This window comes from Frankia sp. KB5 (genome assembly GCF_002099325.1).
Taxonomy (GTDB): domain Bacteria; phylum Actinomycetota; class Actinomycetes; order Frankiales; family Frankiaceae; genus Frankia; species Frankia casuarinae.
Genome location: NZ_MRUJ01000058.1, coordinates 1 through 57671, shown reverse-complemented (window position 1 = coordinate 57671; position 57671 = coordinate 1). Strand labels below are relative to the sequence as shown.

Annotated in this window: 51 protein-coding genes, 3 pseudogenes and 1 riboswitch (1 of these 55 running past the window's edge); of the genes and pseudogenes, 21 read left to right on the top strand and 33 right to left on the bottom strand. The window is 72.2% G+C overall.

The window, feature by feature from the left end; translation table 11 throughout:
• The 8 genes from KBI5_RS06890 to KBI5_RS06855 all read right to left on the bottom strand — a co-directional run.
• Nucleotides 1–2723: part of an amino acid adenylation domain-containing protein coding region (locus KBI5_RS06890; RefSeq protein ID WP_085014660.1), annotated on the bottom strand (this coding region is incomplete at its 3' end). The annotated region extends 398 nt beyond the left edge of the window; the window shows 2723 of its 3121 annotated nt.
• Nucleotides 2716–3045 (bottom strand): phosphopantetheine-binding protein, encoded by a 330-nt coding sequence (locus KBI5_RS06885; protein ID WP_085014659.1) that lies wholly within the window; start codon nt 3043–3045, stop codon nt 2716–2718. The genes KBI5_RS06890 and KBI5_RS06885, both read right to left, overlap by 8 nt.
• Nucleotides 3045–4718, bottom strand: a complete 1674-nt coding sequence (locus tag KBI5_RS06880) for a long-chain-fatty-acid--CoA ligase (protein WP_198537552.1) — start codon at nt 4716–4718, stop codon at nt 3045–3047. Before KBI5_RS06880 ends, KBI5_RS06885 begins: the two co-directional genes overlap by 1 nt.
• The gene (locus KBI5_RS06875; RefSeq protein WP_085014655.1) at nt 4715–5332 is read right to left on the bottom strand and encodes an FcoT family thioesterase; all 618 of its coding nucleotides are present in this window, start codon (nt 5330–5332) and stop codon (nt 4715–4717) included. The genes KBI5_RS06880 and KBI5_RS06875 overlap by 4 nt, the downstream gene beginning before the upstream one ends.
• On the bottom strand, nt 5329–6228 hold the full coding sequence (locus KBI5_RS06870) for a TauD/TfdA family dioxygenase (RefSeq protein ID WP_198537548.1): 900 nt from the start codon (nt 6226–6228) through the stop codon (nt 5329–5331). Before KBI5_RS06870 ends, KBI5_RS06875 begins: the two co-directional genes overlap by 4 nt.
• Nucleotides 6225–6554, bottom strand: a complete 330-nt coding sequence (locus KBI5_RS06865; protein ID WP_157902446.1) for a phosphopantetheine-binding protein — start codon at nt 6552–6554, stop codon at nt 6225–6227. The genes KBI5_RS06870 and KBI5_RS06865 overlap by 4 nt, the downstream gene beginning before the upstream one ends.
• Nucleotides 6551–7690, bottom strand: a complete 1140-nt coding sequence (locus KBI5_RS06860) for a beta-ketoacyl-ACP synthase III (RefSeq protein ID WP_085014651.1) — start codon at nt 7688–7690, stop codon at nt 6551–6553. The genes KBI5_RS06865 and KBI5_RS06860 overlap by 4 nt, the downstream gene beginning before the upstream one ends.
• Nucleotides 7691–7834: 144 nt before the next feature.
• Nucleotides 7835–8599 carry a zf-HC2 domain-containing protein gene (locus KBI5_RS06855; protein WP_157902444.1) on the bottom strand — a complete coding sequence of 255 codons (765 nt, stop codon included), beginning with the start codon at nt 8597–8599 and terminating at the stop codon, nt 7835–7837.
• 80 nt (nt 8600–8679) lie between these two features.
• Between KBI5_RS06855 and KBI5_RS06850 the strand changes: the two genes are divergently transcribed.
• Entirely contained in the window at nt 8680–9261 is a 582-nt protein-coding gene (locus KBI5_RS06850; RefSeq protein ID WP_206745244.1) for a sigma-70 family RNA polymerase sigma factor, read from the top strand.
• Between the two features lie 40 nt (nt 9262–9301).
• Here KBI5_RS06850 and KBI5_RS06845 read toward each other — a convergent pair whose 3' ends face one another.
• From KBI5_RS06845 to KBI5_RS06830, 4 genes are all read right to left on the bottom strand, one after another.
• Entirely contained in the window at nt 9302–9862 is a 561-nt protein-coding gene (locus KBI5_RS06845) for a hypothetical protein (protein ID WP_085014645.1), read from the bottom strand.
• 10 nt (nt 9863–9872) lie between these two features.
• The gene (locus tag KBI5_RS06840; RefSeq protein WP_085014644.1) at nt 9873–10721 is read right to left on the bottom strand and encodes an ABC transporter ATP-binding protein; all 849 of its coding nucleotides are present in this window, start codon (nt 10719–10721) and stop codon (nt 9873–9875) included.
• Nucleotides 10721–11728, bottom strand: a complete 1008-nt coding sequence (locus tag KBI5_RS06835; RefSeq protein WP_116289859.1) for an iron ABC transporter permease — start codon at nt 11726–11728, stop codon at nt 10721–10723. The genes KBI5_RS06840 and KBI5_RS06835 overlap by 1 nt, the downstream gene beginning before the upstream one ends.
• Before the next feature lie 146 nt (nt 11729–11874).
• A complete protein-coding gene (locus KBI5_RS06830) occupies nt 11875–13071 on the bottom strand; it encodes an ABC transporter substrate-binding protein (RefSeq protein ID WP_085014641.1) in 1197 nt (398 codons plus the stop codon).
• 32 nt (nt 13072–13103) lie between these two features.
• A riboswitch (cobalamin riboswitch) is annotated at nt 13104–13298 on the bottom strand.
• Between the two features lie 146 nt (nt 13299–13444).
• On the opposite strand from KBI5_RS06830, the gene KBI5_RS06825 reads away from it, so the two are divergent.
• Nucleotides 13445–13831 (top strand): metalloregulator ArsR/SmtB family transcription factor, encoded by a 387-nt coding sequence (locus KBI5_RS06825; protein WP_085014639.1) that lies wholly within the window; start codon nt 13445–13447, stop codon nt 13829–13831.
• A 236-nt stretch (nt 13832–14067) separates the two neighbouring features.
• Here KBI5_RS06825 and KBI5_RS06820 read toward each other — a convergent pair whose 3' ends face one another.
• Both KBI5_RS06820 and KBI5_RS06815 read right to left on the bottom strand, forming a co-directional pair.
• Nucleotides 14068–14679 carry a superoxide dismutase gene (locus KBI5_RS06820; RefSeq protein WP_085014673.1) on the bottom strand — a complete coding sequence of 204 codons (612 nt, stop codon included), beginning with the start codon at nt 14677–14679 and terminating at the stop codon, nt 14068–14070.
• An 88-nt stretch (nt 14680–14767) separates the two neighbouring features.
• Nucleotides 14768–15100, bottom strand: a complete 333-nt coding sequence (locus KBI5_RS06815; protein WP_085014637.1) for a hypothetical protein — start codon at nt 15098–15100, stop codon at nt 14768–14770.
• Nucleotides 15101–15709: 609 nt separating this feature from the next.
• Here KBI5_RS06815 and KBI5_RS27685 point away from each other — a divergent pair.
• Nucleotides 15710–16462 (top strand): annotated as a pseudogene (locus KBI5_RS27685) (YibE/F family protein); the annotation flags it as partial.
• A 94-nt stretch (nt 16463–16556) separates the two neighbouring features.
• Nucleotides 16557–16895 (top strand): YibE/F family protein, encoded by a 339-nt coding sequence (locus tag KBI5_RS27680; RefSeq protein WP_241882712.1) that lies wholly within the window; start codon nt 16557–16559, stop codon nt 16893–16895.
• A gap of 133 nt (nt 16896–17028) precedes the next feature.
• Here the strand turns inward: KBI5_RS27680 and KBI5_RS06800 are convergent, their stop codons facing one another.
• Entirely contained in the window at nt 17029–17481 is a 453-nt protein-coding gene (locus KBI5_RS06800) for a transcriptional repressor (RefSeq protein ID WP_085014635.1), read from the bottom strand.
• 425 nt (nt 17482–17906) lie between these two features.
• On the opposite strand from KBI5_RS06800, the gene KBI5_RS06795 reads away from it, so the two are divergent.
• On the top strand, nt 17907–18299 hold the full coding sequence (locus KBI5_RS06795) for an SCO5389 family protein (RefSeq protein ID WP_085014633.1): 393 nt from the start codon (nt 17907–17909) through the stop codon (nt 18297–18299).
• Between the two features lie 185 nt (nt 18300–18484).
• On the opposite strand, the pseudogene KBI5_RS28640 reads toward KBI5_RS06795, so the two are convergent.
• Nucleotides 18485–19515, bottom strand: a pseudogene (locus tag KBI5_RS28640) (LLM class flavin-dependent oxidoreductase).
• Between the two features lie 382 nt (nt 19516–19897).
• Between KBI5_RS28640 and KBI5_RS06785 the strand changes: the two are divergent.
• The 4 genes from KBI5_RS06785 (at nt 19898) to KBI5_RS06770 (ending at nt 22701) form a co-directional block, all read left to right on the top strand.
• Nucleotides 19898–20992: a GTP-binding protein gene (locus KBI5_RS06785; protein ID WP_085014631.1), complete on the top strand. Its 1095-nt coding sequence runs from the start codon at nt 19898–19900 to the stop codon at nt 20990–20992.
• On the top strand, nt 20989–21240 hold the full coding sequence (locus tag KBI5_RS06780; RefSeq protein WP_085014630.1) for a type B 50S ribosomal protein L31: 252 nt from the start codon (nt 20989–20991) through the stop codon (nt 21238–21240). The genes KBI5_RS06785 and KBI5_RS06780 overlap by 4 nt, the downstream gene beginning before the upstream one ends.
• Nucleotide 21241: 1 nt before the next feature.
• Nucleotides 21242–21403 carry a 50S ribosomal protein L32 gene (rpmF, locus tag KBI5_RS06775; protein ID WP_085014629.1) on the top strand — a complete coding sequence of 54 codons (162 nt, stop codon included), beginning with the start codon at nt 21242–21244 and terminating at the stop codon, nt 21401–21403.
• A gap of 302 nt (nt 21404–21705) precedes the next feature.
• Nucleotides 21706–22701, top strand: a complete 996-nt coding sequence (locus KBI5_RS06770; protein ID WP_085014671.1) for an ATP-binding protein — start codon at nt 21706–21708, stop codon at nt 22699–22701.
• Nucleotides 22702–23059: 358 nt separating this feature from the next.
• On the opposite strand, the gene rpsR is transcribed toward KBI5_RS06770, so the two are convergent.
• From rpsR to rpmB, 4 genes are read right to left on the bottom strand one after another with little or no spacing between them, the layout of a single operon-like run.
• The gene (gene rpsR, locus KBI5_RS06765) at nt 23060–23305 is read right to left on the bottom strand and encodes a 30S ribosomal protein S18 (protein WP_085014628.1); all 246 of its coding nucleotides are present in this window, start codon (nt 23303–23305) and stop codon (nt 23060–23062) included.
• Nucleotides 23306–23359: 54 nt separating this feature from the next.
• Entirely contained in the window at nt 23360–23665 is a 306-nt protein-coding gene (gene rpsN, locus KBI5_RS06760; protein WP_085014627.1) for a 30S ribosomal protein S14, read from the bottom strand.
• A gap of 41 nt (nt 23666–23706) precedes the next feature.
• Complete coding sequence (gene rpmG, locus KBI5_RS06755) at nt 23707–23871, bottom strand: 50S ribosomal protein L33 (protein WP_085014626.1); 165 nt, start codon at nt 23869–23871, stop codon at nt 23707–23709.
• Entirely contained in the window at nt 23871–24107 is a 237-nt protein-coding gene (gene rpmB, locus KBI5_RS06750) for a 50S ribosomal protein L28 (protein WP_085014625.1), read from the bottom strand. The genes rpmG and rpmB overlap by 1 nt, the downstream gene beginning before the upstream one ends.
• Nucleotides 24108–24529: 422 nt before the next feature.
• Here rpmB and KBI5_RS06745 point away from each other — a divergent pair.
• From KBI5_RS06745 to KBI5_RS06710, 10 genes and pseudogenes are all read left to right on the top strand, one after another.
• Nucleotides 24530–25651: pseudogene (locus KBI5_RS06745) on the top strand (GTP-binding protein); the annotation flags it as partial.
• A gap of 341 nt (nt 25652–25992) precedes the next feature.
• Complete coding sequence (locus KBI5_RS27675; protein WP_241882707.1) at nt 25993–26100, top strand: streptamidine-related RiPP repeat protein; 108 nt, start codon at nt 25993–25995, stop codon at nt 26098–26100.
• Nucleotides 26101–26175: 75 nt separating this feature from the next.
• Nucleotides 26176–27111: a hypothetical protein gene (locus KBI5_RS26155; RefSeq protein ID WP_157902442.1), complete on the top strand. Its 936-nt coding sequence runs from the start codon at nt 26176–26178 to the stop codon at nt 27109–27111.
• Nucleotides 27108–28781, top strand: coding sequence for a CocE/NonD family hydrolase (locus KBI5_RS06740; protein ID WP_157902440.1), 1674 nt, complete (start codon nt 27108–27110; stop codon nt 28779–28781). Before KBI5_RS26155 ends, KBI5_RS06740 begins: the two co-directional genes overlap by 4 nt.
• A complete protein-coding gene (locus KBI5_RS06735) occupies nt 28778–30148 on the top strand; it encodes a YcaO-like family protein (RefSeq protein WP_085014622.1) in 1371 nt (456 codons plus the stop codon). Before KBI5_RS06740 ends, KBI5_RS06735 begins: the two co-directional genes overlap by 4 nt.
• Before the next feature lie 91 nt (nt 30149–30239).
• Complete coding sequence (locus KBI5_RS06730) at nt 30240–31619, top strand: YcaO-like family protein (RefSeq protein WP_085014620.1); 1380 nt, start codon at nt 30240–30242, stop codon at nt 31617–31619.
• Nucleotides 31620–31744: 125 nt separating this feature from the next.
• Nucleotides 31745–32932, top strand: coding sequence for an iron ABC transporter permease (locus KBI5_RS06725; RefSeq protein WP_198537544.1), 1188 nt, complete (start codon nt 31745–31747; stop codon nt 32930–32932).
• Nucleotides 32929–33789 (top strand): ABC transporter ATP-binding protein, encoded by an 861-nt coding sequence (locus tag KBI5_RS06720; protein WP_085014619.1) that lies wholly within the window; start codon nt 32929–32931, stop codon nt 33787–33789. The genes KBI5_RS06725 and KBI5_RS06720 overlap by 4 nt, the downstream gene beginning before the upstream one ends.
• Complete coding sequence (locus tag KBI5_RS06715) at nt 33786–34784, top strand: ABC transporter substrate-binding protein (protein WP_241882706.1); 999 nt, start codon at nt 33786–33788, stop codon at nt 34782–34784. The genes KBI5_RS06720 and KBI5_RS06715 overlap by 4 nt, the downstream gene beginning before the upstream one ends.
• On the top strand, nt 34781–36121 hold the full coding sequence (locus KBI5_RS06710) for an MFS transporter (protein ID WP_157902438.1): 1341 nt from the start codon (nt 34781–34783) through the stop codon (nt 36119–36121). Before KBI5_RS06715 ends, KBI5_RS06710 begins: the two co-directional genes overlap by 4 nt.
• 54 nt (nt 36122–36175) lie before the next feature.
• On the opposite strand, the gene KBI5_RS06705 is transcribed toward KBI5_RS06710, so the two are convergent.
• Nucleotides 36176–37756, bottom strand: a complete 1581-nt coding sequence (locus tag KBI5_RS06705) for a bifunctional NAD(P)/FAD-dependent oxidoreductase/class I SAM-dependent methyltransferase (protein WP_085014667.1) — start codon at nt 37754–37756, stop codon at nt 36176–36178.
• 77 nt (nt 37757–37833) lie between these two features.
• Between KBI5_RS06705 and KBI5_RS06700 the strand changes: the two genes are divergently transcribed.
• Nucleotides 37834–38391 (top strand): XRE family transcriptional regulator, encoded by a 558-nt coding sequence (locus KBI5_RS06700; protein WP_085014615.1) that lies wholly within the window; start codon nt 37834–37836, stop codon nt 38389–38391.
• 8 nt (nt 38392–38399) lie between these two features.
• Here KBI5_RS06700 and KBI5_RS06695 read toward each other — a convergent pair whose 3' ends face one another.
• From KBI5_RS06695 to KBI5_RS06685, 3 genes are all read right to left on the bottom strand, one after another.
• Complete coding sequence (locus tag KBI5_RS06695) at nt 38400–40172, bottom strand: ABC transporter ATP-binding protein (protein WP_198537541.1); 1773 nt, start codon at nt 40170–40172, stop codon at nt 38400–38402.
• Nucleotides 40169–41989 carry an ABC transporter ATP-binding protein gene (locus KBI5_RS06690; protein WP_116289857.1) on the bottom strand — a complete coding sequence of 607 codons (1821 nt, stop codon included), beginning with the start codon at nt 41987–41989 and terminating at the stop codon, nt 40169–40171. Before KBI5_RS06690 ends, KBI5_RS06695 begins: the two co-directional genes overlap by 4 nt.
• 252 nt (nt 41990–42241) lie before the next feature.
• Nucleotides 42242–43279 carry a methyltransferase gene (locus KBI5_RS06685; RefSeq protein ID WP_198537539.1) on the bottom strand — a complete coding sequence of 346 codons (1038 nt, stop codon included), beginning with the start codon at nt 43277–43279 and terminating at the stop codon, nt 42242–42244.
• Nucleotides 43280–43440: 161 nt separating this feature from the next.
• On the opposite strand from KBI5_RS06685, the gene KBI5_RS06680 reads away from it, so the two are divergent.
• Complete coding sequence (locus KBI5_RS06680) at nt 43441–44046, top strand: isoprenylcysteine carboxylmethyltransferase family protein (RefSeq protein ID WP_085014609.1); 606 nt, start codon at nt 43441–43443, stop codon at nt 44044–44046.
• Between the two features lie 18 nt (nt 44047–44064).
• Here KBI5_RS06680 and KBI5_RS06675 read toward each other — a convergent pair whose 3' ends face one another.
• The 9 genes from KBI5_RS06675 to KBI5_RS06635 form a co-directional block, all read right to left on the bottom strand.
• Nucleotides 44065–44730, bottom strand: a complete 666-nt coding sequence (locus tag KBI5_RS06675) for an isochorismatase family protein (RefSeq protein ID WP_085014607.1) — start codon at nt 44728–44730, stop codon at nt 44065–44067.
• A 30-nt stretch (nt 44731–44760) separates the two neighbouring features.
• Complete coding sequence (locus tag KBI5_RS06670; RefSeq protein WP_085014605.1) at nt 44761–45546, bottom strand: SDR family oxidoreductase; 786 nt, start codon at nt 45544–45546, stop codon at nt 44761–44763.
• 56 nt (nt 45547–45602) lie between these two features.
• The gene (locus tag KBI5_RS06665; protein WP_085014604.1) at nt 45603–47117 is read right to left on the bottom strand and encodes a tryptophan 7-halogenase; all 1515 of its coding nucleotides are present in this window, start codon (nt 47115–47117) and stop codon (nt 45603–45605) included.
• The gene (locus KBI5_RS06660; RefSeq protein ID WP_085014602.1) at nt 47114–47881 is read right to left on the bottom strand and encodes a class I SAM-dependent methyltransferase; all 768 of its coding nucleotides are present in this window, start codon (nt 47879–47881) and stop codon (nt 47114–47116) included. Before KBI5_RS06660 ends, KBI5_RS06665 begins: the two co-directional genes overlap by 4 nt.
• A gap of 66 nt (nt 47882–47947) precedes the next feature.
• A complete protein-coding gene (locus KBI5_RS06655; protein ID WP_085014600.1) occupies nt 47948–48784 on the bottom strand; it encodes an alpha/beta fold hydrolase in 837 nt (278 codons plus the stop codon).
• A complete protein-coding gene (locus KBI5_RS06650; RefSeq protein WP_198537537.1) occupies nt 48781–50097 on the bottom strand; it encodes a cytochrome P450 in 1317 nt (438 codons plus the stop codon). Before KBI5_RS06650 ends, KBI5_RS06655 begins: the two co-directional genes overlap by 4 nt.
• Complete coding sequence (locus tag KBI5_RS06645) at nt 50094–52166, bottom strand: Gfo/Idh/MocA family oxidoreductase (RefSeq protein WP_085014599.1); 2073 nt, start codon at nt 52164–52166, stop codon at nt 50094–50096. The genes KBI5_RS06650 and KBI5_RS06645 overlap by 4 nt, the downstream gene beginning before the upstream one ends.
• A complete protein-coding gene (locus tag KBI5_RS06640) occupies nt 52163–53404 on the bottom strand; it encodes a saccharopine dehydrogenase NADP-binding domain-containing protein (protein WP_085014597.1) in 1242 nt (413 codons plus the stop codon). Before KBI5_RS06640 ends, KBI5_RS06645 begins: the two co-directional genes overlap by 4 nt.
• Nucleotides 53401–57671, bottom strand: a 4271-nt coding sequence (locus KBI5_RS06635; RefSeq protein WP_116289856.1) for an amino acid adenylation domain-containing protein, incomplete at its 5' end; no start/stop codon positions are given. The genes KBI5_RS06635 and KBI5_RS06640, both read right to left, overlap by 4 nt.

Here is a 57671-nt window from a genome sequence, read left to right as displayed (position 1 = left end):
AGGTCGCCGGTGCGGTACATCCGCGTCCCCGCGGGCCCGAACGGGTCGGTCACGAACCGCTCGGCGGTCAGCCGCGGCCGGCGGTGGTAGCCCTCGGCTAGAGGCAGGCCCGCGAGGTACAGCTCCCCGATCTGGCCCGGCGGGACGAGCCGCAGCGCGGTGTCGAGCACGTAGGCGCGGGCGCCGGTCACCGGCCGGCCGATGACCGGGGTCTCGCTGTCCGCGAGCCGGGCCCAGACGGTGTCGACGGTGCACTCGGTGGGCCCGTACAGGTTGTAGGCGTTCAGGCCGGGAACGGTCCGCAGCCGTGACCACAGCACGGGGCCGGCGGCCTCGCCGCCCAGCGCGATCACCGCGGGGACCCGCCGGCCCGGTTCGAGCAGCCCGGCGTTGATCAGTTCCTCGGCGTAGGTGGGGGTGATGTCGAGGAAGTCGATGTCCTGGGCGTCGATGTAGTCCAGCAGCGCGGCGGGCTCCCGGCGCTCGTCGTCACCGATCAGGTGCAGTTCGTGGCCTGCCAGCATCCACAGCAGCCCCTCCCACGAGGTGTCGAAGGACAGCGAGGCGGTGAGCGCGGCGCGCATCCGCCGGCCGGCCACCGCGGCCTCCGGCTCGATCATCGACACCCGGTGGTGGTGGAACAGGTTCACCATCCCACGATGCGTCAGGACGGCGCCCTTGGGCCGCCCCGTCGACCCGGAGGTGTGGACGATGCACAGGGGATGATCGGGCGTCAGGCTCGCCGATTGGTCACTGCCTGTCAGATCACCCGCCGGCGCGTGGTCGAGGGCCGACCGGACGTCGGGGTCGTCCAGTTCGATGATCCGGGTGGCGAGGTCCCGGGTGGCGTCGGTCGCCACGGCGGCGGCGAGTGAGCCGACTGTCACCACGGCGGCCGGGCGGGTGTCGCCGAGCACGAAGGCGATCCGCTCCTCGGGATGGTCCGGGTCGAGCGCAACGTAGGGTGCGCCGGTCTTGAGCGCGGCCAGTAGGGCGACAACGGTGTCCCCGGTGCGGGGGAGCAGCAGGGCCACCGGCCGGTCGGGGCCGGCGCCCACCGTGAGCAGCAGCCGGGCCAGCTGGTTGGCCCGCGCGTTCAGCTCCGCGTAGGAAAGGCTGCCGTACCGTCCCTCGTCACCGGGCGGTTCCACCTCCTCCGGGCCGTCTCCCCCGCCAGGCGGCCGGTTAGCGGCCCAGACGCCTTCGACCGCGGTCAGGGCCGGCAGGTTCGGGGTCGCCGTCGCCGCCGCGGCGAACAGGTCCACGACGGTGGCCCGATACGCCTCGGGGCGTCCGTCGCCGGCCTCCGGTCCGGCCTCGGGTGTSGCCGCGGCGCCCGAGCTGGCGACGAGCAGGGCTTCGCGCTCGCCGTCGAGAAGAAGGTCGACTGCGTCGACCGGGTCGGCCGGTCGGCGGGCGAGGCGGTGCAGGAAGGCCGCGAAGCGGCGGGCGTGTGTGGCCAGCTCGTCGCCGCTGTAGCAGTTCGGGTTGGCGTCGAGGAGGATCCGCAGCCCGTCGCCGTCGGCCCGGTTGTAGACATGGACCGCGAGGTCCTCGACGAGACCGGCGGACACGTTGCGGACGATCGCGGGATGTCCGTCGAACCGCAGTCCGTAGTCGAACGGCATGATGTTCGCGGACGGCCCGAACAGCTTGCGTTCGCCGCCCACCATCCGCAGGTCGCGGCGCAGCTGCTCGTAGCGGTACCGGTGATGACGCCGGCTGCCCCGCAGGTGGGCGGCGACCTGCCCCGCCAGGTCGAGCAGGCTGTCGCCCGGCTCGACGCGGACCCAGGCCTGGACGGCGTTGAGCACCATGCACGGCACCCGCAGGGCGACCGAGCCCGTCCGGCCCATCACGGGTACCGCCAGGGAGATCTGGGCCGGGCCGTCAGGTCGGCGTTGCTCGCTCATCCGGTACAGGTAGGCGGCCAGCGCGGCGACGAGCATGTCGCTCCACTGCGCCTTCGCCGCCCGGCCCGACTCGCGCAGCAGGGCCAGGGTGTCCGCGTCGACGTCCGCGGCCCGGCGCAGCACCTCGCGGGCGAGCGGGGCGGAGCGCCCGGCGAGGGTCACCGGTGCCGGGCGGCCGTCATGGTAGTCGGCCCAGAATCGCTGGTCGCGGGTGAACTGGTCGGACGCGGTGTAGGCGTGGTCCTCGGTGACCACCGACGCGAGCGAGCCGAAGGAGTGGGCCGGTGGCTGCTGGTCCTGTGCGAGTGCCGTGTAGATCTCGGCGACCCGGCGGGCGACGAGCGCCAGCCCGTACCCGTCGAGTGCGATGTGGTGCACGCGGTGGTACCACAGCACGCTGCGGTCACCCAGGCGGAACAGCGCATGGCCGAACAGTGGCCCCGTCCGCAGGTCGACGGGTCGCGCGACGTCCGCGGCCATCCACTCCTCGGCCGCGAGGAGCGGGTCGGGTAGGCCGCGCAGGTCCTGTTGGTGGACGGCGAACTCGACCGGGCCGATCTCCTGCCACGGCTCGTCGGAGCCGGCCTCGTCGCCGGAGCTGTTCTCGGTGGCGGCGCCCGTGCCGAAGCGCACGCGGACGGCCTCGGTCTCGGCCACGGCTCCACGTGCGGCCCGCTCCAGCACGTCGAGGTGGATCTCGCCGTCGATGAGCACGTACTCGGCGGTGTTGTAGGCCGGTGTGCCCGGGTCGAGCTGCTGGCCGGTCCAGATCCCGCGCTGGGCGGCCGACAGCGGCAGCCGCTCACCCATCGGACGGCTCCGACCCGCCCGACGCACCGGGCGGCGGGCCGGACGGCGACTGGGCGGGGGCCGGTGGACCGGACGCCGGTCGGGCCGCGGTCAGGACCCGGTCGAAGCCGGCGAGGGTCGGGTTCTCGGCCAGGTCGACGAAGGCGACGTCCGCACCCTTCTCCCGCCACTGCTCGACCAGGGTGAGCAGGGCGACGGAGTCCAGGCCGGCGTCGAAGAGGTTGTCGTCCTCGCCCAGCTCGTCAGGGGTGACGAACAACAGCTCGGCGACGTCGGCGCGGACGGTCCGCGGGTCGACGGGCAGCTGCTCGGCGGGTCTCATCAGTTGACCCGCCGGTCACGGCCGGCCCAGTAGCGCTCGCGCAGCTCACGCCGCAGGATCTTGCCGCTGGGGTTGCGCGGGATCCGGTCGACGAACTCGAAGCGGGACGGGATCTTGAACGTGGCGATCCGGTCCCTGAGGAACACCACGAGATCACGGGCCCGCACCTCCTGGCCGTCCCGCGGTGCTACGAACGCCTGGACCGCCTCGCCGAACCGGTCGTCGGGCACCCCGATCACGGCCACATCCGCCACGGCGGGATGGTGGGCGAGCGCGTTCTCGATCTCGTTCGGGTAGATGTTCTCGCCCGCGACGATGATCAGATCCTTCACCCGGTCGAGGATGTGGACGTACCCGTCGGCGTCGAGCCGGCCGGCGTCACCGGTGTGCACCCATCCGTCCGCCAGCGTGCTGGCGGTCGCCTCCGGGAGGTTCCAGTAGCCGATCATCCGGGCGGGGGTGAACAGGCAGATCTCGCCGACCTCACCGGCGGGCAGCGTGGCCCCGTCTGGGCCGACGACCTTCGCCTCGATACCCGGGTAGGGGCGGCCCGCCGCGCGCAGCCGCGCGCTGCCCGGCCGGTGGTCCGCCGGTGGCAGGCACACAGCGGTGTTGCCGGTCTCGGTGAGGCCGTAGATCTGGGCGAACTCGCAGTCGAAGGTCTCCAGCGACTCCCGCAACAGGCTCTCGGAGATCGGGGAGCCACCATAGACGATCTTGCGTAGGGTGCGGAACGCGGCGCGATCGGCCTCCGGTTCGGCGAGCATCAGCCGCAGCATCGACGGCACCACACAGGCGGTGGTCACCCCGAGGTCACGAATGAGCCGCACCGCCGTGCGACTGTCGAACGCGGGCAGCACCACGTTCGTCACCCCCGCGGCGAGGTTCTGTGACGCCCACCAGATGCCCCCGACGTGAAAGCCCGGGATGCCGACCAGGGCCCGGTCGCCCGGTCGCCAGTCGATCCAGTCCAGCCCGGCGCCCGCGAGTGCCTCCCGCACGGCGTGCAGGCTGCGCTGCGCCAGCACGACGCCCTTCGGTAGCCCGGTGGTCCCGCTGGTGTACAGCTGCAGGATCGGATCGTCCGGTCCACCGCTGGCTCCACCCGGGCCCATGCCCTCCACGGCGGCGGTGCTGTGGGACTCCTTCCAGACCGCCAGGTGGGGACCTCGGTCCGGGCCTGCGGGTAACCCCGCCGCCGCGCCAGGTGCTGGGCCGTCCACGACGACGATCCACACATCAGCGTGTGGCCCGATCGCCTGTTCGGCGGTGGCGCGCAGGTCAGCGGTGACGAAGAGCAGCTCGGATGCCGAGTCCCGCAGGATGTGCTCGATCTCCGGGGCGGTCAGACGCCAGTTGATGGGGACGAGCACCGTCCCGGCCTTGGCACAGGCGACGAACACCTCGTAGTAGTGCTCGGACTCGCGGCCGAGATAGGCCACCCGGCCGCCGGCCGGGATGCCGGAGCCGAGGATCGCCCAGGCCGTCCGGTTGCTCTCCCGGTCGAGCCGCTCGTAGTCGGTCGTGCGGCCGGCGCAGATGACAGCAGGGGTGTGGGGCTGCCTGGCCGCGTGCCGGGAGACCAGCTCGGCGATTCCAGGTGGCCGCGACGTGACCTGATGCGCGGCGGCCGTGGGTGGGGCCGCCTCCGTGGGCGCTTCGGGGGCCGTCACAGGCCTCGTCCCGTACGAGCCGGGTCCGGCGACGGCGACGTCGCATCCGGGACAGGTGCCTCCGGGGATGTCGTCGCGGGAGGAGCGGAGTCGGGGACGACCGCGACGGCGGCGGTGYCATGGCATCCGTCGCCGACCTGGTCCCAGTAACGGAAGGAGGTGCTCAAGGAGATCAGCGGGTCGCTGCCCGGACGCAGYCGGCGCGCGGTGGCCTGGTCCAGTCGGAACTCGCCGGAGAAGCCCCGCGCGTCCAGCCCGCGGGTGAAGACGCTCTGCATGCGGGCGATGAGCACCGAGGGCAGCTGGCGGCGGAGGAAATCCTCCATCGTCCAGCCCGCGAATACCGGCTCCGCCTTTTCTCTCACACAGGTCGCGATGGCGAGATAGAGCATCTGGTTGTAACAGATGTTGACCTCGACGGCGTTGAGATGCCCGGTGTCGTCGATGTAGCAGGACTCCGGGATCGAGAAGTCTGCCGTCAGTCGGATCCGTCCGTCGTCGAACGTGGCCGTCGCCGAACGCAGGTACCGGCAGTGCGGCTTGTAGCAGCGCAGCACCTGCTCCCGCAGCCGCGGGTCGTCGGCGACGACCCGCGAGGTCGTGAGGGTGGTCATGCCACCCCCGCGCCGGCCAGCTCCAGYGAGCCGTCGGCGTCCACGGCCGGCGGGTCGTACACGGTCACCCGGTAGGACACAGCGGGCTCGTCGGTCGCGGTGTGCAGGGCCCGGTGCACCAGGGAGCGGTTGTCCCACACCAGCAGGTCACCCACGTCGAAGGTCTGCAGGTGAATGGCCGGATGGGTACAGGTGGGGTCGAGCTGCCCGCTGGCGGTCAGGAGCTCGGCGAGCAGACCTGGGCGTTCCTCGCCCTCGGCGTCCTCGATGGCCTGGGTGAAGCCCTCGCTGATGTAGAGGAGCTTTCGTCCGCTGTGCGGGTGGGTCACGACCGTCGGGAAGCGGACCGCGGGGGTGCGCTCGTCGATTTCGGCCAGCACCTCCGAGATCGGCCGGTAGACGTCGCCGGGCCGGATCTTGAAGTAGCGCCGGACGCTGTGGCGGGCGAACGTTCCCTCGACCGCCGCGCGCAGCCGGCCGTCCAGCAGCTCGTAGGCACGGGACATGTCGATGAAGAACGTGCCGCGGTTCCGGCTCGGCACGACCTGCGGAAGAATCAGGGTCAGGTCGAACGGGTCGGGCATGAACTGGTAGTCCGAATGCCAGAACTTCCCGGTTCGGGGTACACCGATCTGTTCTCCGGCCTGCGCGACGTTCGACGAGACGAACACCTCGGGAACGTCCGGGTGATGGTAGATGGGCTCGTAATAGGCCTCGGGTCGCCCCAGCCGCCGCCCGAGGCGCAGGAAAGCCGCCGGATCGAGATCCTGGCCGGTCAGCACGGCGATGCGTTCCCGGTAGACGGTCCGTTTCAGCTCGGCCACCTCGGCGTCCGAGGCCGGGTCGAATCCCTCGACCACCACCCCGAAACCGTTGTCCGCCCGACGGGTTCTCACGACAGCGGGCTCCTCTCGTCGTCACCTCTGCCCGGGCCGTGCGCGCCACCCGGCAGGGACACCGCCACCACCTCGTCGATCAGGTCCGCGACACTGGAGATCCCGGCGATGCGCTCGTCCGGCACCTCCACCCCGAACTCGCGTTCCAACAGGGTCAGCAGGTCCACGAGGCCGAGCGAATCCACATCGAGATCGCTCAGCAGAGCCTCCTGCGGGACACCGCCAGGCGGCACGGTGCCGTACTCGCCGACGAACACGGTCACCACCGCGCGGACATCGGCGGGTTCGATCCGGCTCGCGCCGATCCGACCGGCGTCACCGCTCACGGTGTGATCTCCGGCCACATCAGCGCGACCGAGCCCCAGGTCGTTCCCCCGCCGAAGGCCGTAAGAAGGACCCGATCCCGCGGGCGCAGCCGGCCCGCCGCCCACTCGGCCGACAGCGCCAGCGGGATCGAGGCCGCGGCGGTGTTACCCACGTCAGCCAGCCGCACGGACACGTTCCCGGCCGGGATCCCGAGCCGCGCCCCGACCGCGGTCAGAATGCGCTCGTTCGCCTGGTGCGCCACGAACAGGTCCACGGCGTCCGGCGGCCAGCCGACGGAGGCGAGGACAGCACGCGCCGACGCCGTCATCCGCCCGACGGCATGCCGGTAGACGACCTGCCCCTGCATGGAGAACCAGCGGCCGGATCCAGACCCGTCAGGCGCGGACGGTCCGCCGACCGGCAGCGGTGCCCGGGACCCGCCGGAACGGACCGTGATCAGGTCCTCCTGGGAGCCGTCACTGCCCAGGTCGAAGGCCAGCAACGCGCCGGCCTCGGAGCGCTCACCGGCACGCAGCACGACGGCTCCCGCACCGTCACCGAACACCGCCCTCGTACCGCGGTCCTGCGGGTCCAGGATGGTGGAGAAGGTGTCCGCCCCGATGAGCAGGACACTGTCCACCACGCCGGCGGAGATCAGCCCGTGGGCGGTGGCGAGCCCGTAGACGAAACCCGAGCACACCGCACCCAGGTCGAAAGCGGGCACCTTCCCGAGCCCCAGCCGGTCGGCGACCACGGGAGCGGTCGCCGGACAGGGCCGGTCCGGGGTGGTCGTCGCGACGACGACCGCGCCCACCGCTTTCGTCCCGGCGGACTCCAGCGCCGCGGCGCCCGCCCGCACGGCGAGGTCGGAGGTGGACTCACCCGGTGCGACGACATGCCGGGTGTGGATCCCGGTGCGTTCCCTGATCCAGGAGTCCGAGGTGTCGAACCTGGCCGTCAGGTCGTCATTGGTCACGGTCCCCGCTGGCACATGCCCGCCCACGCCCGCGAGGACCGCCGTCCGCACGCACTGGACCGCCGGCGTGGATACGGCCGCCGGCGTGATCCCGACCCAGCGGCCGATACCGTCATCCAGGCAGAGCCTGCCCGGACCGGTACTCCCGGCCTCGCCATCCCGCGAAGCTGTCGAGTTCATGTTCAGGTAGTCGGCAGCGAGCCCCTTCTGGTTCCCGACATGTCACGCCTGACCGGACAGCGAGCGGAACCCTCGGGGCAGACGGGCCTGGATGAGCCGCCCCACCGCCGGGCTACCCCTGGCAGGCGCAGCGGTTGGCGGACGTCAGGCGGCGTGCCGGTCGCCGCGTCGCAGTCGGCTCGTCGGCCGGGGAACCAGACGCAGTCGTTGCTGAGTCCGCACCCCCGCGGGGGAATCGGCGCCGCGGTCGTCACGTTCGGTGCCGTCACGTGTGGTTTTCGCCCACGGGGCGCCGGGGTCGGTGGTCAGCCGGGTGAGCGTCAGGACCAACAGGTAGCCCGCGAGGAGAACCGTGTGGGTGAGCAGCCGGCTGGCCGAGACCTCGCCGTGGGTGATGTCGTTGATGGACAGCAACCCGAGGATTCCGACGAACGCCGTGAGCAGCGGCACGAGCCCGTCCGCGACGGCGCGGCGTGCCGCGGCGGCCAGGAAACCGACGCCCACCGCGAGGTTCCAGGCGGCGGACTCGTGCGACAGGTGTTCCGCATGCGTCGCGCCGGTCACGCCGTGATGGGTCGAGACCGGGGCGGCATGGAACGGCCCCACCCCGAGAACCTGCAGCAGCCCGAGCACGAGCTGGGCGAGCCCCAGMGCGGCGARCCCCCAGCGCAGACAGACGAACAGGGGCGACACCTTGGCGGGGGTCAGCCCGGACAGGTGAGTGAAGTCCGGCGAAGGAGCGTCGTGAGGTGCCGCGTGGACGGCGGCGCGGAGCAACGCCGCCTCGCGCTGCCAGGCGGCGCAGGCCGGGCACCGTTCCAGGTGCGCGTCGATGAGTGCCGCTGACACTCCGGGCTCCTCCCCGTCGAGCCGAGCGGACAGCGCTTCGCGCCAGGTCTCACACCCCATGGTCTGCATTGTCGTCCTGTGGCGGCGAAAAGTTCCAAAGCCCGGAAACGGCCGCTGTGCCACCGGATAGCCTTCCGGGCGTGTCAGGAGTCGAGCACGATGAGCAGACGGTCACCGCCTGGGCAGTGGCAGGCGGCCGTGGTGACCAGGCCGCCGCGGCGGCGTTCATCCGCGCGACCCAACAGCAGACCCACCGGTTCCTGCTGCACCTGACCGACCCGGGCTGTGCTGAGGACCTGTGCCAGGAGACCTACGCCCGGGCGATCCGGGCCCTGCCCTCGTTCGCCGGCCGCTCCTCGGCCCGGACCTGGCTGCTGGCCATCGCGCGGCGGGTCGCCGCCGACCACATCCGTGCGCTGACCCGCGGCCCGCGGTCCGCCTCGGAAACGGACTGGCGCCGGACCGTCGACACCGAGCCCRCCGCCAACAGTTCCGTCGAGGACGGAGTCATCCTGCGGACGCTGCTGCACGAGCTGCCCGCCGACCGCCGCGAGGCCTTCGTGGCGACACAGCTGCTGGGCCTCACCTACGCCGAGGCCGCGCAGGTCTGTGACTGCCCCATCGGCACCATCCGCTCCCGGGTCGCGCGCGCCCGCGAGGATCTCCTCGCCRCCTACCGCGACAGCGGTGAACCGCCCCGGACGCTCAGAGCAATCAGCTGAGAGAGGCAACTTTCGAAGCACGCTTCCGCATGGTGGGGAGTCAGCCGTGGCGGAAGCCGGTGCCGGTGCGGTCGAGTGGGTCGGGGCCGAGTCCGAGGTAGCGGTGGCGGAGGTGGTCCCAGGCGGCGAGCCGGGAGAAGTCGGGGACGGCGCATAGTTTCTGGGTGTCGGTGAGGAACGGGTTGGGGAGCAGGACGGTCATCATCTGCTCGCCGATCGTGTTGAACATCCGCAGCCCCCAGGAGGCGGGCGCGCCGTCCAGGCCGATGCGGCGGTAGAGCTCGGCGCGGGCGCAGCGGCGGATGCGGCCGAGTTCGGGGCCGCTGGCGGTGTGTTCGCCGATGCAGAGGTGGAAGTGCCAGGCGCCGAAATCCACCGTTACGTATCCGTCGTACATGGCGATCTTCCGGGGCGCGTTCGGTGCGGCGACTTCCCAGGCGGCGCCTTGGACGATGACGCCGAAGCCGATCTGGCGCCAGTGGTCGGTGAAGACGTCCGTGATGATCGACAGCAGGGTGTCGGTGTCGGTGGGCAGGTCCCAGAGGTGCAGGGTGCCGTTGCCCAGTTCGTCGACGGTGCGGTAGTTGGTGTCGGTGGTCATCTCCGGCTCCTTACTGAGGCGTCCCGCGGAGTTCGAAGGTCCGGGTGGCGGGGTCGAAGTGCAGGTCGTCGCCGTCGAAGGTGGCGTTGATCGCCCCTGAGTCGATCACCTCGTCGGGGGTGCCCGTGTGCAGGTTTCCTACCCGGTTGACGAGCCAGACCTGGTCGGCGACCCGGAGGGAGAGCTCCAGGTCGTGGGTGGAGACGACGACGGCGAGGTCACGTTCGCGGGCGAGGCGGCGTAGCAGCGCGGTGATGGTGACCCGGCTGGGAGCGTCGAGGAAGGCGGTCGGCTCGTCGAGGAGCATCAGTGACGGTTCCTGGGCGAGGGCGCGCGCGATCATCGCCCGTTGGCGTTCGCCGTCGGAGAGTTCGTCGGCGTCGCGGGTGRCCAGCCGGGTCGCGCCGACGGCGGCCAGGGCCCAGTCGACGACGGCGTGGTCGGTGGCGTCGAGGCGGCCGGTGGGGCCGGTGTGTGGGTGGCGTCCGAGGCCGACGAGGTCCGCGGTGGTGAGCAGGCCGACCTGGACGCGGTCGGTGAGGACGGTGCTCACCATCCGGGCCCGGTCGGCGCGGCCGAGCCGGGCGAGGTCGGATCCGTCCAGCAGGACCCGCCCGCCCAGCGGTGGTTGCAGGCCGGCGAGGGTGCGCAGCAGGGTGGACTTGCCGACGCCGTTCGGGCCGAGCAGCACGGTCAGTCCGCCGCGCGGTGCGACGGCGGTCAGCGCGGTGAGTACGGGACGGCGTCCGCGCCGGTGGCCGTAGCCGACGGCGAGTCCGTCCAGCCGGAGCCCGGTCTCGGGCTGTGTTCCGGCCTCCTGCGGCACCGCGGCGCGCCGCCACGGCTGCTGACCGGGCATCAGGCGACTCCGGCGACGGCGGCGCGGGCCCGCAGGAGCACCGCGATGACGATGGGGGCGCCGACCAGCGAGGTGATGACGTTGATGGGCAGGACCATGTCGGTGCCGGGCAGCTGGGAGCCGATCGAGCAGGCGAGTGCCAGCCCGGCCCCGGTGAGCATTGTCCCCGGGACGAGCAGCCGATGATCGGCGGTGCCGAGTGCGCGGCGGGCGATGTGCGGCACGGCGATGCCGAGGAAGGCGACAGGGCCGCAGAAGGCGGTCACCGCGCCGGCGAGCAGGGACGCGCCGAGCAGGGTGGCCGCGCGGACGTGGCGTAGCCGCAGGCCGAGGGTGCGGGCGTAGTTCTCGCCGAGCAGCAGGGCGTTGAGCGGCTTGACGGTCAGCAGCGCCAGCAGCAGCCCGGCCCCGACTATCGGCGCGAAGACGGCCAGATCGGCGTTGGACGTCCCGGCGAAACTCCCGAGCGACCACATCCAGTACTGGATGGCCCGTTGCGGCGCTGTCCAGGTCAGCAGGAGGCTGACCAGGGAGCCCACCGCACTGGTGAGGATGACGCCGATGACCAGCAGGGTGACGACGGAGCGTACCCACTGGGCGAGCGCGAGTACCGCGCCGAGGACGACGGCGGCTCCGGCCGCCGACGCCACGACGATGCCGTACCGGCCGCTGCCGGCGACGCTGGCGGTGAAGGTGCCGCCGGAGCCGCCGACACCGGCGACGACGAGGGCGACGCCGAGGCTGGCACCGGAGCTGACCCCCAGCGAGTACGGGTCCGCGAGTGGGTTGCGGAACAGGGTCTGCATCTGCAGGCCGGCGACTCCCAGCGCCGCTCCGGCGAGCACGGCGGTGAGTGCGCGGGGCARCCGGATCTCACGGATGACCACCGTCCAGCGCGGGTCGTGCGGCTCGTGGCCGACGAGCACGCGCAGGGTCTCGTCGAGGGGGATGGAGACTGACCCGATGGCCAGCGCGAGCAGGAACACGCCGAGCAGTCCCGCGGCCAGTGCGGTGAGGACGAGCGGCTCGCGGGCGGATGGCCGGCGCCGGTCTTCCGCGGGTGCGGTGCCCCTCGCGGGTGCCCTGTGGGTAGCGCTGGCGGGGGCCGCCGGGTCAGGGGCGGCCCCCGCCGTGGGGTCGACGGTCGAGGTCACTACTTGATCTGCTGGTAGAAGGCGAAGGTGTGGTTGGGGAAGGCGTCGGGGTGCAGGATGGCGGCGAGGTCACCGAGGACGAGGTCGGGGCGGGTCACGCCGCGTTCCCAGTAGTCGTTGCCGCCGCCGGCGCCGATGACGAGGTTGTTGCTCCAGATCTGGCCGTCGCGGAAGGCCGCGAACTGGCCGTAGCGGGCATCCTCAGCGGTGATGTCCGCCTTCGTCTTCCATTCGCCGTCGGCGAGCCAGATCTTCGCGCTGCCGGCCCTGGTGAAGACGGTCTCGAAGTCGAGTTCGAGGCTGCCGGTTTCCTTCTCGCCGGACCAGGGGTAGCTGGCGCCGGCGTCGGCGAGGAGCTTGCCGACGTAGCTGCCACCGGAGGGCATGTACCAGGTGCCCTGGTACATGGTGCCGATCAGGGCGGGGACCTGTGGGCTGTCGGGCACCTTGTCGACGATGGCGTCGTAGTCGGCCTCGATCTGGTCGAAGACCTTCGTGGCCTTCTCCTCGTCGCCGGTGAGCGCGGCCATGAACTTCACCCATTCGGCGCGGCCGAGCGGGTCGGCCTCCAGCCATTCCGCGTTGGCGACGACCGGGATGCCGGCGTCGCGCAGCTTCTGGTAGGCCGGGTCGTCGGTGCCGCCGGTCATCAGGACGTCCGGCGCGGCGGTGACGACCTTCTCGGTGTCGAGCTGGCCGTTGCTCGCGTACTCGACGACCGTGCCCGTGTCGATGCGGGCGCGGATGTCCTTGTTGACCACGGAGGTCGCGGTCGACACGCCGGTGAGAATGTCGGTGCGGTCGAGGTCGGCCAGCAGCGGCAGGTGGGTGGTCGAGCCGGAGTACAGGCTGTCGATCGGCACCTGGAGGCGCGGTGCGTCGGTGAGGTCGTCGGTCAGCTCCGGCTTCGGGGTGCCRCACCGGTAGAGCACGTAGGACTCGGGTTTCCCGTCCGGGTAGGGCTCCTTCACCGTGAGGATTTGGTAGGCCTTCTCGTAGGTGATCGTGAAGTTCTTCGCGTGCTCCAGGGTGGAGTGCACGGGGAAGTAGTCGGTGCCCTCGTCGAACGAGGTGACGCAGCCATGGGCGTCGGCACTCGGTCCGGCGGCCGGTGACGGGTCGTCGTCGCCGCAGCCCGCCAGCAGGGCCGGGGTGAGCAGGAGGGTGGCCCCCAGGGCCACCAGACGTGCGCGCATACGAAGTAAAGCCGCCTTCCAGCACCTCGTGGACGGATCGCGGGTGCCGTGGCCGGTCTCCTGGCTGACGGGTGGTGCGTCACCGGCCGCCTTCCCAGGCGACGATTTCCGGCGCCCAGTGACTTCCCCGACTCGGCGGGGACTGGCCGGTGACATCCCGATCACAGTGGCGAGGGCCGCTCCGGTTTCACACCGGCTTCCCGAACACCACGGCGGGACGAACTGTACGAGATCACATGCTCATCTGCAAGGAAATGCAGGTTTTTGTGCTGCGCGCACGATGAGCGGTGGAGCATGGTTGCGCCCGCCGGACCGGGAGGGGGTCGCGCATCGGCCGGCATCCGGCTGGCGGCGCGGGTGCGACAATTGGCCGATGCACCGGTTGGACGCCCGGTCCCAGCATCGGATCATCGATCATGACCGGGCGTGTGACGCGGTTGCCGCGATCGGGGACCGGGCCGACGTCGCGCGCTGGGCCGGCCTGTTCGCGATGCTCGGTGAGCCGGGCCGGCTCGCGATCCTGCTGGCGATCCACCATGTCGGCCCGATCTCCGTCTCGGACCTCGCCGTCGCGGTCGAGATGAACGACGCCGCGGTCTCGCAGGCACTGCGGGTTCTGCGTCACCAGCAGGCCGTCGTCGCCGAGCGGGACGGCCGGGTGATCCGCTACCGGCTTGCCGACCCCGTCGTGGGCGAGCTACTGGCCCGGGTCCGACCCGAGCCTCGGCTCCAGCATCATTCCGTGGCGCACGCCCACTGACCCGTCCGCGACCCCAGCCTCGCGGACCGGCATGCCGACGAGCTTTCCGGAGGCCAGGCACAGCGGGTCGTCATCGCCCGCGTGCTCATCGAGGAACGCTGGGGTGCGGGTCGGCCGGCCCTGGAGGCCTCGGCGGAACCGGTCTGACCGTCGACGCCGGGTGCCCTGCCGGCCGGGGTGGTAGGTGCTTTCCCTCCCGGTCGGCAGGGTGACGTGGAGCCTGCGCGCGGGTCGGGTCAGACCGGGGTGATCTGCCTGGCGGCGGTGTAGCGGGCGGCGACGTCGGCCCAGTTGACGATGTCCCACAGGGCGGTCACGTAGTCGGCTTTGACGTTCTTGTACTGCAGGTACCAGGCGTGCTCCCAGGCGTCGAAGACGAGCAGGGCGCTGTTGCCGATGCCGACGTTGCTCTGGTGGTCGTAGACCTGCTCGACGAGGAGGCGCCCGGAGAGCTGGTCGTAGGCCAGGACGCCCCATCCGGAGCCCTGCACCGTGGTGGTGGCCGCGGTGAGCTGTGCCCTGAAGCTGTCGAACGAGCCGAAGGACTCGGYGATGGCGTCGCCGAGGGCGCCGTCGGGCTTGTCGCCGCCGTCGGGGGAGAGGTTCTGCCAGTAGACGGAGTGCAGGATGTGGCCGGAGACGTTGAACGCCAGAGTCTTCTCCAGGCCGACGATCGCGCCGAAGTCGCCCTTCTCCCGGGCCTCGGCGAGCTTGTCCAGTGTGGTGTTGGCGCCGGCGACGTAGGTCGCGTGGTGCTTGTCGTGGTGCAGTTCGAGGATCTGGCCGCTGATCGCCGGCTCCAGCGCGGCGTAGTCGTACTGGAGGTCGGGCAGGGTGTAGACGCTCACCTGGTCGTCCTTCACTGGTTGAGGGTGGATGATGATCCGCAGTGTGTGGACCGTCGCGGTATGGGGGTTCGTGGGCGAGGAGAGGCCGTCAGCCGCTCTCGGCCGAGCTGGCCGGCTTGACGGGTCCGGCAGCGCCGGAGACGTACCCGCGCCGGATGTCGCGCAGGATGTCGCGCGCCGCCACGTCAGATCCGGAACGATCGGCGAGATCGTTCAGGGTGATCCCGCACAGTGTCGCCAGCCCGAGTACGAGCTCGGCCATGGCCRCCGCCGGGTTGGTGCGCTGCGCGCCGTCGGCCATCACCCGTTGGACGCTCTCCCAGAAGAAGGTGGGGTCGTCGGCGGAGTCGGTGTAGGCGGTCATGATCTCGATCGCCACCGGCAGGCACGCGGCCATCGGGTCGGTAGGGGCGCTTCCCATGGATCCTGCTCCCTCGGTCGGCCTGCGACTGAACAGTAGTTGCCTATGATTCGCAACTGCAAACTAGAGGAGGCCGTCGGGGGGTGTCGAGGCGGTCGCGCCCGGCGGAAGCTGTCGTGCAGGGCAGGTGATCGCGAACCGTGGCCGTCACCCCGCTGATCCTGCGGGCCGGCGACCTGCGGGCCCCGGGCCACGGCACGGCCACGGCCACCCGGATCGCGATCGGCCTGTACATCGCCTACAACGTCGCTGCCACGATCGCGTCGTTTCCCGCCGGAGGGATCTCCGGCCGGCTTGGCCGCCGTCAGCCGCTGCTGGTCACCGTTGCCGGTGTGACGGCGTTCCTGGTCTCCTACCTGCTGTTCGCGGTGTCCGGGTGGCAGCTCTGGCTGCTGGGGTCGCGTTCGTGCTGGCCAGTGTCGGGTCGGGTGCGCGGAGACCGCGGAGCATGCGGCGGTTGCCGCGTGCGCGTCCGAGCGGATCCGCGGGTCGGCGTTCGGGCTGCTCGCCACCGTGCAGGCGATCGGGAACATCGCCGCCAGCGTCGCGGCGTGGCTCCTGTACGCGCTGGCCTCACCCACGTTCGCGTTCGTTTACCTCGCGGCATAGATGATCATTACGCTCACGGTGCTGCTGTGGGCGGCGCGGAAAACCTTGATGCGGAGCCGGTTCACACTCCTTGGCCCACACCCTCCTGAACCGGGTCGAACGCGTCGGCCGGGGCCCTGCCCCGACCTGACCGGCACGGGGACGTCGCAGGGGATCTGCGACCGCATCGACGTGGTCCTGGACGACGCGCCGGATTCCGGTACCCGGCTCCATCTCGACACGCTGGTCGATCCCACCGGACCGGTGCTGGAAGCGGGGGACAGGGTCCGGCTCGCTCCCACCACCGACATCGCGGGCAAGGCCGCCTACTACGTCGCGGACTTCCAACGCTCCGCGCCCATCGGCGCGATCGCGTTCCTCGCCGCCGCCGCCGCCGTGGTCGTCGCCGTCGCGCGTTGGCGTGGGCTGGCCGCGCTCGTCGGCCTCGTCCTGAGCTATCTGGTGATCGTCAGGTTCACGTTGCCGTCCCTGCTCGACGGGCATCCTCCCGTCGCGGTCGCCCTGACCACGGGTACCGCCCTGGTTGTCGTTCTGCTTTATCTCGCGCACGGCGTTTCCGCGCGCACGACCGCCGCGCTGCTGGGCACCATCGCCAGCATGGCCCTGACCGGCGCGTTCGGCGCACTGGCGATCAGGTTCGCCCACATCACCGGGCTCGGTTCGGACGAGGACGTGATGCTCAAGGCGTTCGCCGGGCAGCTGAGCCTTCCAGGCCTCGTGCTCGCCAGTGTCATCATCGGCTCACTCGGCCTGATCAACGACATGACGATCACCCAGGCCGCCGCGGTCTGGGAGGTGTCCGACGCGGGTCCCGCAGGCCTCGCTGCGGCACCTGTACCGCTCCGGGATGYGCGTCGGACGCGACCACATCGCCTCCAGCGTCTACACCCTGGTGCTCGCCTACGCCGGTGCCGCCCTGCCGACCCTGCTCCTGTTCACCCTCGCCGACCGCAGCAGCGCCGACCTGGCCGGCACCGATCTCGTCGGCGCCGAGATCGTGCGGACCGCCGCCGGCACTATCGGCCTGGTCGCCTCGGTACCCCTCACCACCGCCGTCGCCGCCCTCGCCGCATCACGACGACACCCGCCCAGCCCCCACAGCCCTGTATCCCTTCGGACCGAGGCGGACGCGGCCCGCGGCGGTGATGTCGACGCCGACACTCAACCCATCACCCGCCGTCGGTGAGCGTTCGCCATGCTGCTCGCGGTTCGCGGCCTACGAGAAACGGAACGTCGCTGTATGTGGGGCGGCTGTGACCCGCTGGCTGCCCAAGGAACACCGTCGGCAGCACGTTTGGGTCATGTGCTTGGAAGCTGCTCTATGGCTCGCGCGGAAGGCCCGAGYAGGCGCGACACAGGCCGGAGATTTCGACGGTGTGGGTCACGTCGGTGAACCCTTCGGCTACCGCGACGCGAGCCGCCCAGGCCTCGACGTCGGGGTTGCTGATCTCGACGGCCAGCCCGCAGGTCCGRCAGACGAGGTGGTGGTGGTGTTCCTCGCTCGCGCATCGCCGGTACAGCGTTTCGCCGTCGGTATGCCTCAGGACGTCGACCTCGCCCCGGTCGGCGAGTACCTGCAGGTGCCGGTAGACGGTCGTGAGGCCGGTCGAGTCGCCTGTCGCCCGCAGCATCGCGTGTAGTTCCTGTGCGGTGGTGAACGTCTCGGTGGCGCCGAGGGCAGCCGAGATGGCCGCCCCCTGCCTCGTGGACCGCGACGTCGTACCGACGCGGCGCGCGCCGTCCTSGGCTTGGGAGGAATCCGCTCTGGTCATGTGATCGGCCTCCTCCTGGTCGAGCGCCGGGCCCGCTCCCGGCCTTCTCGCTGGTCGCAGCCCCGTGCTGCCTAGCGTTCGATTCTGCCATCACGGGCCCGGATCGGATGTGAGCTGACCTCTGGGGCTGTCGGGCGCGCGGTGCCCGCAGCCCGCCGTCAACCCCGAACCCGGCACGGCCGAAGGAAGATGGAAAGATCACGAGAGTCTTGCCGGGGAGCCATCCTCCACTTTCCGCCGTACCGCGACGGCAGCTCCGACATGCGCGAAATGACTCTACGTGAGATGTCGGGTGGAATGCGGATCGCGAGGCTCGGACATTTGGGACGTCCAACACTCGAACGCCAACAGGATCATTGACATGCATCGCCCGTCCGGAGACCGTCTCGATGGTCGTGATCCTTCGTTGCCCTGGGAGGCCGTTCGTGTCCCTGACCGTTCCCCCTGACATGGTCACCGCCGCCGCGGAAGGCAGACTGGACGACGACGAGTTCCTCGCCTGCGTGCGGGAGTCGCTGCCCTACGCCTACGGGCTCGTCGAGCGCCTTGCCGCCGAGCTGCCCGCCAGCGATCGGGACTTCGCCGACAACCTGGTGCCGCCGCAGGACGAGCAGGCCCGCGGGCAGCTTCTGCGGGCGCTGGCGAGCAACGCCATCCGCGGGGCACTGGAGCGTCGTTTCGGCGTGGTTCTGGCCTTCCAGAACTGCCACCGTCTCGCGGCGTTCCGTCCCGAGACCGTCGATGGAACCCAGTACCAGCGGTTCGTGTCGATCGAGGGTCAGGTCCTCAACCAGCAGCCGGAACTCGTCGACTGCTGAGCACGCGGCGGAGCTGGCGAGGCTGCGGCCGCTCGTGGACGTGCTGTCCGCGAGCGGTCGGCGCGGCGGTGTCGCTCTCCTCGTGTGGGCGAAGACGTGCGTGGGGTGACAGCGCGGAGGCTCGTGCGTAGGTGACTACCGCCCCCAGGCCTGCCGGCGCCCGGCGAGTGGGTTGCAGGGATCCATCAGGGAGTGAATGGCTGTGGGAAGGCCCCCCGGTCTGGCCCGCCGGCTGTTCTGGTCGTCGCGCCGCCGGTGATCGGCGGGAGGACCTCGGCGCCGATCCGGGCGATGTTGTCGAGCACGTCCTGCCTGGTGCCTGCGCCTTCCGTCATGAGTAGCAGACGACGTACGCCGGTGCGCTCGATGGTTTCGATGAGGCGCCGCGTGCACTGTTCCGGGGTGCCGACGGGATGGATGCGAAGCAGATGCTCGACGTAGGCGTGGGGATCACGCTGTGGCCCGGGGGTCGCGTCGAGCCGGACGTAGTTCGCCGTGCCGCGGCCGATCCAGCCGGGCATCGTGGTGCGGAGCGTGTCGGCCGCCTCGGCCCGGCTGTCGCCGACCTGGGTCAGGACTGTTGCCGTGTGAGGAACGGAAAGAGGGTCGTGCCCGTTCCGGGTGGCGACTTCGGCGTATCGGGTGAGCAGGCGTGCCTTGCCGGCGCGTCCTCGTGGATGCCCAACAGCAGCGGCAGGCCGCGTTCGGCGGCGAGGTCGACGGTGGCGATCGAGGTCGCGGCGACCCAGACGGGTGGGCGAGGGCTGGTGCGTGCATGAGACACGACCGCTGTCTCGCGGAAGGCGAAGAACTCGCCGTCCGCGGCGACCTTCTGCTCACCGAGCCACCGCAGGAGCAGGTCGAGCGCTTCGGGGAAGCCTCGTTCGTAGCGCGGCAGGCCGGTGCCGAAGACCTCGAGGTCCAGCCACGGCCCGCCGCGGGCGACCCCGAGCCGGAACCGTCCCTCTGAGAGGTGGTCGAGGAGCACAGTCTCCTCGCCGAGCGCGACGGGATGGCGGGTGGACAGCACGCAGGCCGCGGTGCCGACCTCGATGCTGCTGGTGCTCCCGAGCAGGTGGGCGGCGAAGGCGATCGCGGACGGGCAGACACCGTAGGAGATGAAGTGGTGCTCGGCGATCCACACACCGTCGAAACCGGCGTCTGCCGCGGCGGCGGCGTAGGCCTTCGATGCGGAGAGCGTCTCGGCGTGTGACATGCCGGGAAACTGCCCCGCGACAGAAAAATACTGCCGTGACAAGAAAATTCGGCTGCTGCACGTACTGCCTTGTCTGGTCTGTTTGACGAATTTCGTTCTGCCTGGGTAATGCGATCTGYACGCCGGCGATCACGGTATACGCCTGTGTTCGCGGGCTGGTGCGGAGGCCGGACCTTTCCAGCTCTGGGTGCGGCCTGGTGGCCGGACCGGCCGCTCGGGGCCGGAGATCGTGACCTCCCGCGCGGGTCCRGCTACCTGGCGGATCGTCGCGGCATCGAGGAGATCCGATCGCGGGCGCTTCGCTGGCGGGGCGGCGGGCGGTGCGACGGTCTACCGGYGACCCACTATCTGGAGTGGAAACCGTTTTCGATAAGCTGTCCCTATGCTGAGAGAGGTCGTGCTGGTCGCTGGTCTCGGCGACCACGACGTGGGCGAGGAGATCTGGCGCGCCTGGCAGGGCTCGATCCTGGTGCGCTACGACCTGCGTGATCTTGCCCAGCGTGTCGTGCGCCGCTGGGTCGACGGCGAACTGACGGCAGTGGAGCTGGCCCACGGCTGCGTGTCCTGCACCCTCGGCCTGGACCTGGTGCCGCTGCTGGAGCGCCTGGGTGGCCGGGTCGTCGTCCACCTCGATCCCCGGCTGGAACCCGAGGCCGTCTGTTTCGCCGTGTGCGAGACGGACGTGCGGGTGAAGGCCGTGGTGACCGTGGTGGACCGGGCCACCTGGCTCGCGGACGCGACCGGAAACGATCTCCTCGCCGAGCGTGGCCTGAGTGCCGCCGAGGACGACGACCGCACCGTGGCCCAGATCGCCGTCGGGCCGGTCGAGTTCGCCGACTGCCTGGTGCTGACGGGCGGGCAGGTCGACCCGGTGCTCGACGCCGTGCTGGATCGCCTCAACCCCCGTGCCGCGCGTCGCGACCGCCGCGGGCTGGACGCTGCCGCTCTGCTCGCGGCCATTCCGCCCGACGCGCGTCGCGGTCGCTTCGATGACGGTTTCGGCACCCTGCTGAACGGAAGGCCGCCACTGGAGCCGTCGCACGGTGTGGCGGTCGTCCGGTTCGCTGCCGGCCGCCCGTTCCATCCGATGCGCCTGCATGACGCCCTGGACGTGCTGCTCGACGGCGTCGTGCGTGCCCGTGGCCGGTTGTGGGTCGTCAGCCAGCCGCACAGGGCGCTGTGGTTGGAATCGGCGGGCGGTGGGCTGACCGTCGGCAGTCTCGGGTCGTGGCTCACCGCGGTGAGTGACTGGGCGCAGGCCCCGCCTGCCTGCCTTGCGGGGGGTTCGGCGAGCCCGGACCGCCGCCCCGGCGAACGCGGGCAGGAGGTGGTCGTGATCACCCTGACCGCGCCACCCGAAGCAATCATCGCCGCCCTGAGCGAGGCACTGGTGACCGACGAGGAACTGGAACTGGCCGGCGAACTGGAATTCGTCGACCCGTTCATCGAGTCAGACGACGAGATGGAGGAGCTGTGAAAAAGGATATACACCCCGATTACCATCCGGTTGTCTTCCAGGACCGATCGACCGGAAAGTCCTTTCTGACCCGTTCCACGGCGACGTCGGACCGCACGATCGACTGGGAGGACGGCAACGTCTACCCGCTCATCGCGGTCGACATCACAGCAGATTCGCATCCGCTCTGGACGGGTGACCAGCGGGTGATCGACACTGCGGGCCGCGTCGAGAAGTTCAACCGCCGTTATGGAAAGAGGAGCCGCTGACATGGCCGTCCCCAAGCGCAGGACCTCCCGCAGCAACACCCGGCACCGCCGCGCCCAGTGGAAGGCCGCGGCGCCCGACCTCGTGCCGGTGACCACGCCCGACGGCCGCACGCTTCGGGTGCCCCGTCGGCTCGTCGCCGCCTACAAGCGCGGGCTGCTGTGACCGCAGGGGAAGCCTGACGCCGTCCCCGGCCGCCGACCCCGGGGCACGCCTCCGCCTGCGGCGGCGAAGCCGCGCGGGGCCAGGTGACTGGCTGTGGCCTTCTCCTTCCGGCCGGTCCTGGTGTGGTCGTCGGGCGCCTATCGTCGAGCGCGCGCTCGGCTCCCGCTGCGGCTGGGCGGGTGGTCCTGATCGGCTTGGCCGGCACGCCGGTGGCGCAGCCGGCTGCCGTAAATGAAAACGAGTATCGTTGCGACGTCGCTGATGCGGCGCAGCAAGGTCGCCATGGTCAAGGAGTGCCGCGCGTGAAAATTGCATTTGTTGGCAAGGGTGGCAGTGGGAAGACCACATTGTCCGCCCTGTTCTGTCGGCATCTGGCCGCCTCCGGGCATTCGGTGCTGGCGATCGACGGAGACATCAACCAGCATCTGGGTGCCGCGTTGGGGCTCGCCGATGACGTGGTGCCGCCACCGATGGGTGAACATCTCGCCGAGATCAAGGACTATCTGCGGGGTGACAACCCCCGCATCCCTTCGGCAGAGGTGATGGTGAAGACGAGCCCGCCGGGATCGGGTTCGCGCCTGCTCGGCATGGAGGATCCGCTCTGGTCGCGGTTCGGGCTGGAGGCGGGGGGTGTACGCCTGCTCGCCACGGGGGCGTTCGCCGAAGAGGATCTCGGGGTGGCGTGTTTCCATTCCAAGCTGGGCGCCGTGGAGCTGTTGCTCAACCACCTGCAGGACGGCCCCGGCGAGTACGTGGTGGTGGATATGACGGCGGGGGCCGACGCGTTCGCGTCGGGATTGTTCACGCGGTTTGACCGGACATTTCTGGTCTGTGAGCCGACGCGGAAGGCGGTGGCGGTGCACCGCCAGTACCAGGGGTACTCGGCGGAGTTCGACGTCGCGTTGTCGGTGGTGGGCAACAAAGTCACCGACGCCGGGGACGTGGATTTTCTGCGCCGCGAGGTGGGCGCGGATCTGCTGGCGTGGGTGGGCCAGTCGGCTCCGGTGCGGGCCATGGAGCAGGGACACCCGTTCGCCATCGACGATCTCGACGGAGCGGATCGGGCGGTGCTGGATCAGATGAAGGCGGTGGTCGACGCGACGGTGCGGGATCCGGATCGCTTCCTCGCGCAGATGCATCAGATGCACCTGCGCAACGCGGCGGCGTGGGCGAACAGCGCGGTGGGGGAGGATCTGGCCGGCCAGATAGATCCGGACTTCCGCTTTGAGGCCGACCTGGTGCCAGCCGCACGCCACAGCCTGGGCGTGGCCGCCGGTGCGCGCGCGGGCGCAGGCTGATCTTCAGGGAGGCCGCGCGGCTCCGGCGCGGCCTCCCCGACCGGTCGAGCGGTCTGCCCGCCGAGCCGCCCCGCCATCCAGCGGTCGGGTCCAGCGTCGCGGCCGTTCGCCCCGCCGGCATCGGCCGCGTGCCGCGACAAGCACGGGCACTGGCGCGGATTCAGGTGCGGCGGAGAACGATGCCTTGTCCGCCACGGTCGCGTCGTGTGTCCGTCCGGGCCGGTGGCAGTGCGGTGGATGCGCTCGCAGTGCAGGGTGAGTCACTCGGCGGGGTCAAGGTCGAGTTCGCGCAGCGTCTGATGGGGTGTGGGGAAGTCCGCGGGATCGACCTGCTTCCAGGACCAGGGTGCCGATGAGGTCATCGTGGCCGGGTGGAGTAGGGGAGAAGCGCCATCTCCCGCGCGTTCTTGATCGCGCGGGCGACCTCCCGGTGCTGCTTGGGTGTGAGTCCCGTGACGCGGCGGGCTCGGATCTTCCCGCGGTCGGAAATGAACATGCGCAGCAGCGCGGTGTCCTTGTAATCGACGTAGGTGATGCCGCGCTCGATCAGGATGTTGGGCTTCTTGCGCGGGTTCTTCACCGGGCGCCGGTGTCGGTTCGTCATCTCGCCGTCTCGTCGGGTAGTGCCGGCTGGCGGCACGCCAGCCGGCGTGGGGTGCTACCAGCTGGCCTTGCGGATACCGGGGAGCTGCCCGGCATGGGCCATCTCCCGGAACCGGATCCTGGACAGGCCGAAGTCCCGCAGATGGCCGCGCGGCCTGCCGTCGACCTGGTCGCGGTTGCGCAGCCGGGTCGCGCTGGCGTCGCGGGGCTGGCGGCGCAGTTCCGCGACGGCGGCGTCCCGCTCGGCCTGCGGTGTGGAGGGCCTGCGGATGATCTCCTTGAGTTCCGCGCGCCGTTCGGCGTGGCGGGCGACGATCTCTCGCCGCCGCCTGTCGGCAGCGATCTTGCTTGCCTTGGCCACTGTGGTCCTCTGTCGATGGGGATGGGGGTCTGGCGGTGCCGCTACCGCTCCTCGCGGAACAGCACGTGGCGGCGGATCCGGGGGTCGTACTTCATGAGCTGGAGCCGGTCCGGGTCGTTGCGGCGGTTCTTGGTCGTGATGTAGGTGAAACCGGTTCCCGCGGTCGACCGGAGTTTGATCTTCGGGCGGACTTCGTTGCGGGCCATCAGACCTTCACTCCCTGGGAGCRCAGTCGACGTACGACCGCCTCAATGCCAAGCTTGTCCACCGTCTTGATCCCCTTGGTGGACAGCGTCAAGGTCACCTTCCGGTTCTCGCTCGGCAGCCGGTAGGTCTTCTTCTGGATGTTGGGATTCCAGCGGCGCCGGGTGCGGACATGCGAGTGGCTCACCCGCATGCCGAACCCGGGCTTGCGTCCCGTTACCTGGCAATGCGCCGACACAGACGTTCTCCTGGTCTGCGGAGGGTCGGAGGCCGGTAGGGCCGGCGCTCGAACGGGCCCGTCGCGCGCAGGGCGCGCAGCAGTGCCGCCAACTCGCTCCGGCTGATCTGGTGTTGCCCGACAGGCCTTCTGTGGCCGTTCATCGACCCGCCCGCTGCTGGTAGTGGTGGACGTGGCATCATCCGTAATGAAAACCGTTTTCATCTTGCCTCAGGAGTGGACCCGATGTCCAGTGGTGGCGGGTCGATCTCGCGTGCGGGTCGCGGCGAAGCGGCAGGGTGCGCCGGGCTGGTGTCGGGTGGAGCGTCGCGCTGTGGCCTTCGAGGGGTCTGTGGTCACAGGCTCCGTGCCGGGACGTTATCGTAATGAAAACCGTTGCCATCAGTGAAGGTGGGGCCGTGACGCGACACACGGACGAGGGGATGGCCGACTCCGAGCGGACGTGCACGGACGCCGATCCGCGGGTTCCGGTCACCGTGCTGTCCGGCTTCCTCGGCGCGGGCAAGACCACGCTGCTCAACCATGTGCTCGCCAACCGCGAGGGGCGCCGGGTCGCGGTGGTGGTCAACGACATGAGCGAGGTCAACATCGACGCCTCGCTGGTCTCCGGCCGGGGCGGGGAACGCCTCGTCGAACTGACCAACGGCTGCATCTGCTGCACCCTGCGGGAGGACCTGCTCGAAAGCGTGGGCTCGCTGGCCCGCGAGGGCCGCTTCGACACCATCCTCATCGAGTCCACCGGGATCTCCGAGCCGATGCCGGTCGCGGCGACGTTCGACTGGACGTTCGAGGACGGCTCCAGCCTCTCCGACCACGCCCGCCTCGACACCATGGTCACCGTCGTCGACACCTCGACCTTCCTGACCGAGCTCGAGCGTGGCGACTACCTCGTCGAACRCTCCCTTCAGGCCGATGAGGGCGATGAACGTGGCATCTCCGACCTGTTGATCGACCAGGTCGAGTTCGCCGACGTGCTCGTGCTGAACAAGACGGACCTGGCCACCGCCGACCAGGCCGCMGCCGTCGAAGGGCTGTTGCGCAGKCTCAACCCGAGCGCCTGCCTCGTCCGCGCCGGCCACGGAGTGATCGACCTGGCGGAGGTCCTCGACACCGGGCGCTACGACCCGATCACCGCGGCGACGTCGGCGGGCTGGGCCGAGGAACTGGTGGGCAACCACACGTCCGAGGCCGAGGAGTACGGCATCCGCTCGGTCACCTACCGTGCTGACCGTCCCTTCCATCCCGCCCGCCTGGCCGCCGCGCTGGCCGGCTGGGAGGGTGTGCTGCGCAGCAAGGGCTTCTGTCATATCGCCAGCCGCCCGCACACCCTGGCCGTCTGGTCCCAGGCCGGGCCGAACATGACCATCGAACCCGGCGAACTGCTCACCGGCCCGACCGCCGCCCAGGAGCTGGTCTTCATCGGTGTCGGCCTGGACCCCGACGAACCACGCCGACGGCTCGACCCGGCCCTCCTCACCGACGCCGAACTCGCCGCCGGCCCCACCGCCTGGCAACAGTTCCCCGACCCGCTGCCGGCCTGGGATGACCTGGAGCCACGACCACGAGCACGACACCCCGGATCGCTGGTAGTCCTCGCGGACGCCGATCAGCGGGTCGGATCCTTCGACCGCTGGCGGGCGCCGCGGTACACGAGGCCCTGGTATCGAAGGTCTTCGGTGCGGAATCCGTGTCCGGCGAGCGGTGCCGGTGGTTCGTCTCGCCCGCGGGCCAGGTGTTTCGCGAGCGGCCTGAGTTCGTCCAGGAACGACATTGTCACTGCATGTGCCGTAACCGTGAGTACTTCTTTCGAACAGGTTGCCACGGGGTGCGCGGCCACGTAACTTCATTATTGGAAATGGTTGTCGTTTTCGCATGGGAGGTTGGCATGGAGAACTTCGTGGTCGAGCCGGTCGTGGCTGCCGCGCCGGTGCCGTCGCCGCAGGGTGTCGGCACCAACGCGCTGGTCCACAACCCGTTCGTCGCGGGCCGCTGAGGTAGGGGCCGGTCCCCGGCGGCACGCCGCCGGGGACCGGCCTTTCCGCCGTTGTTCGCGACCTCCGAAGGGATCATGATGAAGCTGGCCGCGGGCCATCACCTTTACCCGTTTCCAGACGGAACCTGGCGTGCCGCGGGGCCGGGCGACGTCTTCCTACGGGTCGCGGGCCCGCCGGAGGTCGTGGCCGACCTGCGCGACCGACTGCTGGCCGGCGGCGACGGCTCCCTGACCGGGCCGGTGCCGGTGGATCCCGCCGACGCCGCGGCGCCGCTGGTCGGGGTGCTTCGCGAACACGGAGTACTGGTGGAGGATCCCGCCCCGGCGGAGGCCACCCGGCGGTCGCCTCGGCTGCACGTCGACGGGGACGGGCCCGTCGCCCGGCTCGTCGCCGAACTGGCCGCCGGATGGGCCGAGGTGCGCCGCGGGCCGCTGGATGAGGCGGCGGTGCGGGACGCGGATGTGGTGATGGCCTGTGCCGGCTGGCTGCCGGACGCCGCCTGGCGCCGGTTGGGGGCGTGGTGCGGGCGGCACGGGACCGCGTGGACCCGCTGCCACGCGGAAGGGCTCGGCCTGTTCGTCGGCCCACTGACGGTGCCCGGCCGGTCGGCCGGCTACACCGACGTTCGGAGCCGCCGGCTCGCCGCGGCGGACAGCCCGGACGAGCTGCTGACCCTCTGGGCGTGGCTGGACCGGCCGGGGCAGCCGCATCCCCCAGTCACGTGGCCGGCCCGCGGGGTGATCGCCGTGGCGGCGGGCCTGATGCTCGGCGACGTCGAGCGCTGGTGGGCCACCGATGAACTCCCGGACGTCGACGTCCAGTGGGAGATCGGCGCCGACGGCGTCGTCACCCGCCACCCGGTGCTGCCGCTGCCCGTGGTGGCCGCCCCCGTGACCACGGCGGGCGCGGCGGATGCCGGTCCCGCGCGGTCCGCCTCCACGCGCGCTGCCGTGCCGTCCGACGCCGTGCCGTCCGATGTGGTGCCGCACGCGGCGGGGGTGCCGGCGTGACGGCCGTCGCGATCGCGCCTGGCGGCGTGGCGGCGAGCGGTCTCGCGCTCAACCTGCGGGTACCGGGACACGACGGCACGCCGCTCGCCGTCGACGTCCAGCTGCCCGCGCGGGCGGACTGGCCGGTTCCCGTGGTCGTCACCCGCACGCCGTACGGCCGCAGCGCGCATCTGGCAGAGGGCCAGGGCTGGGCCGAGCGCGGATTCGGCTACGTGACGCAGGACGTGCGTGGCCGCTACGACTCGGACGGAACCTGGCGGCCCTACCGCGACGAGCGGGGCGACGGCGCCGCGCTGGTGGACTGGCTGCTGGCCCAGCCCTGGTGCGATGGCCACCTCGTCGCCTACGGGGGCTCGTACAGCGGGTACACCGCCTGGGCGCTGGCCGTCGAGCGGCCGGAGGCGGTGCGGGCCGTGGTGAGCCTCGGCCCGTCGATGGGGCTGCACCGGACGAAGTTCGAACCGAGCGGCATCCTGCGGCTCGCCGAGCACGCGAACTGGTGGCTGGAGCGCGCCGACTCGCGCACCAGCCGCGATGGGCTGGTGCGTGCGGTGCACGCCCGGACGCCGGACGTGCTCGACCACCTGCCGGTCCGCGAGCTGCCCGAGCGGTTCGGCGTGGCGCTGCCGCACTGGGGCGACATCCTGCGCAGCGGTCCGCAGGAGGGCCCGGAGGCGCTGACCGACGACGAGCTCGCCCGGGTGCCCGCGGCGGCGTTCCACCTGGGCGGCTGGTATGACCTGCTGGTCGGCGAGTCGCTGGAGCACTGGGAGCTGGCCGGCTCGGCGATCACGCCTCGCCCGCCGCGGCGCCTGGTCGTCGGGCCGTGGGGGCACGACCTCGCGTTCGGGGTCTCCACCCGCGTCGGTGACCGCGACCACGGCCCGTCCTCCCGCTACCCGTTCGCCGGTGTCTGCGTCGACTGGCTGCGCGCCGTCCTGGCGGACCCGCCCGCGCCGGTGCCGCCCCCTGGCATCGAGATCTTCGTTCGTGGCGCCGACGCCTGGTCCAGCCCGCGGACGTGGCCGCCACCGGGCGCCGTCGAGACCACGTGGCACGCGCGAGCGGACGGGAAACTGGCGGCCGGGCAGCCGGGCCCGGCCGGCGCGCGCGGCTTCCGCTATGACCCGCGAGACCCGTTCCCGTCGGTGGCGCCAGGCTCGGACCGCCGGGAGCTGCTCGGCAGACCGGACGCCGTCCGCTACCTGTCCGGGCCGCTGGACGAGCCCGTCACGGTGCTGGGCACCGGCCGCGTCGAGCTGGCGGCGCGCACCGACGCCCCCGCGGCGGACTGGGTCGCGCGCGTCCTCGTCTGGCTGCCGGACGGCGCCGCGTACGAGATCGCGTACGGCTCGGCCACCTGGCCGGCGGCCGGGGTGTCCGCGCAGGAGGAGCCGGCCTCCCGGGTGGTCCGGCTGTCCGGCGCGGCCGAGTGGGTGCCCGTCGGCGCCCGCCTGATCCTGGAGATCACCAGCAGTGACCACCCGTTCCTCGCCCGCAACCTGGGCACCGGTCTGGACCGGTACGAGACCACCGGGACGCGGGTCTGCGAGCAGACGGTCCTGTCCGGGCCGGGGGAGCACGGCACCCGCCTGGTGCTCCTCACCGCCCGTGCCCTCGTGGGCGACACGACCTTCGTGGGCGACACGACCGGAGTGAAGGAACAGTGACCGCCGAGGACCTGCTCGGCCCGCGCTTGGGGCTGATCACCGCGATCGTCGACCAGCCCCGTGGCCCAGGGCTGCCCTCCGGCTGGCTCGGGCGCGGCTCGAAGGTCGCCCGCGCCGACCGGTTCACCTGGTGGCGGGCGGACGGTTTCGGTTTCGGCGCGAGCCTCGGCGACGCGGACGTGGCCCGCGGAGCGGCGATCGGGGAGGCGGTCGAGCGATACTGCGGCAACGCGGTCCCGGCCCGGCTGCCGGTCGCGAGCTGGGAGGAGCTGCGCACCCGCGGGGTGGCCGCGGTCGACCCCCACACGTTCGCGCTCTACTCCGACCGCCAGTACGCCACGGCAGGGTTCCCCTTCGTCCCGTTCACGAGGGATCTTCCGGTCGCCTGGGTCACGGGCACGGAGCTGATCGGCGGTGCGGAGGTGGAGGTCCCGGCATCGCTGGTCTACCTCGACTACTTCCACGGCCCGCACCGGGACGAACCGCCGGTGAACGCGTTGATGTACTCGGGGATCGCCGCGGGGCGCAGCAGGGCCGAGGCGGAGACGGCCGCGCTGGAGGAGCTGTTCGAGCGGGACGCGACGACGATGTGGTGGGCGTCCGGCGCGCCGGCGCGGGCCGTCGACGACGCCGGCCTGGTCACCGGCCAGCTGGGCCGGCCCCATCGGGACCGCCCGCTGGAGGTCCGGCTGCTTTCGCTGCCGTCGCAGCTGGGCGTGCCGGTGCTCGGCGCGCTGCTCGTCGACGACGCCGACGCGATTCTCGCGTTCGGCAGCGCGTGCCGTGCCGACCCGGCGGCCGCCGGGGCGAAGGCGCTGGTGGAGGCCCTGCAGCTGCTCACACTGACCCACCAGCTCGCGGACCCGGACAGTGACGTGTGGCGCGCGGTGGCCACCGGCGACATCGAGCCGCACGTGTTCCTGCCGTTCCGGGCCGACCGGAGCTACGGCGCGGCAGTGAGCGCGGACTACCGCGAGCTGGTCGACCTGCCGGCGATCGCCCAGCTCTACCTCGACCCGAGAGYCCAGCCCGCCGCGCTGCGCCGGCTGCGCCCGACCCGGACCGTGGCGCTGGCCGACCTCCCCGCGGTGGGGGACGGATCACCGTCGGGGGCGCGCGCGGGGTACCTGCGGCGGTTGGCCGGGCTCGGGCTGCGCGCGTTCTCCGTGGACCTGACCACACCGGACGTCGCCCGCTGCGGGCTGCACGTTGTGCGTGTCGTCGTCCCCGAGCTGATCGGCAACGGCCCGCCCGCCTACCCGCTGCGCGGCGGGGAGCGGCTCTACACGGTGCCCGCCGCGCTGGGTTGGACCGCGGCGCCGCTGACCGAGGACGACCTGGTCCGCGAGCCGCTGCCGCTGGCCTGACCGGCGAGCCGCGCCGCGCCGCCTGCCAGCTCCGCGGTCGCTGCCGCCTGCTGGCGCCCCGAATCCCGACTGCCGAGAGGGAACACCCGAAATGATCACGGTGACGGACGACGTCGCCTACCCCCTGCTGCTCGACAGCCGGACAGGGATCGTGCGCCGCCTGGTGACCCGCGACATCCCGGCCTGGTTCCCGCCGTCGTTCCGCCTGGTGCACGCGTGGCTGTGCGATCCGACGCGATTCTGCGCCTGGCCCGCCGACGCGACCGGCGCCGGGTACGCCTTCGCCGACCCGAGGCGGGCCGTCGCCGCGGCGCTGGGCGAGGCCGCCGAACGCTACTGCGGCAACCTCGTCCCGCCCGGGCTGACGACCGCGAGCCACGACGAGCTCGCCGCCGCCGGCGTGGACGCGCTCGACCCGGCGGACTTCACGCTGTACTCACCCGCGCAGTACGCCACGCCCGGCTTCCCCGCCGCCCCGATGCGCGGCGACCTCGTCCAGCGGTGGGCCACCGGACGCGACCTGCGGACCGGCACGGCCGTCCTTGTTCCCGCCGCTCTGGTCTGGGCGTCGTGGAACCTGCCGTCGGTGGGGCAGGGCGTGCCCCTGACGAACCCGGTCATGCAGGCGGGCCTGGCCACCGGACCCGACCGGGCGTCCGCCGAGACCGGGGCGTTGCTGGAGGTCCTCGAACGCGACGCGATGACCATGTCCTGGCAGGGCGGCCGCGGGCTGCGGCAGGTCGCCGTGCCCCGCTGGCTGCGGGATTTCTGCCGGGGGCCCCGCGGCGCGCTCGACACCCGCTTCCTGGCCTTCGACGACGAGTTCGGAGTGCCGGTCGTCGGCGCCCTGGTCAGCGACACGGTGACCGGCTACCTGACGCTCGGCATGGGTGTGCACGGCGACCCGGTCGACGCGGCGCTCAAGGCGTACGCCGAGGCACTGCAGTTGCAGCTGTTCGTCGCCGACTACGACGACCCGCACGGTTCCTACGCCCGGCTCGCCGCCGCGGCGACCAGTCCGCTGCGTCCCTGGCGGGCCGACCGCGCCTACGGGCGGTCCTACCGGGCGGACCTTTCGGACGTCGTCGACTACGGCTGCCACCTGCAGCTGCACCTCGACCCGGCCGTGCAGGAGGCTTTCCAGGCCGAGCTCAGCCAGATGCTCGTGGGCGAGGTCGGCCTCGGTGATCTGGCGTCCGCGGCCGGGGCGGACCCGGTGCTTTCGCCGGGGTCGGACCCGCGGCCGGGTGGGCTGGTCGACCGGCTCGCCGGCCGTGGGCACCGGGTGGTGGCGGTCGACCTGACGACGCCCGACGTGCGCGGCGCCGGGCTGTATGTCACCCGGGTGGTCGTGACCGGCCTTTACGGCAATGCCCCGGTCGGGATGCCGTTCCTGGGCGGCCTGCGACTTCCAGCCGCCCGGGCCACGCCACGTACCGGCGTCCTGCCCAGCCTGCCGTTGCCGCACTGAGCCTGGGCTACTACTCTGCAGCAAAAACGGAAACCGTTACGGTTATCGTCTTAACCTGTGGTCCAGCCGGACCAGCCGGACCGGACCAGAAGGATCCGGCCGGTCCGACCCTGCGAGGACTCACGATGTCTCGGGCTGAGCCCGCTCCCGATCACCTGCCCGGCCCCCGCGCCAGTCCCGACGTCCTCACAGCGCCGGGTGCGGGTGAGCCCTCCCGGCCTCCGGTCCGTGCGGCCGTCGCGAAGGCGTCGCCGCTGACAGGTCTGTCCGAGCCCGCCCGGTTCGCGATCATGCTCGGCGTCCTGGCCGTCGCGACGCCGGTGCTGCTCGCGACCGCGGTCAGCCTGGGGGCGGTGCGCCTGCCGCTGGGCGCGGTGTGGTCGAGCGTGCTCGGTCACACGATCGGGCCCGTCCTGGGCGTCGACTCCACGCCCGGTGTCGACGACGAGATCATCTGGAGCGTCCGCGTGCCGCGGGTGCTGCTTGCGTTCGTCGTCGGGGCCGGGCTCGCCGTCGCGGGCGCGGCGCTGCAGGCGGTCGTCCGCAATCCGCTCGCCGACCCCTACGTCCTCGGGGTCTCCYCCGGGGCGTCACTGGCCGCCGCCGCGGTCCTCACCCTGGGCGGCGCTGGCGGGACCGGCTGGCTGGCGGTGGTGGGCGTGTCGGGGGCGGCGTTCGCGGGCGCGCTGCTGACGCTGGCCGCGGTGCTGCTGCTGGGCCGCCGGCACGGGCGGATCGATCCCTACCGGCTGCTGCTCGCCGGCGTCGCGCTCGGCTACCTGCTGGCCGCCGGCACGAGCTACCTGCAGCTGCGGGTGAGCAGCAACCAGCTCGCGCACCTGCTGTTCTGGCTGCTCGGGATGGTCTCCGGGGCCGAGTGGGACAAGCTGGGCCTGCCCGCGGCCGTGGTGGCCGCCGCCACCGGCTGGCTGGTCCTGCGCGGCCGGGCGCTCAACGCGCTGCTGCTCGGCGACGATGTCGCCGCCTCCGCCGGCGTCGCCGTGAGCGCGCTGCGCACCGAGCTGCTGATCATCGCGGCGTTGCTGACCGGCACCGTCATCGCCGTCGCCGGCGGCGTGCAGTTCGTCGGACTGATCGCCCCGCACGCCGTCCGCCTGCTGGTCGGCAGCGACCACCGCCGGCTGCTGCCGCTGGCCGCCCTGCTCGGCGGCAACTTCCTCGTCGCCGCCGATCTCGCGGCCCGCACCGCCGCCCAGCCGCTCGAGCTTCCGCTGACGATCGTCACCGCGGTGGCCGGTGTCCCCTTCTTCCTGGTGCTGCTGCGCCGGGCCGGCCCGGGAGGTGGGGCATGAGCGCGGGTGGGCTGCGCCTCGAACGCGTCGGCGTGGAGATGGACCGGGTGGCGATCATCCGGGACGTGACCGTCGACTGCCCGCCGGGCACGTTCGTCGGCCTCCTCGGCCCGAACGGCGGCGGCAAGTCGACGGTGCTGCGGGCGGTATACCACGCGCTGCGCCCCAGCACCGGAGCGGTGCTGCTCGACGGCCGTGACCTGCACCGGGACCTCGGCCCGCAGGCCGCCGCCCGGGAGGTGTCGGCGCTCGCGCAGGAGGCGGGCGAACCCATCCAGCTGCGTGTCCGCGACGTGGTCGCGACGGGCCGGCTGCCGCACCAGGGCCTGTGGAGCCGCGAGTCGGACCGCGACCGGAAGGTTGTGGCCGACGCGCTGCGCACCGTCGGGATGGCAGACAAGGCCGGCCGGCTGGTGGCGACCCTGTCGGGAGGGGAACGCCAGCGGGTCCTGCTCGCCCGGGCGCTGGCCCAGCAGCCCCGGCTGCTCGTCCTCGACGAGCCGACGAACCACCTCGACATCGGCGCCCGACTCGACCTGCTGGAACTGGTGCGCTCACTGGGCGTCACCGTCCTCGCCGCGCTGCACGAGCTCGACCTGGCGGCCGCGTTCTGCGACCTCGTCTACGTGCTGGCCGACGGCGAGCTCGTCGCCGCCGGACCACCCGGCGACGTGCTGACCCCCGAGCTGCTGCGCCGCGTCTTCCGGGTGCGGGCCCACCGGGGCACCCATCCCGTCACGGGCCGCCCCACCTTCGCGTTCAGCTCGCTGGCCGCCGCCCCTGACCCCGGCCCTGACCCCGCCCCGTCGGGAGCCGGCCAGCGACCGGCATCAACCCTTCTGGAAGGACAGTTGTGATCACACGTATTCGTCGGGGTCGCGCGGCGGTCGCCGCGCTGGGGCTGGCGCTCGCCGCCGCACTGACGGCCTGCGGCGACTCGTCGGAGCCGGCGTCCCCGCCGGCCGCCGCCGGGACCGGCGGGAGCGCCGGCTACCCGGTCAACGTGACGAACTGCGGGCGCACCCTGCACTTCGACGCCGCACCGCAGCGGATCATCTCCGGCTGGCCCACGAGCACCGACCTGCTCGTCGAGCTCGACCTCGCCGACCGGGTCGTCGGCCGTTACAACACCAGCAGCGGCGACCCCGCTCCCACCTATGCCGCGGCCGTCAAGGACATTCCCGTCCTCGCCGAAGCCGCCCCGTCGCGGGAGCAGCTGCTCGCCGCCAAGCCGGACCTGATCTGGGCGGACGGCTCCTACCTGTTCGACGGCCAGCAACTCCCGACGATCGACGACCTGAACGCGCGCGGCATCCAGGTCCTCATCCTCAGCGGCTTCTGCACGGACGACGCGACCAGGGCGAAGGTGACCGACGTCCAGACCGATCTGGCCGCCCTCGGGAAGATCTTCGGCATCACCGACCGGACCGGGAAGCTCAGCGGTGACCTCGACGCGCGTCTCGCCGCCGTCGACGCGAAGACCAAGGGAACGCAGGCGGTGCCGGTCGCGATGATCAGCACCTATGACGGCTCGATCTACACCTACGAGGGCGTGTACACCGACATCGCGCAGCGCGCCGGAGCGCGCAACATCTACGCGGGGACCCTGCCCACGGGGCAGTACTACGGTGAGCTGTCGAAGGAGCAGATCCTCAAGGACGACCCGGCGACGCTCGTCTATCTGCTCAGCGGCGGGGAGAGCGAGCAGACCGCGCGGAAGTTCCTGACCGACGCCCTGCCGACGCTGTCCGCGGTGCGCTCCGGGAAGATCGTCTTCCTGCCGCAGTGGGACTCGACGAACCTCGGCGGGGTCCAGGGCGTGGAGACCCTGGCCGCCGCGCTGCATCCGTGACCGAAGCCTCCACGGCACCCGGCGGAACGCCGCGCCCCGACCCCGCCGCCAGCCTGGGCGGGGATGGGGGCGCGGCGTCCGGCGGGGGAGCGGGCGGCGGGGACGAGTTCAGCCGCGGGTTCGGCCGGTTCCTCGTCGCCCGCGCCGTCTCCTGGGCCGGCTCCGCCGTGACGCTCGTCGCGCTGCCGCTGCTGATGTACCAGCACACCGGCAACGCCGCGCTCACCGGCCTGCTCGCCGCGCTGGAGGCGATCCCCTACATGGTGCTGGGTCTGCCGGCGGGAGCCTGGGCTGACCGCCTCGATCCGCGCCGGGTGCTCGTCGTCTCCAACCTGGCCAGCGGGGCGCTGCTCGCCACCATCCCGCTGGCCGAAGCCTTCGGCGTCCTGTTCGCCGCGCACCTGCTCGTGGTGGCCGCGGCCAGCGCGTCCGCGTTGACCTTCTCTGACGCGGCCGGCTTCCGCGCCCTCGCGGCGCTGACACCCCCGGGCCAGATGGGGGTGGCCACCGGCCGGCTGAGCTCCGTCAGCACTGTCATCGGCCTCGCCGGCCCGGCGGCCGGCGGGGCGCTCGCCGCAGGCCTCGGTGCCGGCAACGCGATAGCCCTCGACGCGGCGACGTTCGCTGCGTCCGCGCTGCTGATGGCGCGGCTGCCCCTCGGGCCGACGCCCCTGACCGGCCCGAGTTCGGCCGCGCGGTCGCTGCGCGCCGACATCGCTGAGGGCCTGCGCTGGGTCTGGCGACACCGGCTCGTCCGCACGCTCACCCTGCTCGGGGTCGGCAACAGCCTGACCGCAGGGTTCATCACCGGGCTCGTCGTGGTCGTCGCGGTCCGCCAGCTCGGTCTCACCACCGACGACGGCCGCGTCGGCCTGCTCTACGCCGCGGCGGGCGCGGGCAGCCTGCTGGCCAGCCTGATGCTCGCGCGGGTGCAACGCGCACTGCCCGTTGGCTGGGTCACGCTCGCCGGTCTCGCGGCCGGCCTCGTGTTCCTCGGCTGCTGGGCGGCGAGCCGCTCGCTGGTCACCGGCGCTCTCGCGCTGCTCGGCTGGCAGGCGGCCAACACCCTCGTCAGCCTCAACGGCATCGTGGTGCGCCAGACCGTCGCCCCACTGGAGCTGCAGGCACGGGTGAACACCTCAGCCCGCATCATCGCCTGGGGAGGCCAGCCGCTGGGCGCCGCGGCCGGCGGCGTCCTCGCCGAGCACGCCGGCCTCGGCTGGGCTCTTCTCCTGGCCGGAGCCGGTCTCGCGGTCTCGCTGGCCGCGGGCCTGTGTACCCGCCTGCGCGCGACCCACCGCCTGGCGACCCTCACCGCCGCCGCGTCACCAGCGTGAGGGAGTGCGCTGACCCGCGGTAACAAGTGCATATACGGGGTCGTCGGCAGTGGGTTACCGCCTGGTCGCTCGCAGCACGACGTCGTCGACGTGATGGGTGCTGGCCGCGCCCGGGGGGCGAGGCCGGGTCCCGTGGATGTCGATCTGCCACGCGGTGTCGTCAAGGGCGGCGGCGATCTCGTCGGCGCCCACGTAGGCGCCGGGGTCGAAGACGCGGGTCTGCGTGCTCACGTCGACAGGGTGGTGCAGGGGGGTGAGGTCGTGGCCGACGACGAGGAGCGTGCCGCCGGGGGCGACGGCGCCGAGCAGGTTGCGTAGGCCGCGCTGGTCGGGGGTGCGGTGGAAGGAGCCGTACTGCAACGAGACAAGGTCGTAGGTGTCCGTGCCGAAGGCGTCGGGGTCGCCCGCGTCGCCGCGCAGGCAGCGGACGACAAGGCCTCGGCGGTCGGCTTCGGCGGCGACGCGGGCGAGGGCGTTGCCGGAGATGTCGCTGGCGGTGACCTCCCAGCCCTGCTCGGCCAGCCAGAGCGCGTCGGCGCCCTCGCCGGCACCGACGTCGAGCGCTCGACCGGCAGCCAGCGCACCGGCCTCGTGCACAAGGGTGCCGTTGGGGTTGCGGCTCCAGATCGGTTCGCCGCTGTAGCGGTGCTCCCAGTCGGCCTGCTGACCGGACGTCCGGGCGCCGGTGCGCAGGTCGTCGTCGGCGAGGTCGAAGGCGATCATGGCGCCGACCCGGCTGCCGTGGGCGGCGGCCGCCACGACCTGCATGCTCGGGTCGGTCAGGTTCCCGGCGGCGTAGATCCCGGGCACCGCGGTCCGGCCGGTCTGGTCGACCTCGACCGCGTCCCCGATGCCGGTCGGATGGGGTGTGGTGGTGACGCCGACGCTGGCGAGCACCTCGGCCCGGGCGTGGAAACGCGGGCCCACGACCACGGCGTCGGCCGCGAGTATGGCCCCGCCGGCCAGCTCGACGCCGGCCAGCTGGCCGGCGGGTGTGGTCACGACTCGCTGGACCGTGTCCCGGACGACGGTCACGCCGCCCTTGCGCAGGGCCTCGACATCGGCGTCCTCGGCGTCCTCCAGCTCGTGCAGCACGACGGTGAGCTCGTCGGTCAGGTGCCGGAACAGCGCCGTCGGATGCAGCCCCATGCGATGGGTGACGATCTGCACCAGCCGCTGGTCGCGGACCTCGAAGCCATGACAGAACGGGCAGTGGATCACCGTGCGCCCCCACTGTTCGGCCAGCCCGTCGATGGCGGGCAGCTCGTCGACGATTCCGGTGGCGGCGAGCACAYGGCGGGCGATCAGGGCGTGGCCGCCGGTGAGCTCCACCCGGAACCAGCCGTCCTCGCGGCGGTGGACGGCCAGGGCCCGGCCGAGCAGAACCTCCCCGCCGTAGCCGCGTACCTCCTCACGCCCGATCTCCGCCAGCGCCGCGGGCGGCGCGCCCTCGTGCCCGAGATAGCCGTGCATGTGCGCGGCGGGAGCGTTGCGAGGCGTGCCGTCATCGACCACGAGGACGGACCGTCGTTGCCGGGTGAGCTGGAGGGCGGCGGCGAGCCCGGCCGCCGATCCGCCGATCACCGCGACGTCGCAGTGCCGCTCGACGGTGGGGTGTGCGCTGTGGTCTGCCATGCCCTCGACGGTATGCGCGACCATCGCAGACTGAAAGGTTCCTTGCGGAAACCGCAAGAGGCGGCGAGGATGGGCGCATGCCGAACGTGTCGGACGTCGAGGAGCTGGCCCGCTCACGGCTGCGCAGCCTGCGCACGACGCTGGGCTACTCCCTGGACGAACTTGCTGAGCGCACCAACCTCAGCCCGTCCACCATCAGCCGGATCGAGACCGGCCGCAGGACGCTCGGCCTCGACGTGCTGGTACCTCTGGCGAACGCGCTCCAGGTCAGCCTCGACGTGCTCTTCGAGCTCCCTGACAACGGGGACGTGATCATCCGCCCGGTGCCGCACAGTTCCGGCGCGCGCACGACCTGGCCCCTGAGTCGTCCCGACGGGCGCACGATCGCGGTCAAGATCCGCCTCGAGCCGTCGCCGGGCCGGCCGGTTCAGCGGGTCCACCCGGGCCATGACTGGTTTGTGGTGCTCGAAGGCCGGGTGCGCCTGTGGCTCGGCGACCGGGAGATCGACGTCAACGCCGGCGAGGCGGCCGAGTTCTCGACCATGACCCCACACTCGTTCAGTGCCCCGTATGAACCCGCCGAACTCGTCATGATCTTCGATCGTGAGGGGCAGCGCGCCCACGTCCATCAATAGTGCACGCGTCAGGCTCTCGCGTCGGATGTGGCGAGCTGCCACCCCTGTGCCTGGTGCAGCCGGTCCCAGAACCGGGCGTAGGTGCCGCCGGCCGCGAGGAGCTGCTCGTGGGTGSCCTGTGCCTCCACGCCGCCGTCGTCGTCCAGCGCGATGATCTGGTCGGACGCGGCGATGGTGTCGAGCCGGTGCGCGATGATCAGGATTGTGGCCTGCTGTCGGAGCTGCTCGACGGCCGCGATGATGTTCGCCTCGTTCTCCACGTCGAGCGCCGAGGTCGCCTCGTCGAACAGCACGATCGGCGCCCGCTTGAGCAGCGCGCGCGCGATCGCGACGCGCTGGCGCTCACCGCCGGACAGCGCACGGCCGCCCTCCCCGACCCGCGAGTGCCAGCCGTCGGGCAGCCGTTCGGCGATCTCGGCGACCCCGGCCAGCCTGGCTGCCTCCTGGACCTCGTCCGGGCTCGCGTTCTCGCGGCCGACGGCCACATTGGCCTCCAGCGTGTCGTCGAACAGGTAGACGTCCTGGAAGACCATCGAAAGCTGGCCCATCAACTGTTCGGTGGTCTGCTCGGTGACCGCCACGCCGCCGACCCGCACCGTGCCTGCGTCGGCGTCGTGGAAGCGGCTGACCAGGCGGGCGATCGTCGTCTTGCCGCTGCCGGACGGCCCCACGAGGGCGACCATGGAACCGGCCGGCACCGTCAGTGACACGTCCCTGAGCACCGGTTCGGTATCGGACGTGTAGGCGAAGGTGACGCCGTCCAGCTCGATGGTCCCCGGGGCCGGCAGCACGGCCGGCGACGATGGTTCGGGCAGTGGCTCGGCGGTGAGCACCTCGTCGATCGCGTCGAGCAGTGGGCGCCGCGACTCGAGCGTCATGGCGCTTGTCGTGATGGTCGACAGCGTGGAGGTGAACCGTAGTGCCAGCCCGATGAAGGCGAGCGCCGGGATCGGCTCCAGCGTGCCGGAGACGGCCAGCGCGCCGGTGACGCTGATCAGCGCGACGATCACACCCTGGGTCGCCATGCCGCTGAGCAGGATGCCGGCGGTCTCGATCCAGTGGGCGCGGGTCTTGGCGGCGCGGGTGTCCTCGAGCGCGGCGGTGAGCGGCCCGAAGTCGTCGCTGCGGCCGCAGGAGCGCAGCGCGCCCTGGCACTGCGCGTACTCGACGATCCGGTTGGCCAGGTTCACCTCCTCCGGTTCGTGCATGGAGCTGCCCCGGCGCATGAGGTAGGTGGAGGCCAGGGTGATGAGCAGGAAGACCGGGACCGCGACCGTCAGCACCAGACCCAGCCACGGGTCCCAGAACCAGGCGGCGACCACGATGGTGACCGCCGCGACGACGCGGCCGACCAGTGGACCGATCATGTGCGCGAAGATCTCCCCGGCTGACATCAGCTCGGTCGAGACCATCCGCGACAGGCGCCCGGCGAGCGGCCGGGCGAACCAGCCGAGCGGCTGCTTGGCCACCTGGTCGCCGACCAGGCGGTGGATGCTGTGCAGGAAGTCCAGGGCGACCCCGTACGTGCGGCTCTCCTGCAGATAGATCAGCCCTGCGCAGGCGACCGCGAGAACCGCGAAGACCCACAGCCAGCCGCCGGTGCGCAGACCCCAGACAGCGTTGTCGGAGGCGAGAGAACTGATCGCGGGCAGCAGTGCGGCCAGGGCGAGGCCCTCGACCAGGCCGCTCAGCGCGGCGACGAACAGCGCCGGCCGCAKCGTATCAGGCCGGGAGATCATGCGCTTCAGGCGTGGGATGATGTCGATCAGGGGCAGGTTCATGCGTGCACTCCCCGGTCGAGGGCTCGGTCGAAGGTCGCCGTGGTGGACTGCCACAACTGGGCATAGTCGGGTTCGTTCATCAGCTGGTCGTGCGTGCCGGTCGCGCGGACGCGGCCGTTCTCGACCAGGACGATCTGGTCCACACCCTTGATCACCTCGGGTCGGTGTGCGATGAGCAGCACCGTCTTGCCACGTACCAGGTCGGAGAGCGCCTGCTGGATCTGGTGCTGTGACTCCGGGTCGGTGAGCGCGGTGGCCTCGTCGAGGATCAGCACCGGCGCGTCGACCAGGATCGCCCGGGCGATCGCGATGCGCTGGGCCTGGCCTCCGGACAGGCCGGTGCCGGCGCCGTACACGGTGGCGAAGCCGCTCGGCAGTTCCTCGATCTCGTCGAGGACGCGGGCGGCGCGGGCCGCCGCGCGGATCTGCTCGTCGGTGGCGTCCGGGCGGCCGAGCGCGATGTTGTCCCGGATGCTGATCGACGGAAGCTGCGGGTCCTGCAGCACGAAGCCCACATGCGCGTACAGCTCGCCGATCCGGTCGATCGGCGCGCCGCCGAGGCGGATCTGCCCGGAGCGGGGATCGTCGAAGCGCGCGAGCAGCGTCGCGATGGTCGACTTGCCCGATCCCGACGGCCCGATCAGCGCCGTGACCGTGCCCTCGCGTAGCGTGAACGAGACGTCATCCAGGGTGAGGTCGGCGTCGGGGCCCTCGCGGTAAGAATAGCTGACGTGATCGAAGACGACGTCGTGCCCGCTCGGCACCGCGCGCTCGGACTCGTCGGCCAGGACCGGTGTCTCCAGGAGATCGATCAGGCGGCGGGCCGAGGCACCGGCCATCTGCTGGGCCCACATCGCGTTCATCAGAACCTCGAGGGCGTACGGGATGAGCAGCGCGATCAGTGAGGTGGCGAGCACGTCGGCGGCGGTCACCGAGCCGTGGTGCACCAGCCAGGTGCCGCCGCCGATGTTGACCAGCAGGATCAGCGGCACCGCGAGCAGGGAGTTCCCCGGCGAGCTGACGGTGATCAGTGGCCGCACCCACTGGTAGTAGAAGTCCTGGAACTCCTCGGAGGCGCTCTGATAGGCGCTGTGGGCCCGGCCGACCCGGCCGAACGCCTTCACGACGGTGATGCCGGTGACGAACTCGACCATGCGCGCCGAGACCACCCCCAGCTTCTTGTCCATCTCGACGGTCTTCTCTCCCATGCCCCGCATGGGGAGCGCCATCGCCGCGGCGTAGAGCGGCAGCGTCGCGATCGCGAGGAGGCCGAGGCGCCAGTCGATGACGAACGCGTAGACCATCAGCGCCAGGGGCATGACGACCGCGTTGGTGGTCTCGACCGGGCGGTGCGCGATCAGGTTGTGGATGGTGCTGATGTCGTCCTGCAGCGCTTTGCGGACGCGCCCGGAGTTGGTGGACGTGAACCAGGCCAGCGGTACCCGCGAGAAGCGCCGCGCCATGCGTTCGCGGATCAGGTGGCCGAGCCTGATGTCCGCCAGGTGGGTGACGAGCAGCGCCACGAGGTAGACGCCGAGCCGCAGCGAGAACGCCATCAGCAGGATCCRCAGCCACCGGTTGACCTCGTCGCTGTCGACGCCGGCGTCGGCGCGTGCGGCGTCGAGCAGGACATCACCGATCCGCACCAGCGCGATGTACGGAACGACCGCCAGAACTCCCGAGACCACCGCGAGGAGCCGGCCGGCGGTCAGGCTCTTCGCCACGGGGCTTACCAGGTCCCTGAGCGCACGCGCGGCCGCCTTCTGCTGGGCCTTCAGGTCGGCGGCGGACTTGTCAGCGGGCTCGCCCGCGGGCATGCCTGCGCCGGTCGTCGGTGCGTCAATCGTCGTCATAGCTCTCCTCGGATGAACACATCACATCATCCACTTAGGTAAGCCTAACCATACGCAATATTGGGCGTCATTCAGATATCGGCTCCGCCTACGCGGCGGCCCATTGCCCAGGGGTGGCGTCCGCGAGGAACGCTGGACATCCGTTGAGCGGCATCCTCGTCCGGAACCGCGGTTCTGACCTCGTCGTCCGTGACCGGTGGCTCACGTGGGCGGCGGCTATGCGGGGGCGCACTCGATGATGATGTAACGCTCCACCTGGTGGTGGATCTTGTTGATGCGGAGGTCGGCGTTGGTGGTGAGGGCCGCGTAGTCGTCGAGGGTGCGCTCGCGACCGCCCGCGAGGACGAGCATGCGCAGGTCCATTTCCGCGAATCCGGCGGGGTTGTGATCGGGGGCGGATTCGATGATCAGCAACCGGCCGGTCGCGCCCGCKGCCTGGGTACAGCGGCGCAGGATCGTGGTTGCGGCGGCGTCGTCCCAGTCGTGGATGACGCGGGTGAGCAGGTAGGTGTCCGGGCCGGTGGGCAGCGGGTCGAAGAAGCTCTGGCCGATGACCTCGCAGCGGTCGGCCAGGCCGAGGCCGGCCAGGTACTCCCGGGCGCGGGCCGCGGTCTCCGGCAGGTCGGCCAGGGTGCCGCGCAGATGCGGGTTGTGGCGCAGCACCTCGGCGATCAGCGTGCCGGTGCCGCCGCCGATGTCGGCCACGTGGCTGACCGTCGACCAGTCGAAGCCCGTCGCCACGGCGGTGTTGCCGGCCTCGATCGCCATGAGCGCGTCGAAGGAGGCCCTGATCGCGGGGTTGGCGTCGAGGTAGGGCCAGAACGGCTTGCCGAAGACCTGTTCCCAGGCCGGCTCGCCGGTGCGCACAGTATGCAGGAGGCCGGTGAACGCAAGGTCCATCTGGCCGCCGAAGCCGGTCAGGTCCAGCCAGGCGGCGCCCGGCGTACCGGTGCGCAGCAGCGCGGCGGCGGGGTTGGCCGCGAACCGTCCCGGGCTCGGCTCCGTGAAGACCCCGTGCTGGGCCAGGTGGCGCAGCACGCGGGCCAGCGCGTTCGGGTCGGCTTCGACGCGCTCGGCCAGGTCCTCCAGCGCGGTGCCGTCGGTGGCGCCGTCATCCGGCATGAAGTCCGCGAGCCGCAGCGTCGCGGCGACCCTGAGTGCCATCGGGGTCACCAGATTCGTGAGCGGCGCCAGTACCTTCCACGCCGCGATCGTCTGGCCTGGGTCCGCCCGGTCCTCGTCGGCTGCTGGCATCTGGTCCTCCAAGGTCATCAGTGTCCATCCCCGCTATCGTTGTGTATCGGTGTAAAACTGCCGGGCACGGCTTTGATCGCTCTGATGGAAAGACGTGTGTTCGGATCGGTTCCGGCTGCGCGACGTGGTGCCATTGATCGAGACTGAGTGACAATCAGGACATGGCCGCTGTATGCGTTGCGCTCTATCTCGTCTGGCTGTTGACGGCCTTCGTGCTGCGCGGTGCGATTCAGTACGTTCGCACGGGTGATCATGGCATGCGGCGGGGGGTTGAGCGGCCGTTCTCCACGGCGTGGTCGGCCCGGATGGCGTTCGTTCTCGCGCTGGTCGCCGGTGGTCTGTCCGCGGTGCTCGTGGCCGGGGGCGTCCTGGCTCCGGTGGGCGCGCTCGACGTGCTCCCGTTGCAGGTCGTGGGCCTCATACTCGCCGTCGCCAGCGCTGTGGCCACATTCGTCGCCCAGCTCGCGATGGGCGCCTCGTGGCGGGTCGGTGTGGATGCGGGGGAGCGCACCGAACTCGTGGTGCGACGGCCGTTCACGGTCGTCCGTAATCCGATTTTCACGACGATGGGTCTGACCGCGCTCGGTCTCGCCTGCATGGTTCCCACTTTTCTCACCGGTGCCGGTCTCGTGCTGCTGGTCTGGGCGCTCGAATACCAGGTGCGGCACGTCGAGGAGCCGTATCTGCTGTCCCTGCACGACGACCCCTACCGGCGCTATCTCGCCGAGGTCGGGCGTTTCGTGCCGGGTATCGGCCGCGTTCGCTGACCGCGGCAGGCGGCACAGTCAGGCGGGGTGGACCAGCTGTTCAAGACCGGTGGTCAGGGACCAGCTGGTCAGGATCTGCGAGGTGGTCTGCACGGCGGCGCACTGGCCGGCGGCGAGCTGGAGCGCGCCGAGATGCTGGTCCGGGTTGAAGGCGGCGACCGCGTCCGCCACGAGGAACGGGGCGATGTCGGACATGAAGGCGTCGCACGCCGTCGCGTAGACGCCGATGTGCGCGTACACGCCGCAGATCACCAGCTGGTCACGCCCCGCCGCCGCGAGCCGCGCGAGCAGGTCAGTCCGGTGGAAGGCGCTGTAGCGGTGCTTGACGACCACGCCCTCGTCGCCGGCGGGGACCAGCGGGGCGACGACACGCGCGCCGTCGCCGGCCATGCCGGGGCCCCAGAAGTCCCAGAGCAGGCCGCGCTCGGCCCGCTCCTCGGCGGGCCGGGCCACGCTCCAGAACACCGGGATCCCGGCGGTGCGGGCCGCTCCGCACAGTGAGGCGGTGTTCTCGATCAGCTCCCGCCTCGGTGAGGCCGCCTCCGGGTAGGGCGCCAGATAATGGGCCTGCATGTCGTGGACGAGGAGCGCGGCCCTGGACGGCGTGCAGCGCCAGCCGACCCGGTTCGGTGGCAGCTGGTCTGTTGATGGCATCGGATAGTCCGGCACGGGCGGAAGGGCCACGTGACTGTCCTCCTCGGGGGTGATGTCTTCTCAGCCGCGCAGCGCGGCGCCGCCGTCGACGTAGAGGCTGTGTCCGGTGATGTGCCGGGCGCGGTCGGACATCAGGAACACGACGGCCTCGGCGACGTCGGTGGGCCGCGCGGCCCGGCCGAGTGGGATGGCGTTGCGGAACCGCTCCGGGGTCGCGGCGGCCGCCCGGGTGAGCCCGTCCGGGCCTGGCCAGGCGGCCCGCGCCAGCGGAGTGTCCGTCACGCCGGGGCAGACCACGTTGCAGCGCACCCCGGCGGGGGCGAGCTCCAGTGCGAGGCAGTGGGTGAGGTGCGCGGCGGCGGCCTTCGCGGCGGCGTACGCCGCCATCCCGCTGCGCGGGACGCCGGCCGCGTCCGAGGCGACGGTGACGATGCTCCCGCGGCGGCGTGCCGCCAGCCGGGCACCGACCGACCGGCTCGCCAGGAAGACCCCGGTCGCGTTCACCTCCAGCATCGTCCGCCAGTCCGCGACCGTGGTGGCCGCGACGTCGCCGACGCGCACGATCCCGGCACAGTTGACGAGCGCGTCGATCGGGCCTAGCTCAGCCTCCACGCTGTCGACGAGCGCGGTCACCGACGCCTCGTCGGTGATGTCGACTCCCCGGGCGACGACTGCCGCCCCCTGGCCGGTGAGCGTCTCCGCCAGCCGTGACGCGGCCGGCTCGTCACAGTCGGCCGCGACCACCTGGGCGCCCTCTCGGGCCGCCAGCTCGACGACAGCACCGCCGATCCYGCCGGCCGCACCGACCACCAGGATGATCAGACCGCGTAGATCTCCGTCCCGCATGCGGGTACCTCCGTTACCTCGTCCAGGGACCGGCCGCCGCCGTGCTCCGTGCGGGTTCAGCCCGTGGCCTCGGCCCAGCGCAGGCCGTTCCTGGAGGTGATGAGCCCGCCGGTGAGGATCGGCGATTCCCGGGTGGCCTCTCCGCGCAGGCCACGTGCCTGAATCTGGTTCATCTCCTTCATGACATCGGCGACCACGGGCGCGCCGAACAGGTGGTACATACGCTCACCTGACTCGGTCTGCATGGTGCCGGTCTTCTCCGCCGCGTCGGCCAGGTCGGCCGCGGAGCGGTTGAACCGTTCGGCCAGAGTGGAGAACTCGCCGCTTCTCCCGGCGAGCGCGACCTCCTTCGAATGCACGCCGCCGACCAGAGTCACGAAAGCCTCCAGGTCGGTCGAGTTCTCCTCGGTGACCTTCCTGGCCTTCCAGAAATAGGAGCCCTCGTTGGCCTGCATGTCGTAGAAGGCGGTGAGGAACTCGTGGAACACGCCGTACTCCCGGCGGTATCTGCCGTCGAACTCGCCGAACGCGCGTTCATCGGTGAGATCACCGGCGAGCACGCTGTTGATCGACCGGGCGGCGAGCAGCGCGCCGTAGGTGGCCAGGTGCACACCGGTGGAGAAGACCGGGTCGATGAAGCAGGCCGCGTCACCGACCAGGACCATGCCGGGCGCCCAGAACCTGGTGTTGGTGTACGAGTAGTCCCTGCGGGTGCGCARCTCGCCGTACATTCCCTCGGTGACCCGGGTCGCGTCGGACATCATCTCGCGGACGACCGACGTGCGGTTGACGAAACCCCACAGGGCCGCTTCCTGGTCACCGCGCAGCTGGTCGGCCTGGGTGCGGCTGACCACCGCGCCCACGCTGGTCAGCGTGTCCGACAGCGGGATGTACCACATCCAGCCCTCGTCGAAGGCGGCGCAGAGGATGTTGCCGGCGTCCGGGCCCGGCAGCCGCTTCCCTCCCTCGAAATAGCCGAACAACGCGATGTTCTTGAAGAACTCGGAATAGTGCCGGTCGCCGCCGGCCTCCTTGTAGAGCGCGCTCTTGTTGCCCGAGGCGTCGACCARCCATTTCGCCGTCGCCCTGTGGCTGATCCCCTCGCCGTCGAGCCAGCGGACGCCGCGGACCTGGCCTCCCTCACGCAGAACCTCGCGGACGTCCACACCCTCGCGCACGTCGACGCCCTTCCTGGCGGCATTGCGCAGCAGAATGTCGTCGAAATCGGCCCTGCGCACCTGGTAGGCGTACGACGTCGGGCCGGAGAGCTGGGGGGAGAGCGCGAACAGGAAGTTCCACGGCTGCGGGTTGGTGCCCCACCGGAAGCTGCCGCCGCGCTTGGGCATGAACTTCGCCTGTTCGACCTCGTCGGCCACGCCCAGCAGCCGGCAGATTCCATGAATCGTCGCGGGCAGCAGCGACTCCCCGATCTGGTATCGCGGAAAAACCTCTTTCTCCAGGAGAAGGACCCGGTGGCCCTCGAGGGCGACCAGCGTCGAGGCGGTGGAGCCGGCCGGGCCACCGCCCACCACGATGACGTCGTATTCCTCGGGACGGGCTGATGCGCTCACCGTTCGTGTCCTCGTTTCGAGCTTGAAGGGTTCGTCGCGGCCGTGAGGACGACAACGCGGAAGGTTCCCTCGGCGGCGCCGGTGACGTCCGCGCAGGTCAGCCCGGCTTCTGCGGCGAGTTCGGCGGGGTCCTGCGTCCACCAGTCGTAGGAGTCGTCGACGGCCCTGGCCAGGGTGTCCCCGCGGTAGACCCGCCAGGTGGTGGTGAAGCGCATGAGGCCCGGTGACCCGCCGGGCCGACCTTCCACCCACCACTCGTAACGCTGCCGGCCGACGGTGTCCGCGACCGTGAGAGTCGGGGGCAGGACACGCGGCGTCCGGGCGCCCATCAGCTCGACCACGACGATGCCGCCGGGCGCCAGCCGTTCGCGCAGCCGGCGCCACAGCGTCGTCCGGTCCGGTCCGGGCAGGTGGCCGGCGACGCCGAAGACCACCGCCGCACCGATCCGCGGCGGCAGCGCGAGCTTCGGGGCGGCGCCGTCGACGACGGTCACCCGGCCGCGTAGCTCCGGGCGGGCCGCGACCCGGCTGGTGAGGATCGCGCGCATCGCCGCCGATGGCTCGGCTGCCACGATCGGTTCGGTGGGCAGTGCGGCGGCGATCACCTCGGTGAGGCGGCCGGTGCCCGCGCCGATCTCGACGACCGGGCCGATTCCGGCCGGCAGCGCGCGCAGCGCCGCGGCCAGTGGTGGTCCGCTCGCTGCGGCCTGCCGGCGGGCGACCAGTTCGTAGAACTCCGCCATCGGTGAGTAGTAGTCACGCACGGTGATCTCCGTCCAGGGGTCCGGGCTGCCGAGGCCCGCGCTGCCGTCGCCCGCGCTCCTGCCCGGTCACGGTGTGCTGGGCCAGGTGGCGTGCGCGCCGACCAGCGCCGGGTCGAGTAGGCCGAGCAGGGCGGAGACCACCTGCCCGCGCTGGGGCCCCAGGTAGAAGTGGTCGCCGGGGAAGACCCGGACGCTGAACCGGCCGCTGGTGAAGCGTTCCCAGGTGCCTGCCCGCCGCTCGTCGCACTCCGGGTCCGTGTCACCGATGAACACCGTCAGCGGGCAGGCCAGTGGGTCGACGGGCCGGGGCCGGTAGGTCTCGACCATCTGGTAGTCGGCGCGGACGTAGCCGAGGACCGCCCGGCGCACGTCCGGTTCGGCGAGCACCTCCGTCGCCGTGCCGCCGAGCCGGGCGAGTTCCGCGCACAGCGCGTCGTCGTCGGCGCGGTGCAGCGTGCCGCCGAGTTCCTGGTCGGGGGAGGGCCGGCCGGAGGCGACCAGCCGCACCGGTTCCGCGCGGCCGTGCCAGCGCAGCCGCTGGGCCGTCTCGTAGCCGATGACCGCGCCCATGCTGTGCCCGAACAGCGCGTACGGCCGGTCGACGTAGCGCAGCAGCTCGGTGGCCGTCGCGGTGGCGAAGCCGTGCAGGTCCACGGCGCAGGGCTCGTGATAGCGGTCCTCCCGGCCCGGGTACTGGACGACCAGCAGCTCCACCGTGGGTGGCAGCAGCGCGGCCCAGGCCCGGAAGCTGCTCGCGCCGCCGCCGGCGTGTGGGAAACAGATCAGCCGCAGCCGGGCCGCCGGGCGCGGGGCGTAGCGGCGGACGGCACCCGTCGGATGCGGTGCCGGTGCCGGTGCCGGTCGCGGTGCCGCACCCGCCCGTCCAGGCTGGTGCTGGTTCACCAGGCCACCGGCATCGCCTCGACGCCGAACGTCGCCGAGTCGTTGCGCAGCTCGAGCTCGGCGACCGGCACCACGAGCCGCAGGCCGGGCAGCCGGCGCAGCAGGACCTGGTAGGAGATCTCCAGCTCGGCCCGGGCCAGGCTTGCCCCGATGCACTGGTGGATCCCGAAACCGAACGCGACGTGGTGGCGGTTCGTCCGGTGCGGGTCGAAGCGTTCCGGGTCGGTGAACACCTCCGGATCGTGGTTGGCCCCGGCGAGCAGCAGGATGAGGCCGTCGCCCGCGGGCACCCGCACCCCGCCGACGTCGAGATCGGCGGTGGCGACGCGCAGTGGGATGGAGTCCGCGACCGACAGCAGCCGCAGCAGCTCGTCGACCGTCGGGCCGAGCAGTTCCGGGTCGGCGAGCAGCGCGGTGGCGAGGTCCGGGTTCTCCAGCAGCACCGCCGTGCCCAGCGCGATCATGCTGGTGGTCGTCTCCCGGCCGGCGACGATCGTGATACCGATGGTCGACATGAGCTCCTGGCGGGTGACCGCGCCGGTGGCGAGGTGGTTCACCACCAGCCGGGAGAGCAGGTCCTCGCCCGGCTCGGCGAGCCGATGGTCGATCAGCTCGTTGAACATCCGGAACATGTTGCCGAGCGCGGCCTGTGCCTCCTCGGCGGTGCTGTCCCGGCCGCCGGAGATGCGGGTGACGTCGCGGAAGAACTCCAGGTTGTCGGTGGGTACGCCCATCAGGTTGAGGACGGTCGCCGTCGACATCCGATTCGCGAACGCGGAGACGAGATCGACCGGCGGTCCGGCGGCGATCATCTCGTCGACCAGGGACTCGGCGAAGGCGGTCAGGCCCGGCACCATGTCCCGGACCCGGCGGGCCGTGAACTCGGCCTGCAACATCTTGCGGATGCGGGTGTGGTCCGGTGGGTCGGTCCGGATGAAGGGCCGGTTGCGGGCGGCGGTCTCCCGTTCCCCGACACCCATCGCCGGGAACGAGGGGTGCCGCGCGTCCGCGCTGACCCGCGGATCGGCGAGCAGCGCCCGTACGTCGGCGTAGCGGCTGACCACCCAGGCGAGGGCACCGGTCGGCAGCCGGACCTGGAACGCCGGCTGCTCGTCGCGCAGCCGCGCGTAGTCCGGCGGCGGGGCGAACGGGCAGGTGCGTGGCAGCGGGAAGGCGGGCGCGGCGCCCGGGTCGAGAGCGGGCCCAAGCTCCTCGGAGGCAGGCCCCGTGACCTCGGGTGCATATCCGGGGGCGGGCGGGCCCGCCACGGTGGTGGGCTCGGGCTCGGGCTCGGCGGTGGGCTGGGCGGTCAACGCGCGGTCCCTTCGGTAAATGGACGGGGAGAGGTGGTGGACAGGGCGGGGTGCGGGACGACGAGCGTCCCGATCGTGGTCGCGTGCGGGGCGTTCGGTTCGTCGGGCGGGCCGTAGGCGAGGCCTGCCTCCGCGGCGAGCGCGGCCAGGTCGACGACCCGCCACTGGTAGGCGTCGTCGACCTCGCGGACGAGCTCGCCGCCGCGCAGCACCCGCCAGGTCGTCCGCATGTTCATCAGGCCCTCGCCCGGCGGGTTGCCGTTCGACCGGCTGTCGTCCGCCGGGCTGGGCTCGGCCGGCTCGGCCTCGAACCACCACTCGTAGGAGTGCTCGCCGAGATCCGCCCGGCCCAGGCGGGCCCGCTCGATCCGGGTCGCGCCCGGCAGGTTCATCAGCTCGACGACGATCGCCGCGCCGGGAGCCATCCGCTCGGCCAGGACACGCCAGGTGGCCCGCCGCTGCTCATCGTCGAGATGACCGGCGACACCGCAGACCAGTGCGGCGCTGATCGAGTCCGGCAGGTCGGCGGCGAGGTCCGGCGCGGCCAGCGGGCTGACGGTGACCCGGCGCCGCAGGTCGTCGTCGCGCATCACCCGGCCGGAGAGCACCGCCCGCATCCCCGCCGCGGGTTCGAAGGCGATGATCTCCGCGGTCGGGAAGGCCCGGGCGACGGCCTCGGTGAGCAGCCCGGTTCCGGCGCCGACCTCGACGACCGGGCCGCAGCCCAGGTTGAGCCCGCGCAGCGCGCGCACGACCCGCGGGGCGCTGTTACGCCCGACGTGGTCGGCCGCGACCAGGTCGAAGAACTCGGCGGTGGGCGTGTACGCCTCGGCCGGAGGAAGGGCGGCGGTGGGCCGGTCGGCGGTGGGCTGGTCGGCGGCAGGTCGGCCGCTGGCCAGGTCGTCGGCCGAGTCGCCGGCCAGGTCGTCGGCGGTGATCCGCCGGGGCTCGCTGGCCCGGACGGCGTCCGGCGGGCCGAGTCGGCCGGTGACATGCGTCCAGATCCGGGCGACCGACAGGTCGAACTGGGCGGCGGGCAGCGGGTCCGCACCGGCGTCGATCCGGGCGGCGAAGGCGCGCAGCGCGCGCCGGATCGCTCGCGGCCACAGCCCGCCGACGACGTCGCGCTGCCGGAGCGGCTCGGTGCCGGGCAGCGTCGCGGTACTGGGCTGGTCCAGGTAGTCGGAGTCGGCGGCCGGGCTGTCGAGTACCAGCCGGCGGTCGGCGTCGCGCCGGCCGTGCAGCCGCGGGTTCCACAGCACCGGTCCGTGGGTGTCGGCGAGGGTGAGTACCCCCGCGTTGGTGCCGAGCGCCACCCGGTGCCACAGCAGGGCCTGGTTGTCCCGGTCGTGCGGGTCGAGCTCGTTGTGCACCCGCAGGTGGACGGCGGCACCGCCGAGCTGCCCGGCCAGCGCCCGCAGCCCCCGGCCCCCGGCGTCCGGGGGAGTCGAGCCCGGGACCGCCGCGCCGTCCGTCGGCTCCAGGCTCCAGGGGCGGACCCCGCCGAGGGCACGGGCGAGGATGTCCAGCAGCGGCAGCAGGACGTGCACGGACGTGGCCGCGTCGACGAACCGCACCGGCTCGGCGGCGCGCAGCCGGGCGGCGGCTGCGAGGAAACGCCGGACCGGTTCGACCTGGTGGTAGTGCGTGTTGACCTGGTACTGCGCGCCGGCGGTGCGGGCCAGCCGGGTCTGGGCCAGCAGCTCCGTGGGGTGCACGGGGTGCTCCTGCAGCACGTGCACCCCACGGCGCAGCAGCGCGCCGGCCAGCTCGCTGCCGGCCCCGCCGGACACCGTCGACCCCACGGCCACGACGGCCAGGTCGACGTCGTCGGGCAGGTTCTCGACGGCGTCGAGGTGCGTGACCCCGAGCCGGTCGGCGTAGGCGCGGGAGTAGGCGCTGCCGCGGCTGAGCACCCCGGCCAGCGTGAACTCCTCGGGCAGCGCGCGTACCGCCTCCGCGTACAGCCGACCGAAGTTCGTACCGCACACGACGACCCGCAGGGGGCGCGGTGACGGAGTGGGCTGCGCGGGTGGGGTGAGCCGCGCGGGTGGGGTGGGTGGAGTCACAGCACGCCCTCCTCGACCAGGTCCTCCGCCGGCAGGTCCGGGCTGGCCTTCGCCGGCGAACGCTCGTCGCGGCGGGCCTGGGCGGTGTCCGAGACGGTCAGCGACAGGGAGAACGAGGCCGACGCGGCGCGCAGCCCGTCGACGACCAGGTCCGGGTCGAGGACGTCCGCGGCGAAGTGCAGGCCGGACCGGACGTCCCCGGCGAGCACCCGCTCGGCGGCCAGCGCCCCGACCAGGCCGGTCAGGTGGTAGCTGCTGGCGGTCCGCAGCACGACGGTCCGTCCCGTGGGGCCGCCGGCGACCTGCCCGGTCATCGCGAAGGCCATCGCGTAGAACGGGCTGCGCCCGGCGAGGTCGAGGTCGGCGGCCCGGGCGAGCCGGACCCCCAGCGACTCCCCGGCCCCGCCGCCCCCGGCCCGATCAGCGGCCCCGGCCGAACCGGAGGCCTCGGCCAGATAGTGCGGCAGCCGCAGCATCTCGGCCCGAACCGCGCTGCCCGGGTGGACGTTGAACCAGTCGACGTCGGTGAGGGCCAGGACCTGGGCGAGGCGCTCGGTCTCCGCCGACAGGAACGGGGTGGCGGCGACCGGGCCGGGGAAGCCCGGTGCCCGGGTCCGCTCGGTGGCGCGCAGCGCCCGGGAGCGACGCCGGCCGGCCCGCCAGGCGGCCAGCGCCTCCCCGAACGCGGCTCCGTCCGCCCCGCCGGTCCGCAGCGACAGCAGCATGTCCTCCGCGACCAGCGGGGAACACGGCTCCCGCCCGCCGACGTGGGCGGTCAGGGTCTCGGGGCGGTCGAAGGCGCGCGCCAGCCAACGCGGGAGGACGCTGGACAGCCCGGGGAGCACCCCGGCGGAGAACACGACCGTGCGGTCGGTGCCGGCCAGGCCCCGCGCGACCATCCGCTCATGGGCCGGGTCGTCGCCCGCGACGTCGACGCAGTGCGCGCCGGCCGCCACGGCCGCGGCCGCGACGGTCTCCTTCAGCAGGTAGGTCGGCCCGGCACAGTTGATCACGATGTCGCAGCCGGAGCAGAACGCGGCCAGGCTCTGTGGGTCGGTGGCGTCGGCCGGCCGCACCTCACCCCGGCCGTCGAGCCGCTCGTCGACGAGTCGGCGCAGCGCGTCGGGCCGGCGGGCCCCGAGCCGCAGCCGGTCGGCGCCGAGCCTGCGCAGCTCCACCGCCGCGCCCTGGCCGACCATGCCGGTCGCGCCGAGCACCCCGACGACACGCCCCTTCATCGGGTCACCGCGCCGGAGGTGAGCCCGCCGACCAGGCGGAGCACGCCGGGGGAGTGCTCGACGGACAGGCAGGTGAAGTGGTCGCCGGGGACGTCGATGATGCGCAGGTCGCCGAGGCAGACCTCCTCCCACTGCGCGGTCACCGCCTCCTTGCTGCCGGGGAAGGGATACGTCCCGCTGTGGCGCAGGAACGTGACGTCGCCGGCGTACGGTTCCGGCAGGTAGCGGCTGATCGAGAACACGCTCTGCTGGAAGGTGCGCAGCAGCCGGGTCATGTGCTCCGGGGTGTACATGCCGGCGGAGGCGGGGACCGCCCGGCACATCCGTTCGACGCGCTCCTCGCGCGGGGTGTCCGCAAGCTCCCGGAACCGGGCCGCGATGTCGGTGAACGGCCCGTTCAGCTCGGCCATCCCGCCGTCGCGCAGCACCCCGGGGGTGTCGGCGAGCACCGCCTCGCTGGCCCGGGCGACCTCCGTCTCGTCCGCGGGGAAGCCGATGTCGGGCGGGTTGATGCCCATCATCACCGCGAACGAGTACTCGGCGAGCAGGGCGTCGTCGAGCCGGAACCGCGGGCTGTGCGAGCTGATCGCGGTCAGCGACGCGGGTGGGACCCCGGCCTCGGCGAGGCCGCGGGCGACCTCGAGGGCGATCAGACCGCCCAGGCAGTAGCCGACGAGGTGGATCTCCCGGTGGCCGGTGGCGTCGCGCGGCAGGTCGAGCAGCCCGCGCACGTACCCGGCGGCGAGCGCCTCGACCTGCCCGGTGGGTTCCGCGTCCAGGTAGGCGTTCAGGTCGGGGACCTCCAGCCCGATCAGGGCGGCGGTGCCCGCGGAGCGCCGGCGGATCTCGGTGACGAGTGCGCGGTAGGGCATCAGCGTGCCGGTGCCGGCATGCACCAGCACGGTGATCGGTGCGGCCGGGTCGGCGAGACCGTCCCCGTGCAGCTCCACCAGGGCGGAGCCGGTGGCGCCGCCGGGCCCACCCGAGCCCGAGCCCGCGCCCGTGCCTGCGCCGCCGTCCCGGCCCGCCGGGCCGAGCGCGGTCGCCGTGCGCAGGAACTCGGCGAGTGCCGCGACGGTCGGCTGGCGCAGCAGGTGACGCAGGACCACCTCCCACTCCAGCGCGACGACGTCCGGGATCCGCTCGCGGACCTGRCCGACCATCCGGGCGACGAGCAGCGAGTCGCCGCCGAGGGCGAAGAAGTCGTCGTGCCGGCCGATCCGCGCGACCCCGAGCAGCTCGGCCCACAGACCRGCGAGCTGGCTCTCCAGCACGTCCGCCGGCTCCGCGGAGCGGCCGGCCCCCGCCGCGGAGCTGTCGGCCTGCGGCAGCCAGCCGGTGAGCCGGGCCCGGTCGGTCTTGCCGTTGCCGGTCCGCGGCAGCGCGTCGACGACCTGCCAGGCGGCGGGGACCATGTACTCCGGCAGCTGGTCGGCGGTGTGCCGGGCGAGTGTCACCGGGCTGACCGGCACCCGGTCGGTCTTGGTCCGCGCCAGGAAGAGACGCTGGCCGGTGCGGTGCAGCGGATGGTCCTCGTACGGCAGTGYCGCCGCGACGTCGGCACCGGCGTCCGCGAGCACCGCGGCCCACTGCGGGTCGGTCAGGAAGGACTGGCCGGCGGCGGCCCGCAGGTCGGTGCGGGGGCCGGACGTCGCTTCCAGGAACTCCAGCGAGACCAGCAGCGGATGGTGGTCGTCCCGGGCGTTCTCCATGACCAGCAGCCAGCCGCCCGGCGCGAGCAGCTCGGTCAGCGTCGCCAGCATGCCCGGTATGTCGGAGGCGCTGTGCAGCACGTTGGGGCAGACGACGACGTCGAAGGAGTTCGGGGTGAGCCCCTGCGGGCGTGGGTCCACCGCCGGGTCGAACACCGTGAACCGGACCCAGGGAAAGTCGAGGAAACGCGGCTCCGCCTCCCGGACGAAGAACCGCGACGGGTCGGTGTAGAGGTAGTCGACGCCGAACTCGGCGAGCGCCGGCACCAGCTCGGCGGTGGTGGCCGCCACCCCGCCGCCGACCTCCAGAACCCGCAGCGGCTCGTCGGCGCGGGGCCCGGCGGCGTGCAGCGCGGCGATCCGCCGGGCCCCCGCGACCGCCCCGCGGTGCAGGTGCCGCAGGGCGAGGTTGTCCCGGTAGGCGGCGGCGAGCACATCGGTGTCGGCGCCGGGGAACAGCAGTGCCCGGATGTCGAGCTCACCGCTGACCAGCGCGGGCAGGTGCGCGGCGCAGGTCCGCATCACCTCGACAAGGTCGGTGCCGTAGGAGACCGCCGCCTCGGCGTCGTCCAACTCCTTCCACAGCGCGGCGAGCTGGCCGTCGTCCGGCACGGTGCCCGCCGCCAGAGCTCCGGTGGCCGGGTCGAGCCGGCCGGTGTCCACGAGCGCGCGCAGCCAGCGCCGGACGACATGCGCGCTGGTCGGGGTGGCCCGCAGCCCCGCGCACACGGCCTCGGGATCCAGCGGCGCCGGTCGGGCGGGCAGGCTTTCGTCGGCGAGGGTGCGGGCCATCAGGCCGAGCGCGACGTCGTCCATGGCAGCCAGGAACCGGTCGAGCGCACGCGGGTCGACCGGCTCCGCGTCGCCGTTCGCGTCGCCCGTGGCGTCGCGGTGTGCCGCCTCGGCCGCGTCGTCGCCGGCCGCCTGCGCGTCCGTGGCCGGGAAGTACGCCGCGCGGAGGTCGTCATCGGTGAGGTGGGCCGGCTCGACGAAGGCCGCGAGCCGGCGCCCGGACGGGCCGGTGTCGTCGACGACGACCGCGGCCGCCCCGACCTGGGGGTTGGCGAGGACAGCCGTCTCCACCTCGGCCAGCTCGATCCGGTAGCCGCGGATCTTGACCTGGTCGTCCTCCCGGCCGAGGAACTCGATGCTGCCGTCGGGGTGGTAGCGGCCCAGGTCACCGGTCCGGTAGAGCCGTTCACCGGTGACCGGATGGTCCACGAACCGCTCGGCGGTGCGCCGGGCGTCCCCGAGATAGCCGAGGGCGACCCCCGTGCCGCCGATGTACAGCTCGCCGGGTACCCAGTCCGGCCGGTCACGCATCGCCGGGTCGAGCACGTGGAAGGTCTGGTTGGCCAGTGGCGTGCCGTAGGGGATGCTCGGTCGGCCGCGGTCGACGACGCCGATGGGATGCACGATCGACCAGATCGCGCCTTCGGTCGCGCCGCCGAGGCTGACGACGGCGAGCCCGGGCACGAGCCGGCGGATCTCGTCGGGCAGCGGCACCGGGATCCAGTCCCCGGACAGCATCGCGAGACGCAGCGTCGGCAGGCCGGCCTCAACCTCGGGCGCGGAGCGCAGGAACTCGGCGAGCATCTGCAGCTGGCCGGGCACCGAGTTCCAGATCGTCACCCCGGCGCCGCGGACGAGCTCCGCCCAGTGCGACGGGTCGGCGCGGCGGTCGGCCTCGGGCAGCACCAGCCGCGCACCGACGGACAGCGGGCCGAACACGTCGTAGACCGACAGGTCGAAGCCGAGGCTGGCCAGCCCGAGCACCGCGTCACCCGGCCCGACCTTGAACCGGCTGTTGATGTCGACGACCGTGTTGAGCGCGGCCCGGTGGCTGATCATCACGCCCTTGGGGGTGCCGGTCGAGCCCGAGGTGTAGATCACGTAGGCCAGGTCGCCCGGGTCGGCCGGCGGGTTCCCAGCCACCAGGTCTGTGTCGGTCGGGGTGGCCGGGGCGGGTCCGGTGGGCGCCGTGACATCGAGGACCTCGATAATGGCCGGCCAGCCCGCGGACTCGGCCAGCCACGGCTGGGTGAGCAGCACGCGCACCCCGGCGTCGGTGAGGATCGCCGCCCGCCGCGCGGCCGGCTGGCTGGTGTCAACCGGCAGGTAGGCGGCACCGGCCAGGTGCACCCCCAGCACGCCGACGATCTGCTCCCAGCCCTTGTCCATGCCGACCGCCACCGGCTCGGCCGGCCCGACTCCGGCGGCGGTGAGGCGGGCGGCGACGGCGCGCGCCTCGGCGGCGAGCTCCCGGTAGGTCAGGTCGCGCCGCGCCGAGCTCACGGCGACGGCGTCCGGGGTCCGCGCGGTCTGGGCCAGGACCCCCTCGTGCAGCAGCCCGCCCGGCACCGGGCCCGTGGTGTCGTTCACCGCCCGGCGGGCGGCGCGCTGGGCGTCCGGCAGGGTCACCGGGGCCGGGCCCGTCCACACGGCCGGGTCCGCGGCGAGCCGGCGCACCGCCTCGACGTAGGAGCCGAAGGCGGCCTCGGCCAGCCCGTCCGGCAGGACCCCGCGGCGGACGTCCCAGGACAGCGACAGCCCGC

Coding starts and splice junctions, on each gene's coding strand:
- KBI5_RS06885 (WP_085014659.1), bottom strand. CDS start 3,045: ATGAGACCCGCCGAGCAGCTGCCCGTCGACCCGCGGACCGTCCGCGCC.
- rpmF (WP_085014629.1), top strand. CDS start 21,242: ATGGCCGTCCCCAAGCGCAGGACCTCCCGCAGCAACACCCGGCACCGC.
- KBI5_RS06680 (WP_085014609.1), top strand. CDS start 43,441: ATGGCCGCTGTATGCGTTGCGCTCTATCTCGTCTGGCTGTTGACGGCC.
- KBI5_RS26155 (WP_157902442.1), top strand. CDS start 26,176: ATGATGAAGCTGGCCGCGGGCCATCACCTTTACCCGTTTCCAGACGGA.
- KBI5_RS06860 (WP_085014651.1), bottom strand. CDS start 7,690: ATGAACTCGACAGCTTCGCGGGATGGCGAGGCCGGGAGTACCGGTCCG.
- KBI5_RS06845 (WP_085014645.1), bottom strand. CDS start 9,862: ATGACCACCGACACCAACTACCGCACCGTCGACGAACTGGGCAACGGC.
- KBI5_RS06720 (WP_085014619.1), top strand. CDS start 32,929: ATGAGCGCGGGTGGGCTGCGCCTCGAACGCGTCGGCGTGGAGATGGAC.
- rpmG (WP_085014626.1), bottom strand. CDS start 23,871: ATGGCCCGCAACGAAGTCCGCCCGAAGATCAAACTCCGGTCGACCGCG.
- KBI5_RS06785 (WP_085014631.1), top strand. CDS start 19,898: ATGCTGAGAGAGGTCGTGCTGGTCGCTGGTCTCGGCGACCACGACGTG.
- KBI5_RS06730 (WP_085014620.1), top strand. CDS start 30,240: ATGATCACGGTGACGGACGACGTCGCCTACCCCCTGCTGCTCGACAGC.
- rpsR (WP_085014628.1), bottom strand. CDS start 23,305: ATGACGAACCGACACCGGCGCCCGGTGAAGAACCCGCGCAAGAAGCCC.
- KBI5_RS06825 (WP_085014639.1), top strand. CDS start 13,445: ATGCACCGGTTGGACGCCCGGTCCCAGCATCGGATCATCGATCATGAC.
- KBI5_RS27675 (WP_241882707.1), top strand. CDS start 25,993: ATGGAGAACTTCGTGGTCGAGCCGGTCGTGGCTGCCGCGCCGGTGCCG.
- KBI5_RS06640 (WP_085014597.1), bottom strand. CDS start 53,404: ATGAAGGGGCGTGTCGTCGGGGTGCTCGGCGCGACCGGCATGGTCGGC.
- KBI5_RS06700 (WP_085014615.1), top strand. CDS start 37,834: ATGCCGAACGTGTCGGACGTCGAGGAGCTGGCCCGCTCACGGCTGCGC.